The sequence below is a fragment of the Escherichia sp. GZ89 genome (assembly GCF_019366485.1).
In the GTDB taxonomy this organism is placed as follows: Bacteria; Pseudomonadota; Gammaproteobacteria; order Enterobacterales; family Enterobacteriaceae; genus Escherichia; species Escherichia fergusonii.
On sequence record NZ_JAEOHX010000018.1, the window covers coordinates 1 to 54,160 of the forward strand.

Annotated in this window: 69 protein-coding genes, 5 tRNA genes and 6 pseudogenes (1 of these 80 cut by a window edge); 24 read left to right on the plus strand and 56 right to left on the minus strand. The window is 48.5% G+C overall.

Going from position 1 to position 54,160, the window contains the following annotated elements; genetic code table 11:
* The 21 genes and pseudogenes from K0335_RS20170 to K0335_RS20270 all read right to left on the minus strand — a co-directional run.
* Positions 1-875 (minus strand): annotated as a pseudogene (locus K0335_RS20170) (host specificity protein J); the annotation flags it as partial.
* 60 nt (positions 876-935) lie between these two features.
* Positions 936-1,583: a tail assembly protein gene (locus tag K0335_RS20175; protein WP_012311734.1), complete on the minus strand. Its 648-nt coding sequence runs from the start codon at positions 1,581-1,583 to the stop codon at positions 936-938.
* Positions 1,481-2,224, minus strand: a complete 744-nt coding sequence (locus K0335_RS20180; RefSeq protein ID WP_219394062.1) for a C40 family peptidase — start codon at positions 2,222-2,224, stop codon at positions 1,481-1,483. The genes K0335_RS20175 and K0335_RS20180 overlap by 103 nt, the downstream gene beginning before the upstream one ends.
* Before the next feature lie 4 nt (positions 2,225-2,228).
* Positions 2,229-2,927: a phage minor tail protein L gene (locus K0335_RS20185; protein WP_001152456.1), complete on the minus strand. Its 699-nt coding sequence runs from the start codon at positions 2,925-2,927 to the stop codon at positions 2,229-2,231.
* The gene (locus tag K0335_RS20190; protein WP_040079256.1) at positions 2,927-3,283 is read right to left on the minus strand and encodes a phage tail protein; all 357 of its coding nucleotides are present in this window, start codon (positions 3,281-3,283) and stop codon (positions 2,927-2,929) included. Before K0335_RS20190 ends, K0335_RS20185 begins: the two co-directional genes overlap by 1 nt.
* Positions 3,261-6,500: a phage tail tape measure protein gene (locus K0335_RS20195; RefSeq protein ID WP_219394064.1), complete on the minus strand. Its 3,240-nt coding sequence runs from the start codon at positions 6,498-6,500 to the stop codon at positions 3,261-3,263. Before K0335_RS20195 ends, K0335_RS20190 begins: the two co-directional genes overlap by 23 nt.
* 45 nt (positions 6,501-6,545) lie before the next feature.
* On the minus strand, positions 6,546-6,836 hold the full coding sequence (locus K0335_RS20200) for a DUF4035 domain-containing protein (RefSeq protein WP_001211641.1): 291 nt from the start codon (positions 6,834-6,836) through the stop codon (positions 6,546-6,548).
* 11 nt (positions 6,837-6,847) lie between these two features.
* Positions 6,848-7,219 (minus strand): phage tail assembly chaperone, encoded by a 372-nt coding sequence (locus tag K0335_RS20205; protein ID WP_000164661.1) that lies wholly within the window; start codon positions 7,217-7,219, stop codon positions 6,848-6,850.
* 14 nt (positions 7,220-7,233) lie between these two features.
* Entirely contained in the window at positions 7,234-7,938 is a 705-nt protein-coding gene (locus K0335_RS20210; RefSeq protein ID WP_000097533.1) for a hypothetical protein, read from the minus strand.
* A 59-nt stretch (positions 7,939-7,997) separates the two neighbouring features.
* Positions 7,998-8,342, minus strand: a complete 345-nt coding sequence (locus K0335_RS20215; RefSeq protein WP_001209399.1) for a DUF3168 domain-containing protein — start codon at positions 8,340-8,342, stop codon at positions 7,998-8,000.
* Complete coding sequence (locus K0335_RS20220) at positions 8,339-8,785, minus strand: HK97-gp10 family putative phage morphogenesis protein (RefSeq protein WP_000347790.1); 447 nt, start codon at positions 8,783-8,785, stop codon at positions 8,339-8,341. The genes K0335_RS20215 and K0335_RS20220 overlap by 4 nt, the downstream gene beginning before the upstream one ends.
* Positions 8,785-9,123 carry a phage head closure protein gene (locus K0335_RS20225; RefSeq protein ID WP_001147820.1) on the minus strand — a complete coding sequence of 113 codons (339 nt, stop codon included), beginning with the start codon at positions 9,121-9,123 and terminating at the stop codon, positions 8,785-8,787. Before K0335_RS20225 ends, K0335_RS20220 begins: the two co-directional genes overlap by 1 nt.
* An 8-nt stretch (positions 9,124-9,131) precedes the next feature.
* Positions 9,132-9,437 carry a head-tail connector protein gene (locus K0335_RS20230; RefSeq protein ID WP_000983037.1) on the minus strand — a complete coding sequence of 102 codons (306 nt, stop codon included), beginning with the start codon at positions 9,435-9,437 and terminating at the stop codon, positions 9,132-9,134.
* Between the two features lie 11 nt (positions 9,438-9,448).
* The gene (locus K0335_RS20235) at positions 9,449-9,637 is read right to left on the minus strand and encodes a hypothetical protein (protein WP_000601355.1); all 189 of its coding nucleotides are present in this window, start codon (positions 9,635-9,637) and stop codon (positions 9,449-9,451) included.
* 51 nt (positions 9,638-9,688) lie between these two features.
* The gene (locus K0335_RS20240; protein ID WP_000257489.1) at positions 9,689-10,894 is read right to left on the minus strand and encodes a phage major capsid protein; all 1,206 of its coding nucleotides are present in this window, start codon (positions 10,892-10,894) and stop codon (positions 9,689-9,691) included.
* Between the two features lie 14 nt (positions 10,895-10,908).
* Entirely contained in the window at positions 10,909-11,559 is a 651-nt protein-coding gene (locus K0335_RS20245; RefSeq protein ID WP_001193631.1) for an HK97 family phage prohead protease, read from the minus strand.
* Entirely contained in the window at positions 11,537-12,778 is a 1,242-nt protein-coding gene (locus K0335_RS20250; RefSeq protein ID WP_000466247.1) for a phage portal protein, read from the minus strand. The genes K0335_RS20245 and K0335_RS20250 overlap by 23 nt, the downstream gene beginning before the upstream one ends.
* Complete coding sequence (locus tag K0335_RS20255; RefSeq protein ID WP_000478567.1) at positions 12,778-12,960, minus strand: hypothetical protein; 183 nt, start codon at positions 12,958-12,960, stop codon at positions 12,778-12,780. Before K0335_RS20255 ends, K0335_RS20250 begins: the two co-directional genes overlap by 1 nt.
* An 11-nt stretch (positions 12,961-12,971) precedes the next feature.
* Entirely contained in the window at positions 12,972-14,729 is a 1,758-nt protein-coding gene (locus K0335_RS20260) for a terminase large subunit (protein ID WP_001140902.1), read from the minus strand.
* A complete protein-coding gene (locus K0335_RS20265) occupies positions 14,729-15,211 on the minus strand; it encodes a phage terminase small subunit P27 family (RefSeq protein ID WP_001317918.1) in 483 nt (160 codons plus the stop codon). Before K0335_RS20265 ends, K0335_RS20260 begins: the two co-directional genes overlap by 1 nt.
* A 148-nt stretch (positions 15,212-15,359) precedes the next feature.
* Positions 15,360-15,710: an HNH endonuclease gene (locus K0335_RS20270; RefSeq protein WP_023155124.1), complete on the minus strand. Its 351-nt coding sequence runs from the start codon at positions 15,708-15,710 to the stop codon at positions 15,360-15,362.
* Positions 15,711-15,848: 138 nt separating this feature from the next.
* Between K0335_RS20270 and K0335_RS20275 the strand changes: the two genes are divergently transcribed.
* Positions 15,849-16,388, plus strand: coding sequence for a YfbU family protein (locus K0335_RS20275; protein ID WP_023155123.1), 540 nt, complete (start codon positions 15,849-15,851; stop codon positions 16,386-16,388).
* Between the two features lie 30 nt (positions 16,389-16,418).
* On the opposite strand, the pseudogene K0335_RS22540 reads toward K0335_RS20275, so the two are convergent.
* The 13 genes and pseudogenes from K0335_RS22540 to hokD form a co-directional block, all read right to left on the minus strand.
* Positions 16,419-16,658 (minus strand): annotated as a pseudogene (locus K0335_RS22540) (hypothetical protein).
* Positions 16,636-16,842 (minus strand): hypothetical protein, encoded by a 207-nt coding sequence (locus K0335_RS22545; protein ID WP_024257904.1) that lies wholly within the window; start codon positions 16,840-16,842, stop codon positions 16,636-16,638. Before K0335_RS22545 ends, K0335_RS22540 begins: the two are co-directional and overlap by 23 nt.
* A complete protein-coding gene (locus K0335_RS20280; RefSeq protein ID WP_023155120.1) occupies positions 16,799-17,068 on the minus strand; it encodes a hypothetical protein in 270 nt (89 codons plus the stop codon). Before K0335_RS20280 ends, K0335_RS22545 begins: the two co-directional genes overlap by 44 nt.
* 7 nt (positions 17,069-17,075) lie before the next feature.
* A complete protein-coding gene (locus tag K0335_RS20285) occupies positions 17,076-17,690 on the minus strand; it encodes a glycoside hydrolase family 19 protein (protein WP_023155119.1) in 615 nt (204 codons plus the stop codon).
* Positions 17,690-17,971 carry a phage holin family protein gene (locus K0335_RS20290; RefSeq protein ID WP_023155118.1) on the minus strand — a complete coding sequence of 94 codons (282 nt, stop codon included), beginning with the start codon at positions 17,969-17,971 and terminating at the stop codon, positions 17,690-17,692. Before K0335_RS20290 ends, K0335_RS20285 begins: the two co-directional genes overlap by 1 nt.
* A complete protein-coding gene (locus tag K0335_RS20295) occupies positions 17,958-18,344 on the minus strand; it encodes a phage holin family protein (protein ID WP_219394065.1) in 387 nt (128 codons plus the stop codon). Before K0335_RS20295 ends, K0335_RS20290 begins: the two co-directional genes overlap by 14 nt.
* Before the next feature lie 166 nt (positions 18,345-18,510).
* Complete coding sequence (locus tag K0335_RS20300) at positions 18,511-19,371, minus strand: DUF5677 domain-containing protein (RefSeq protein WP_048949149.1); 861 nt, start codon at positions 19,369-19,371, stop codon at positions 18,511-18,513.
* Positions 19,372-19,504: 133 nt separating this feature from the next.
* Complete coding sequence (locus K0335_RS20305; protein WP_023155058.1) at positions 19,505-20,194, minus strand: bacteriophage antitermination protein Q; 690 nt, start codon at positions 20,192-20,194, stop codon at positions 19,505-19,507.
* Positions 20,191-20,550: a RusA family crossover junction endodeoxyribonuclease gene (locus K0335_RS20310; RefSeq protein ID WP_001217424.1), complete on the minus strand. Its 360-nt coding sequence runs from the start codon at positions 20,548-20,550 to the stop codon at positions 20,191-20,193. The genes K0335_RS20305 and K0335_RS20310 overlap by 4 nt, the downstream gene beginning before the upstream one ends.
* 12 nt (positions 20,551-20,562) lie before the next feature.
* The gene (locus K0335_RS20315; RefSeq protein WP_029488704.1) at positions 20,563-21,609 is read right to left on the minus strand and encodes a DUF968 domain-containing protein; all 1,047 of its coding nucleotides are present in this window, start codon (positions 21,607-21,609) and stop codon (positions 20,563-20,565) included.
* 1 nt (position 21,610) lies between these two features.
* The gene (locus K0335_RS20320; RefSeq protein ID WP_024168546.1) at positions 21,611-21,889 is read right to left on the minus strand and encodes a hypothetical protein; all 279 of its coding nucleotides are present in this window, start codon (positions 21,887-21,889) and stop codon (positions 21,611-21,613) included.
* A 227-nt stretch (positions 21,890-22,116) separates the two neighbouring features.
* Positions 22,117-22,509, minus strand: coding sequence for a hypothetical protein (locus K0335_RS20325; protein ID WP_000737636.1), 393 nt, complete (start codon positions 22,507-22,509; stop codon positions 22,117-22,119).
* A 143-nt stretch (positions 22,510-22,652) separates the two neighbouring features.
* Complete coding sequence (hokD, locus tag K0335_RS20330; RefSeq protein WP_032201164.1) at positions 22,653-22,808, minus strand: type I toxin-antitoxin system toxin HokD; 156 nt, start codon at positions 22,806-22,808, stop codon at positions 22,653-22,655.
* Positions 22,809-23,432: 624 nt separating this feature from the next.
* Here hokD and K0335_RS20335 point away from each other — a divergent pair.
* A complete protein-coding gene (locus tag K0335_RS20335; RefSeq protein WP_000161640.1) occupies positions 23,433-24,242 on the plus strand; it encodes a hypothetical protein in 810 nt (269 codons plus the stop codon).
* Between the two features lie 146 nt (positions 24,243-24,388).
* Here K0335_RS20335 and K0335_RS20340 read toward each other — a convergent pair whose 3' ends face one another.
* The 4 genes from K0335_RS20340 to K0335_RS20355 form a co-directional block, all read right to left on the minus strand.
* Positions 24,389-24,811, minus strand: coding sequence for a DUF977 family protein (locus K0335_RS20340; RefSeq protein ID WP_219394067.1), 423 nt, complete (start codon positions 24,809-24,811; stop codon positions 24,389-24,391).
* A gap of 40 nt (positions 24,812-24,851) precedes the next feature.
* Positions 24,852-25,922 (minus strand): phage replisome organizer, encoded by a 1,071-nt coding sequence (locus tag K0335_RS20345; protein WP_219394069.1) that lies wholly within the window; start codon positions 25,920-25,922, stop codon positions 24,852-24,854.
* Between the two features lie 71 nt (positions 25,923-25,993).
* Complete coding sequence (locus tag K0335_RS20350) at positions 25,994-26,419, minus strand: toxin YdaT family protein (RefSeq protein WP_000693883.1); 426 nt, start codon at positions 26,417-26,419, stop codon at positions 25,994-25,996.
* Positions 26,403-26,645, minus strand: coding sequence for a Cro/CI family transcriptional regulator (locus K0335_RS20355; RefSeq protein WP_000747951.1), 243 nt, complete (start codon positions 26,643-26,645; stop codon positions 26,403-26,405). The genes K0335_RS20350 and K0335_RS20355 overlap by 17 nt, the downstream gene beginning before the upstream one ends.
* Positions 26,646-27,036: 391 nt before the next feature.
* Here K0335_RS20355 and K0335_RS20360 point away from each other — a divergent pair, with 391 nt between their 5' ends.
* The 4 genes from K0335_RS20360 to ydfC all read left to right on the plus strand — a co-directional run bounded on the left by K0335_RS20360 (position 27,037) and on the right by ydfC (position 28,201).
* A complete protein-coding gene (locus tag K0335_RS20360) occupies positions 27,037-27,375 on the plus strand; it encodes a LexA family transcriptional regulator (protein ID WP_001397087.1) in 339 nt (112 codons plus the stop codon).
* Between the two features lie 292 nt (positions 27,376-27,667).
* Complete coding sequence (locus K0335_RS20365; RefSeq protein ID WP_000379575.1) at positions 27,668-27,823, plus strand: DUF1391 family protein; 156 nt, start codon at positions 27,668-27,670, stop codon at positions 27,821-27,823.
* Between the two features lies 1 nt (position 27,824).
* Complete coding sequence (gene ydfB, locus K0335_RS22550; RefSeq protein WP_000344974.1) at positions 27,825-27,953, plus strand: protein YdfB; 129 nt, start codon at positions 27,825-27,827, stop codon at positions 27,951-27,953.
* A gap of 29 nt (positions 27,954-27,982) precedes the next feature.
* On the plus strand, positions 27,983-28,201 hold the full coding sequence (gene ydfC, locus K0335_RS20370; protein WP_001171946.1) for a protein YdfC: 219 nt from the start codon (positions 27,983-27,985) through the stop codon (positions 28,199-28,201).
* 3 nt (positions 28,202-28,204) lie between these two features.
* Here ydfC and K0335_RS20375 read toward each other — a convergent pair whose 3' ends face one another.
* The gene (locus K0335_RS20375; RefSeq protein WP_001331716.1) at positions 28,205-28,369 is read right to left on the minus strand and encodes a hypothetical protein; all 165 of its coding nucleotides are present in this window, start codon (positions 28,367-28,369) and stop codon (positions 28,205-28,207) included.
* Between the two features lie 399 nt (positions 28,370-28,768).
* On the opposite strand from K0335_RS20375, the gene dicB reads away from it, so the two are divergent.
* From dicB to K0335_RS20400, 5 genes are all read left to right on the plus strand, one after another.
* Positions 28,769-28,957 (plus strand): cell division inhibition protein DicB, encoded by a 189-nt coding sequence (gene dicB / locus K0335_RS20380; protein WP_000854564.1) that lies wholly within the window; start codon positions 28,769-28,771, stop codon positions 28,955-28,957.
* Positions 28,954-29,142 carry a DUF1482 family protein gene (locus tag K0335_RS20385; protein WP_001070253.1) on the plus strand — a complete coding sequence of 63 codons (189 nt, stop codon included), beginning with the start codon at positions 28,954-28,956 and terminating at the stop codon, positions 29,140-29,142. The genes dicB and K0335_RS20385 overlap by 4 nt, the downstream gene beginning before the upstream one ends.
* 93 nt (positions 29,143-29,235) lie before the next feature.
* Entirely contained in the window at positions 29,236-31,677 is a 2,442-nt protein-coding gene (locus K0335_RS20390) for an exonuclease (protein WP_219394071.1), read from the plus strand.
* Positions 31,678-31,735: 58 nt separating this feature from the next.
* Positions 31,736-31,939, plus strand: a complete 204-nt coding sequence (locus K0335_RS20395; protein ID WP_000096344.1) for a DUF4224 domain-containing protein — start codon at positions 31,736-31,738, stop codon at positions 31,937-31,939.
* Positions 31,939-32,964 carry a tyrosine-type recombinase/integrase gene (locus tag K0335_RS20400; protein ID WP_000533619.1) on the plus strand — a complete coding sequence of 342 codons (1,026 nt, stop codon included), beginning with the start codon at positions 31,939-31,941 and terminating at the stop codon, positions 32,962-32,964. The genes K0335_RS20395 and K0335_RS20400 overlap by 1 nt, the downstream gene beginning before the upstream one ends.
* Positions 32,965-33,016: 52 nt before the next feature.
* Here K0335_RS20400 and K0335_RS20405 read toward each other — a convergent pair.
* Positions 33,017-33,106: transfer RNA gene (locus K0335_RS20405), tRNA-Ser, on the minus strand.
* A gap of 93 nt (positions 33,107-33,199) precedes the next feature.
* Between K0335_RS20405 and mtfA the strand changes: the two genes are divergently transcribed.
* Positions 33,200-33,997, plus strand: a complete 798-nt coding sequence (mtfA, locus tag K0335_RS20410; protein WP_000598930.1) for a DgsA anti-repressor MtfA — start codon at positions 33,200-33,202, stop codon at positions 33,995-33,997.
* A gap of 100 nt (positions 33,998-34,097) precedes the next feature.
* A tRNA-Asn gene (locus tag K0335_RS20415) sits at positions 34,098-34,173 on the plus strand.
* 38 nt (positions 34,174-34,211) lie between these two features.
* Here the strand turns inward: K0335_RS20415 and cbl are convergent.
* Both cbl and nac read right to left on the minus strand, forming a co-directional pair.
* A complete protein-coding gene (gene cbl, locus K0335_RS20420) occupies positions 34,212-35,162 on the minus strand; it encodes an HTH-type transcriptional regulator Cbl (protein WP_001010985.1) in 951 nt (316 codons plus the stop codon).
* Positions 35,163-35,263: 101 nt separating this feature from the next.
* Complete coding sequence (gene nac, locus K0335_RS20425; RefSeq protein ID WP_001011449.1) at positions 35,264-36,181, minus strand: nitrogen assimilation transcriptional regulator NAC; 918 nt, start codon at positions 36,179-36,181, stop codon at positions 35,264-35,266.
* Positions 36,182-36,506: 325 nt separating this feature from the next.
* On the opposite strand from nac, the gene K0335_RS20430 reads away from it, so the two are divergent.
* Positions 36,507-36,582, plus strand: a tRNA-Asn gene (locus K0335_RS20430).
* Between the two features lie 167 nt (positions 36,583-36,749).
* A pseudogene (locus K0335_RS20435) lies at positions 36,750-36,989 on the plus strand (Arm DNA-binding domain-containing protein); the annotation flags it as partial.
* A gap of 617 nt (positions 36,990-37,606) precedes the next feature.
* On the opposite strand, the gene K0335_RS20440 reads toward K0335_RS20435, so the two are convergent.
* From K0335_RS20440 to K0335_RS20485, 9 genes and pseudogenes are all read right to left on the minus strand, one after another.
* Positions 37,607-37,927, minus strand: a complete 321-nt coding sequence (locus tag K0335_RS20440; RefSeq protein ID WP_104920350.1) for a hypothetical protein — start codon at positions 37,925-37,927, stop codon at positions 37,607-37,609.
* An 11-nt stretch (positions 37,928-37,938) separates the two neighbouring features.
* Positions 37,939-38,397: a hypothetical protein gene (locus tag K0335_RS20445; protein WP_125282644.1), complete on the minus strand. Its 459-nt coding sequence runs from the start codon at positions 38,395-38,397 to the stop codon at positions 37,939-37,941.
* A 413-nt stretch (positions 38,398-38,810) separates the two neighbouring features.
* Positions 38,811-39,182, minus strand: a complete 372-nt coding sequence (locus tag K0335_RS20450; RefSeq protein WP_104920349.1) for a hypothetical protein — start codon at positions 39,180-39,182, stop codon at positions 38,811-38,813.
* A 4-nt stretch (positions 39,183-39,186) separates the two neighbouring features.
* A complete protein-coding gene (locus K0335_RS20455) occupies positions 39,187-39,636 on the minus strand; it encodes a lysozyme inhibitor LprI family protein (RefSeq protein ID WP_046077359.1) in 450 nt (149 codons plus the stop codon).
* Positions 39,636-40,307, minus strand: a complete 672-nt coding sequence (locus tag K0335_RS20460; RefSeq protein WP_104920348.1) for a hypothetical protein — start codon at positions 40,305-40,307, stop codon at positions 39,636-39,638. Before K0335_RS20460 ends, K0335_RS20455 begins: the two co-directional genes overlap by 1 nt.
* 197 nt (positions 40,308-40,504) lie before the next feature.
* On the minus strand, positions 40,505-40,984 hold the full coding sequence (locus K0335_RS20465) for an Hcp family type VI secretion system effector (protein ID WP_001284965.1): 480 nt from the start codon (positions 40,982-40,984) through the stop codon (positions 40,505-40,507).
* 17 nt (positions 40,985-41,001) lie between these two features.
* Positions 41,002-42,360, minus strand: a complete 1,359-nt coding sequence (locus K0335_RS20470) for a VasL domain-containing protein (RefSeq protein WP_160194088.1) — start codon at positions 42,358-42,360, stop codon at positions 41,002-41,004.
* A 10-nt stretch (positions 42,361-42,370) separates the two neighbouring features.
* Positions 42,371-43,629, minus strand: a pseudogene (locus K0335_RS22555) (type VI secretion IcmF C-terminal domain-containing protein); the annotation flags it as partial.
* Positions 43,629-44,417: pseudogene (locus K0335_RS20485) on the minus strand (AAA family ATPase); the annotation flags it as partial. The pseudogenes K0335_RS20485 and K0335_RS22555, both read right to left, overlap by 1 nt.
* 158 nt (positions 44,418-44,575) lie before the next feature.
* Here K0335_RS20485 and K0335_RS20490 point away from each other — a divergent pair.
* Together K0335_RS20490 and K0335_RS20495 are read left to right on the plus strand one after the other, a co-directional pair.
* Positions 44,576-45,028 (plus strand): annotated as a pseudogene (locus tag K0335_RS20490) (ISAs1 family transposase); the annotation flags it as partial.
* Between the two features lie 58 nt (positions 45,029-45,086).
* On the plus strand, positions 45,087-45,500 hold the full coding sequence (locus tag K0335_RS20495) for a hypothetical protein (protein ID WP_223685791.1): 414 nt from the start codon (positions 45,087-45,089) through the stop codon (positions 45,498-45,500).
* On the opposite strand, the gene K0335_RS20500 is transcribed toward K0335_RS20495, so the two are convergent.
* The 5 genes from K0335_RS20500 to K0335_RS22740 form a co-directional block, all read right to left on the minus strand.
* A complete protein-coding gene (locus K0335_RS20500) occupies positions 45,497-46,951 on the minus strand; it encodes an AMP nucleosidase (RefSeq protein ID WP_001016370.1) in 1,455 nt (484 codons plus the stop codon). The two genes, K0335_RS20495 and K0335_RS20500, sit on opposite strands and share 4 nt — an antisense overlap.
* Positions 46,952-47,078: 127 nt before the next feature.
* Positions 47,079-48,383, minus strand: coding sequence for a shikimate transporter (gene shiA, locus K0335_RS20505; RefSeq protein ID WP_000378537.1), 1,305 nt, complete (start codon positions 48,381-48,383; stop codon positions 47,079-47,081).
* 357 nt (positions 48,384-48,740) lie between these two features.
* Positions 48,741-48,816: transfer RNA gene (locus tag K0335_RS20510), tRNA-Asn, on the minus strand.
* Between the two features lie 117 nt (positions 48,817-48,933).
* The gene (locus K0335_RS20515; protein ID WP_001027998.1) at positions 48,934-50,370 is read right to left on the minus strand and encodes an EmmdR/YeeO family multidrug/toxin efflux MATE transporter; all 1,437 of its coding nucleotides are present in this window, start codon (positions 50,368-50,370) and stop codon (positions 48,934-48,936) included.
* On the minus strand, positions 50,309-50,608 hold the full coding sequence (locus K0335_RS22740) for a DUF5951 family protein (RefSeq protein ID WP_219340422.1): 300 nt from the start codon (positions 50,606-50,608) through the stop codon (positions 50,309-50,311). Before K0335_RS22740 ends, K0335_RS20515 begins: the two co-directional genes overlap by 62 nt.
* Between K0335_RS22740 and K0335_RS20525 the strand changes: the two genes are divergently transcribed.
* The 7 genes from K0335_RS20525 to K0335_RS20555 form a co-directional block, all read left to right on the plus strand.
* A tRNA-Asn gene (locus K0335_RS20525) sits at positions 50,564-50,639 on the plus strand. The genes K0335_RS22740 and K0335_RS20525 overlap by 45 nt on opposite strands.
* A 312-nt stretch (positions 50,640-50,951) precedes the next feature.
* On the plus strand, positions 50,952-51,530 hold the full coding sequence (locus K0335_RS20530) for a TetR/AcrR family transcriptional regulator (protein WP_000926369.1): 579 nt from the start codon (positions 50,952-50,954) through the stop codon (positions 51,528-51,530).
* A 22-nt stretch (positions 51,531-51,552) separates the two neighbouring features.
* A complete protein-coding gene (locus tag K0335_RS20535) occupies positions 51,553-52,371 on the plus strand; it encodes a winged helix-turn-helix domain-containing protein (RefSeq protein WP_160194095.1) in 819 nt (272 codons plus the stop codon).
* Positions 52,371-52,889 carry a FidL-like protein gene (locus K0335_RS20540; RefSeq protein WP_001217010.1) on the plus strand — a complete coding sequence of 173 codons (519 nt, stop codon included), beginning with the start codon at positions 52,371-52,373 and terminating at the stop codon, positions 52,887-52,889. The genes K0335_RS20535 and K0335_RS20540 overlap by 1 nt, the downstream gene beginning before the upstream one ends.
* Positions 52,890-53,407: 518 nt before the next feature.
* Positions 53,408-53,686, plus strand: coding sequence for a BMC domain-containing protein (locus K0335_RS20545; protein ID WP_000502008.1), 279 nt, complete (start codon positions 53,408-53,410; stop codon positions 53,684-53,686).
* Between the two features lie 17 nt (positions 53,687-53,703).
* Positions 53,704-53,988, plus strand: coding sequence for a BMC domain-containing protein (locus K0335_RS20550; protein ID WP_000502010.1), 285 nt, complete (start codon positions 53,704-53,706; stop codon positions 53,986-53,988).
* Positions 53,989-54,002: 14 nt separating this feature from the next.
* Positions 54,003-54,160: the 5' portion of a BMC domain-containing protein gene (locus K0335_RS20555; RefSeq protein ID WP_001206281.1), read on the plus strand. It continues 121 nt past the right edge of the window; the window shows 158 of its 279 coding nt (coding positions 1-158); it begins with the start codon at positions 54,003-54,005; its stop codon lies beyond the right edge, outside the window.

The following is a 54,160-nucleotide window of genomic DNA, read 5'->3' on the forward strand; positions in this document are numbered from 1 at the left end:
CCAAGACGTTTCCCCATGCCGTAGCGCGGGTGGGTCAGCATATCCCACAGACACCAGGCCATGTTGTTGCTGTATGCTGGCTTAAACGTTCCGTCCCAGATACCGCTGTATTGCCGCGTCTGCGGGTTATAGTTCGACGGCACCTGCAGAATACGCCCGCGCAGATGATAATTACGGCTCACCTGCTGGCTGCCGAACTGCTCCGAATCCACCTGCACGCCGACCAGTGCCGTGTTCGGGTAGCACTGTTTCACATCGATGATTTCGGTGTATGACGACCAGAGCGTTTTGTTCTGCAGCTGGTCTGTGGTGCTGTCCGGCGTCATCCTGCGCATCCGGATATTAAACGGGCGCGGCGGCAGGTTATCCACCACCACCGAGGCCAGATACTGCGAGGTGGTTTTGCCCTTAATGGTGATGTCTTTTTCCGTCACCCAGCCACCGTTACGCTGTATCTGAACCAGCAGGCGGACTTCCGATGGATTCCTGTCCCCCTTTGAGGTGGTTTCCACCAGTGCCTGCACACCGAAGGTAAAGCGCAGACGGTCGATGTTTGCCGACGTGATGGTGCGGGTGATCGGCGTGTCATATTTCACTTCTGTACCCAGCACCGTCTCGGAGCCGGAGGATTCAAATCCCTCCGGCGGTGTCTGCTCCTGCTCACCGGCCCTGAACACCACCGTGACGCCGGATATATTGGTATTCCCCTCGCTGTCCAGCACCAGCGTACTGTTCAGCAGCACGCTTTTTAATCCATCCACCGGACCTTCAACCGGACCTTCGCTGATGGCATCAATCACACTCAGCAACTGCGTGGACTTCAGGTTGTCCTTCGCTTCGCGCGGGGTATGCCCCTTACTGCTGCCTTTACCCATTCCTCACGCTCCATAAACGACAAAACCGCCCGGAGGCGGTTTCACATAAAACATTTTTCATCAGCGACCAATCACCACAACCTGACCACCATCACCTTCATCTGCCGTGCTGATCTCCTGAGATACCACCCGCGACCCCACACGCATTTCACCGTACAGAACGGGCAGAACATTGCCCTGGGCAACCATGTTATCCAGTGACGAGAAATACGTGTTCTGTTTGCCGTTATCTGTACTGGCTGCCGTGGGCGTCCTGGCTTTCGGTGCCAGCATCTGCGCCACACCACCCAGGATCATACTGGCCCCTGCTGCATACATACCCGATACAGCCGCGGCCCCCAGCCAGCCCACAGGGTTCCACCATGCCACCGCAATCAGCGCCGCACCCAGCACCGCCTGAAACACACCGCCACTTTTGGCCCCCTCCAGACGCGGAACGATGTGGATCACGGCACCATTTGCCAGCGGCTCATTAAGACGGGCAGACAATTCGGTTTCACCTGCATCACGCCCGGCAATCCGTACCTGATACCAGCCGTCACTCAGTTTCTGACGAAACGCCGGGATCTGCATGGCCAGCGCCCGGATGGCTTCGGCCCCCGTTTTCACACGAAGGTCGATGCGGCGGCCAAATCGTTGTAAATTCCCGTAAAGGCAGATGCGTGCCATGCCCGGTGACGCCAGAGGGAGTGTGTGCGTCGCTGCCATTTGTCGGTATACCTCTCTCGTTTGCTCAGTTGTTCAGAAATATGGTGCAGCAGCTCGCCGTCGCCGCAGTAAATGGCGGCATGATTCGGCACCGATGAACCAAAACAGCACAGCAGCACATCGCCCGGCTGCGCCTCTGTCAGTGCGACACGGTAAAAACCAGTCGCCTCCATATTGTCAAGATAGAGATTCTGGCCGTTACGCCACCAGTCATCCCCGCGATAAAAATCCGGCATCTCAATTTCCGCCAGATGGTATGCATCCCGGAACAGCGTGTAACAGTCCGTCACCCCGTGCTCAAAGCGCCGCCCGGTAAGATGTGGCACACAGCGGAACTTGTGAATCGCCCCCCGGCAGACCAGCCACCACGGCAAATCACTCTGCACCTGCAGCCGCCGGTCGGCCTCACTCAGCCAGGGCAGACCACCGGGGTGGCTGTGGACCAGTGCCACAACCTCCCCCTGCATTTGTGCACGCAGCCAGTCCTCCGGCGACATCCGGAAATACGCCTCCGGCTCACCGGAGATATTCACGCAGGGAAAATATCTGTCCCCCTCCGGCGTTCTCACCACGAAGCCGCACGACTCCGCTGGCGCACATCGCCGGGCGTGCGCCAGAATCGCTGATTCTGTCTCTGTCATGGGTTTACTGCGAAAGTTTGTTAATGGAAAGGTAGCCGCCAAAATTGCCGACGTTATTGCGGAACTTGCAACCGCTCAGGCATTTGCTGCATTTATCCTTCGTGATATCGGACGTTGGCTGGTCATATTCATCCGCGACCGCCGGGCCATCATAACCGCACTCATCGCCGCGGTAGATCCAGGTGCAGGTGTTGGCCAGCATGATGCGCCCCGGAAAAACAGCACCATCCGTTTCCGTCGGTGTGGACAGCACAAAAGAGGCACTGACCGCGCTCAGTTCGCTGCACTGTTCGATGCGCCAGCGGCTGATCACCTCCTGCTCCGGATCGGCGTCACTGTTTCCGTTGACGAAGTTCACCGCATCCAGAAAACGGGCGTAAACCTTACGCCGGACCACCGTTCCGCCGACCAGACTCTGCAGATCTTCCGCCATCCCGGTGACCATGCCGTACAGATTAGAGACTTTAAGCGTTGGCCTTGCACTGGCTCCTTTGCCGTTCATCTCAAATCCGCTTCCCTGAATGGGATAAGCCTGATACTGCCGCCCCTGCCAGGTGACTGGTTCACCTTTTTCGTTCTGCTCATTACAGAAGAAATAACGATCTCCGCCGACCTCTGTCAGATCAATTTCCCAGAGCACGACCAGCGCGGATTGCTCCGTTTTAGTGCACTCATTGAGTGTTTCCTGCTGTATATCCTGCATCAGTGAGTGACCTCTTCAAAGGTACAGTTAAAATCGGTATACATGGTATTATCCGAAATGCTCCACTCCCTGCAGACAACCCGGACAGTCCTGTTGTGTTTTGGCGGACGCCACAAAAAAGCACGAATCCCGGCATGACGGGATAAAAAACTGTCCAGCGCGGCACGGGAATATTCATCTGTGACACGAAATACCGGTTTAAACGTTTTCAGATCCGCATTCAGACCACCAGCCCGTCGCTGTTCATATCCGTCACCAAACTTTACCGTAATAACTGATGGCTTTCGTGTCGTCTCCATCCCCTCACGGGGGATCCAGTTAAAAACTTCAGGCTCAGGCACTGTACAATCCTCCATCCCGACGCGATGACTGCATAATTGACACAACCCTGCTGTCGATCAGATCCACCAGTCCCCTGGCTGAGCGCGCATCTATCTCGCCATTGCTCCCTTGATTCTGAATGCTGATGTGATACACGGGAGAATAAACAAATCCACCGCCACCATTCACATTTCCAATGGCCCTGACCCCAAGAGAGCCGTCCGCTGCCCGTGTCAGTGGCATGATTGCTTCAGGCCCGGCCTCGCCCATCAACCCGGCACCTTTCGCAAAAGCAAAATACGTCGGTGTATCCACAATAGTGTTACTGTAAGCACTCAGATTTGCCGATGTATAAACACCACCTTTTGCGTTTGCCACTGCACCGGACAGCCAGTCGCCGACTGTACCAAGCCATCCTCCGGCACCGGACATGCTTTTGGAAAGTGACTTCAGCCCGTTAACGATGGCAGCGTTCATCAGAATTTTTGAAACTTCCTGGAGAATTGAACTCCCCCAGTTTCTCCAGTCCACAACATTTCCGGCCAGTGCATCGGAAATATTTGATACCAGCCCGTCCATAGTGGAAACGACAGCATCTGCCGCCTGCGAAGCATAATCAGTGGCACTGTCTGCCCAGTTCGTCAGCCCCTCCTGGAGTCCGGCATTCCAGTTACTGCGTAAAGCATCAGCCTTTGCATAATAATCCTGCTGATCGCTGAGACGCTCTTCCAGATATTTTTTATTCAGTTCTTTCTCCTGTTTCCACAGGGCTTCTTCAATTTCTCCGGCCTGATACTGTCTCAGCAGCTCGTTATTTTTCTGCTCAAACGCCTGCCGGATACTCCACATTTCCTGGAGTCGTTCACGCATCCGTGAGCCTTCACCATATCCCAGCAACTGCGCGTCGTCAGATGCCCGGGCGCTGGCATTACTGTCCGCCAGACTGCTTTCATACGCGGCAAGCTGCTCACGAATCTTTTTCTGGTCGATGAGTGCCGCATTCTGTAAAAGCGTTTTTTTCTGCGCTTCTGACAGGGTTGATAATTCGCCCTGACTGACCTGATATTTCATCTTAGCCAGTTCAGTATTCTGACCTGCCAGTGCTATTTGTTCTTTTTGCTGTTTAATCAGCCGTTTATAAATATCTTCTGTTTTTTCCGCTTCGGTCTTTTTATGCGCTTTGGGTTTATTTGCCTGGTTATTTCGCCAGGCATCCAGTGAGTTATTGATATAATTCTGTCTGGCTGTCTGATACGCCTCTCCCACAAAGCCGAGATCATCCGCAGCATAACCCAGGCGGGCACGCTCACGGGCTTCCCCCTTCAGGCGGGACAGAGCCAGTTCGCGCTCACTGTTATTCAGTGCGGTCTGCTGTTTATCATCCAAGGTTGCCTGTGGTAGCCGTAACGGTACATTCACCAGCCCCTGTCGCTGCTGAAGTAATTCATTACCGAGCCCGAGAAGGCGATTAAACTCGGTATGCTGCCCATTCATGATCAACAGGGACTGATACGCTTTGTTTTGTTCCGCGGCCTGTTGACGGATCAACGCCACCCGTCGCTCCTCCAGCCCGGCAAGCACATCCTGAATGGATTGCGCTTTGCCCTGCATTTGTGTGAGACGGGACTGTTCAACTGCCAGTTGATTTGTTGCTTCTGCAAGCCCTTCTGTGACAGTTTTTACCGACGTCATGTGGTTAATCATAAAACCGTTATCGGTTGTCCAGCCCGGGTTTGCCAGCACATACTGATAGCCAGCAATTTTTTCCTGTAAGGATTTAATCTTACTTTTCTGCTCGTCAATTAACCTATTTTGCTCATCAAGTGCCTGCCGCGTCTTTTCCTCATTATCTGACGCTTCAGGAAGCGACATTGCCGACGTTTTCTGGCGAATTTCGTCGATTGTTGCGGCATACTGGCGTGCAGATTCTCTGGCCTGCTCCTGATTCTGATACATCGTGTACCAGGCCGTCGCCCCCAGCATGACGAGTCCCGGCACACCACCAACCAACCCCAGCGCACCACTTAACAGACGACTCCCCACTGACGTGACAGTATTCAGCGTTGTCTGTGCCGCTGTTCTGGCCGCAATATTACGGGTAAGTGACGCCTGGGCAGCTGTCAGCTTCGCTTCTGCTGCGGCCTGCCTTTCGGTACCGCGAGCAGCAACAACCGCCTGTTGCGCACGATAAACCGCCGCACGCGCCCTGGCGGTTGCTATCTGTGTCCCCCGAAGTTGCGCTTCAGCAAGAGCCACTTCGTTTCTGGCTGCAGTAATTAATCCGGCAGTTGCAGATCCAGCAGACGACGCCATATTGCCAAAATATCGGGCTACCCCGACGGCAACCAGTGCGCCAGCTGCAGCAGCCACGGTATCCATATTGTCTGCAACACCATTCAACACCCCGGTGAGTGTCTTTGTCACTCCGCTTGCCTCGTTCGCACCACCAACCCAGGCCATAAAGGCGTTTTCAACTTTGGTTGCAGAGGATGAAACAGTATCAGGCATTGCTGCATATTCATCACGCAACGCCCCAAGCTGACTAATCAGTGCAGGAACAACCTTATCGGCGGTCAGTTTTCCGTTATCCGCCATGGCCTTCAGATCCTTACGGGCAACACCCATTCCCGCAGCCAGCGCACGAATAACACGATCGCCGTTCTCATTCACAGAGTTAAATTCTTCACCGCGCAGCACTCCCTGCGCCAGTGCCTGACTGAACTGCGTGATCACCGAACTGGCTTCTGCTGTACTGGCACCGGATAATTTCAGGCCCGTGGAGATCGCCTCGGTGACTTTCAGTACCTCCTCAGAACTGTAGCCATACTCCCGCATGGAAGCTGCAGAGCGGGCAAAAAGGCTGGCGTTATCAGAAAACGCCGTTCCCGTTCTCTGGCTGATTGCCATTAATTCACGTTGTGATACCTGAAAATCATCACTGGACTGTGAAGCCTGCTTCAGACGGGCATTTACTGAATTCCACTCATCGGCGAGAGAAATAAGATGACCGGTAGCAAAAGCTCCGACAAATGCCCCCGCCATATTCAGTGCCGAAGATTTAGCTGTATTTATCTGATCCGTCACTTCTGCCAGTGCACGCCGCATTTCACGGGATGCAGCAGCGGACTGCCGGCCTCCGTTCTGCATGGTACGGTAGTAATCCTGCCCCATACGCGAAGCCCGGGAGATCTCTGACTGGAATGACCGGGAATTTGCCGAGATTTTAATAATCAGTTCACGTAATGTCGCCACACTCATTCTCCGGACGAAAAAAACCGCCGAAGCGGTTATGTTGACTCACTGAGACACTATTAAAAGCGCGTTTTCCAGTCCGGCAAATGGATCTGAGACGCCTTCTGTCTGCTCTTGTTCCCACTGAAGAAGCGCATCATTCAGTGGGACTTTGACACCCTGCGCACCGTAAACCGCAGAAACTATCTGGGCAGCCCGGATATCAGCCCGCTCGTCACCCAGCGGGCTGAACCTGTCAAATTCTGCCCACATCATGATTTCTGATGCGGACATTTCCCGGCGTAACTCTGACAATGTGCGCCCCATCCTGAGCGCCAGCATCATCAGAAAACGCATCCCCGGAAGCGCTACTTTTTTTTAACCTCGCCGGCATCACTGATCAGTTCCAGAGACTGCCGAAGAAGCCGCGCATGCACCGGGCCATACACGGCAATCACCTGTTCACGATCATCCTCTGAAAATACAGGTTGCAGTCCGGTATCACACAGAACATCAATGAACAGTTCAACATCTGCCTCCAGATTTCGGCGGGCGCGCTCCGCAACGGATAACGGTGTCTCATCATCTTTTGCTTTAACGATCTCCTGCCAGCGCAACCAGGCTTCTGCAGAAGGTTCCCGTAATACAACCGTTGCCCCTTCCCATTCAGGCACATCAACAGTTTTATGGCGAAACCCCGACATCGTTGCCAGTGCCAGATTGCGGATATTTTTAGTCATCACATCTATCCTCATTAACTGACGGTAACAGTGCAGGAAGTGGAGGTCACCTTGTTAACAGGGCTTGCTGAATCAGAAATCTCGCAGGTATACGCACCGGCATCACCTGATGCTGCTGATGCCTTACTGAATGTTGCCGCCGTCTGTCCGGAAACAGGAGAACTACCTTTCTTCCAGACATAAGAATAAGGCGGCACACCACCGGCAGCCTCAACCACCATTTCGAGTTTCGCTCCGGCAGAAACCTGCAGCGTGCTGTTTAAATCGACCTTCACTTTCAGCGGCTCTGTCGTCAGCACAGGTTTACCTTTCAGGCGCAGGGAAAACGTTGCAGCCACAACACCATTAGTTCCTGCAGACCAGGTATGCTGACGCACCTCTGCCATAAAGGTAAATCCGTTGCCTGACGGAAAAATAACTTTAAAGCCATACGTGGTGTCATTGTCATAGGCACTGCGCAACGCGTTCTGGGCAGCATTGAGGTAAAAGTTGCCTGACATGGAAATCTCTGACGCGGCACCAAGGCCGTTAATATTTTCCTGCTCAACAGAACACAGCGTGGTGACATCAATATCCTGCTTTTGTCCTGCGGTAAACTGCACCTCTTTGATTGTACAGCTCAGGCCAAGATAGCTGGCAGAATCCAGGGTTTCTGCTGTTACCGGTGCAGACGAAATCATAATTTTCGTCAGTTGCGAACGCTCAAAATTAGAGGACATACTCGTCTCCTGAAAATAAAAAACCCGCCAGCGGCGGGTGGGTAAAATCATTAACGACCTCAGGCTATTACCTGAAATTCAAGCGTGGCTCTGCTCAGACGGGAATCAGGATCATAACCCTGAGTTTTAGAAATAACGGAGGGTGCAAGTTGCCTTACCGCATCAAGCGCCTGCTCACGGATATCATCTGCGTCATCAGGTACTGTTGCCCAGACATCGATCTGCACGGTAATTCTGGATTCAGCCTGACCATCAAGCACATCAGACGCAGTGTCAGACACCACAGAAAATACCAGCCATGGCGGAGATACCGCAGGCTTTCCCTCCGTCAGCGGGACCACATAAGGATAAACCTGTCCTCCGGCCAGTTGAGACAGCAGGGAATACAGTGTGGTCTCTCTCATTTACTTAAGACCTCATCAATAGCCTGATTCATTCGCTGTATGGCAATCTGTGCTGCCAGTTCCTCTGTCGTATCGAAAGCCGGGCGAATGAACGGATGCGCGGGCATGTTTATCGTTCCCAGCTCCACAAAGCGCCAGTAAAACGCATTTCGGGGATCACTGGCTTTCATGCTGTTATCACTGTTTCCGGTTCGCAGGTTCCGTCCACGAATGTGGACACCCGAGATAATTTCCCCCCGACGCTTTGAACGCTGAGTGAGAACAACCACATTTTTCTTCAGTTTCCCGGTTCGCTCCGGCGCACGTTCAACAACTGCATCCCGCATAACTTCAGCACCGGCACGGGTGGCATCGCGCAGTACCTTATTGTTTTCTGCCCTGCTGAGCGTCTCCAGATCCCGTGCAATATCCGCCAGACCTGAAAAATCAAGACTGAAATCCATCACACATTCCCCTTCTGAGAACAGAGTATCTCAAGCCGTGTGGCACGAGCATCCGGTATCGGCGGACCGTCTATACTCAGAATCGCGCCTTTGAATGCACCAGTCAGCACTTTCAGACATGAAGTTGCTGTTACATCTCGCCGGAATCTCATCCAGACCCTCACTGTAGCCTGAGCAGTTTCTGCGCCTCCGGATATTCTCTCCCTGCCACTGATCCCCTTAACTTCTGCCCATATGGTTGCCCCCTCCGTCATTGTTTCCACAGGGTGCCCTGACGGAGACCGAACGGTGGTGGCATTCAGAATAACCACACGATCACGTAATCTTCCTGCCTGCATGAATCCTCCTATGTTCCGGGATGAAATCGATACATCCGCAGTCCGGTATAGAAAAAATCAGGCACTGCATCCTGCATTTCCCTGTTCTCGTACCAGTAGCCAACCAGTTGCATAAGACGCAGTTTTATCAGAGGTGTTATTACAAGCCCGGTCGTATCCTGCTCAGAAACAGTTTCATCGTAAAGCGTCCGGTTTAAAAACTTTTCAGCCTCTTCCCTGGCAGCAGCCAGATACATCATAAGAAGAGAATTCTCCTGTTCATTGTCATCATCAATCCGGCACTGAACACGAAGCTCTTCCAGAGTGGGCATCATTTGGGCAACCTCTATGAATGCTGTTTTTTAGACTTATCAGCCCCCCGCGCAACAGGTGTTCTCTTATCAGAGACAATCCCAGCTGCAGTGGCAATTTCGCGTACCCGTTCGGGTAATTCTTTATCTTCATACTCACCGGCCCGAATAATCTCAACACGCATACCGTCCGGTGACCATTTCAGATCTTGTTTCAGGATCATGATTCTTTCACCTGTCAGAACAGGGGGCGCACTTCTGCGCCCCCTGAATGATTACGCCGCTGCAATCTTCAGCAGTTTGATGGCCTGCGAATCGACCAGCATGCCGCCGGTGCGCTTGGTGGTATAAAAACCGACAAACGGTTTATTGGTGTACGGGTCACGCAGAATGCGGGTACCGATACGGTCAACGATGGTGTAACCCCGTTTGAAGTTACCAAATGCAATGGCTTTCGCATCAGCGGCAATATCCGGCATCTGTTCGTTTTCAGCGATAGCGTAACCCGCCAGAGAGGACGGCTGCCCCAGCTCCAGCCCCGGACGCCACAGATAGTTACCCTCACTGTCTTTCAGCAGACGGATGGCAAACAGACTGTTGTTGTTCATCATGAACTTCGCGCCAGTGCGGTGTGCCTTACGCAGCGTGTAAATCAGTTTGATAATGGCATCTGCGGTCACCGCCGTCGCTTCGCCGGATACAATATGCTGAAGTTTGCCGAACGCCCGGACCTTGTCTGTTTCATCCGTGGACTCATACGCCAGGAACCCTTTCGGCTTCTTGGTACCATCGCCGGTGGTAAAGGCAATTTCTTCCTGTTCGGCAAATTCGGTTGCCAGCTCGCTGTTGATCCATGCTTCCACGTTGAAAAAGGCATCATCCAGCATTTTCTGGGTGGCCTGCGGGTTACCGTAGATTTCCCCCATGAAAGGTTCAATCAGGCCCAGTTTTGAGGTGGCAGTCTGGGAGCGCGCGTCAGTCTCGCCAACCCATCCGGAAGCCGTGCCGCCCAGATTCACCAGTTTTTTGTAGTCGGAACCACCAACGCTGATCACCGTGGCTTCCTGGCGCATCACCACTTCATCTTTCAGCAGGGTGAGAATGTTGCGATCCAGTGCTTCCGGCACGGCATAGCCGCCGTCTTCATCGGTGCCCACCTGTAATGCCTTGCGCTCCAGATCGCGCAGACCATCTTCACGGCCTTTACGCAGGAAGCCCACAAACGCTTCTTTATGCTCGGTGGCCAGTTTATTTTGCGCACCACCTGCCGGACGTTTCAGCTCAAGCAGCTCTTTTTCAAGATCGCTTTTGAGGTTTTCCAGCTCGCTGAGTTTCCCGTTCAGGGTTTCCACCTGCCCGGCAAGTTTGCCTTTTTCCTGCTCAATCGCATCCACGCGCTTGTCGTTCTTTGCTTTGAAGTCGTCAAACTTCTGCTGCAGCTCCTGCGCGACCTGTTCGACATCTTTAATATCAACCGCCATCGTATTTCTCCTGATTAGAAGTTTAGATTTTTCAGTGCATTCAGTGCAGAGCCCACATCCTCAGCGTCGCGCAGGGACAGTGCGCCATAGCCCCCGGCCATGAATGCTTTGGCCTGGGTACGGGAGAGTCCGACATCACGCAGGACTCTTTCGATTTTTTTCTGTTCGGGGATTTCCCCGCGGGCCAGTGCGTTCTTGACGTCGCTGATCCGCGCCTCGTCGTTAGACGGGAACGTCACCAGGCTGACTTCCCAGAGGTCGATTTCTTTCAGCAGAAAGGCTTCTTTGCTCCGGTCGTATTCCCAGTCTTTCAGGACGTACCCAATAGAAAGGCCGGTTAACGAACCGGCCTTCATGTGTGCATGTGCGCGTTTTGCGAGGGGATCATCATCAATAAGCAACCGTCCCCTGACGTAAAGCCCGACATCGTCTTCCTTCATTTCGGTGTAAACACCGATGGGTTCATCCATGCGGTGCTGCCAGAGCAGCGCAGGTAACGCTTTTCTGTCACTCCACGCCCGCAGGGAAGCAGCAAATGCCCCGGACATCACCACATCATCGTGGCTGTCCTTTACACCAAAGACGGAGCCATACCCTTCAAACTCACCGGAGTCACTGACAGATTTCAGACTCAGCGGTACATCAAGACGTTGTTTCGTCTGCATTGGCGTTATCCTTCTGCTTACCGGCTTTACTGCCATCGGAGGGTTTCGTGGTCATGTTCATCGGTGTGAGATAGACATCACCACCGGGACGCGGATTCATATCTTCCAGGTCGCGGCAGTCATTGGGAGAGTAAATTCCCCAGTTGATCCCGGTGGCGTAGGCTTCAAAACGGGACTTCATATCCCCGCGCAGTAACGCCCCGGCGTTAAATTTGGCGTAATAAACGCCCTGCTTACTTTTTCGTACCAGTCCGGTGTTGATCCGCTGTTCGATGCGGGTCAGATACGGCACCAGTGAATAGTTGATAAATCCCAGCCCCAGCTCTTCGATATTGTTGAAGGTGGCGCGATCGGTGTTCTGCACCATGTGCAACGGCACCCGGAACAGACGACAGATTTCTTCAAGCTGAAACTTGCGGGTTTCCAGGAACTGGCTGTCCTCGGCGTTCAGCGCCATCGACTTCCAGTCCAGCCCCATCTCAAGGATCATCGGGCGGTGAGCATTGCCAAGCCCGGTGTGACGCTCCTCAAAATCTTTCTTCAGGCGCTCATAAGCCTGATCCGACAGCGTCTGTTCTGTACGCAACACACCGGACGTCACCGCACCATTGCTGAACAGTCTGGCCCCGTGCTCTTCGGTCGCTGCTGCCAGCGATATTGCCTCGCGGGCATAGGCGATGGGATTCAGTCCCACCAGACCGTCCAGCGTCAGCGTGCGCACATGCCAGATATCCTCCTGGCTCAGTACATCCGTGGAACCGTCCGGGAATGTGACCTGATAGACCGGCTCCCAGCGACTGTTAAGCTTCGGTACCACACAGCCGGGATCGACGGGCAGCAGTTCAGCCACTTCGCCAAATGCTTTCACTTTGTAGGCGTAAAAGTTTCCCCTCAGGCACAGACAGGTGACCACCAGCTCCCAGAACTCCTGCGGCGTCATATAGCCATTGGGATGCGTGGAGATCAGCTTATGCAGACGTTCGCCGGTGGCTCTCTGTTTCAGGCTGCCGTTCAGGTGATACAGATTGCAGGGCAACATCCCGACCGACTCTGCCAGCACTCTGACGCAGGAAAAAACCGCCGTCAGTCGCATGGCCCGCTGACTGCTGATCTGCTTTCCGGTATAGGTGTCGTAAGACAACCCGATGGCATCCGCCAGCTCTGCTGGCGTGGTCACCGGCGCGTCACTTTTTCGTTGAAATAATCCCGAAAAGAACACTATTTACCTCCGCCGACAGACGGCTGTGTTCGGTCGAGATATCGCGCCACCAGCCACGACCAGAACAGGCACAGCACCCCGGCAACAACAAAACCCGCCGGGGGATAAATCAGCCAGGCACCATACGCCAGCAAAAGCGCACCCAGCACGCCCACCAGTGGCGCGAGAATTATCAGAAACATAATGACCTCGGTTAAAGCGAACGGATGCCCACGCTGACCAGATGTTCAGACAGATCCAGCTCCGGTTCACCACCATTGACCAGCATCCGGCTCATTGCTGTAAACATCGCAACAGGGCCGTCGATTTTGGCTTCCAGCGTGGATTTATTCGGGAAGATATTGTCGTTTTTGTCCGGTTTTACCGTAACGTTAGACATCATCCAGTTCATGACCGGATGATTGCTGTGATGGAAACGCCCGGCATAGACCAGTGATTCCGTTTCCTTCATGGCCTCTGACAGATTACGAACCGTCTGCGGAACCTCCACCAGCGGTATCCCTTCTTCAGCCAGTGCCAGGCTGAACTGCATCGCGCTCCACGGGTCAAATCCCAGTTCCCTGAGGTTTTCACCACCAATCCATTCCAGTAAGTCACTTTTTATCTGAGCATGATCGATAACATCACCATCCGTCAGAATCAGCTTATCCATCTCCGCCCACTTCCGGTAAAGTTCTGCCTGCTGCCGCGAGCATCGTTCCAGCCGTCCTTCCGGAAGCCAGAATTTAAAATCGGCATGAACATGCCCGTTATCCGTTCGCCAGAGTTTTGCCGCCGCACAGATATCAATCTTATGAGCAAGGTCAACGCCGACCCACATGGGATACGTTTTCAGCTCATGTCGTGGGGCAATGTATTCGCACTTCTCCCACTTAATCATGTCCATCCAGGCAGACTCTGCTGTTACCCACACATTCATGTGTTTGGTAAAAAAATTCACCCGCGCAGAGACCTGTTCTTTCGCTTTTTTCGCCAGGCGACGCAGATCATCCCAGCGTTTACAGATGCCCAGGCCGGGATTCGCTTTCTGCCAGACCGTTTCATCAAACGGATCATCTCCCTCATCGAGGGTGTAAATAATCGCAAAGTAGGAGTCGTCTTTTACAGCGCCCTCCACATCGCTGTTATAGCCACGCAATACCTTGATGGCGTAATCACGCTGCTCGTAACAAATCCCTTCCTTGTTAAACCCTGCCGTGGTGATACCAAATAACAGGGACTGCAGGCGAGCACCGGTTGCCGTTTCCAGAACGTCCCACACGTCGCGGGTTTTATGTGCATGCAGCTCATCAATAATGGCGCAGTGGATGTTCAGACCATCCAGGTTGTTTGCATCCGAGGAAAGCGGTTCAAATTTTGATGCGCTCTGCTCCTGGTAAATCGCCAGCTTGTTGAAATCAAACAACCGCCCGAGTGTCGACCGGGCTTTTCTGACCATATTTTTGGCGTCTTCAAACACAATTCTGGCCTGGTCACGCGTGGTGGCGGCTGAATACACCTCAGCACCGCCTTCACCATCTGCCCCCGTCATATACAGGCCGATACCCGATGACAGAGTTGATTTTGCGTTTTTACGGGCGACTTCGTTGTACGCCGTCCGGAACCGGCGCACCATCACCGGACGTCCGCTGCCATCGCTGCGCATGACAACTTCCCCGGTCTCTTCATTCACCAGCGGAATGACAAAACCAAAAATATTAATGAGGATAAATACATGCCAGTCCATCAGTTCAATGGGCTGGCCTGCCAGCGCCCCTTTTACATGAGGCACAAATTTGTAGAAATTCAGGATGTGCTGCGCACGGGGTTCACTGAAATAAATCCCCCGCTCTTCGCCGTACTTCAGATCATCAAGAAAACGCTGGCAGGCCAGGCGGACAAATTCGCCAGCAACAATTTCTCCTGCAACAACACGTTCGGCGTAGCGGATCCCGTCAGCCACTTTTGCCATCAGTCTCTCGCTTTTAAAAGCTCCGCCAGCGGATCAACATCATCCGGTCCGGCGATATTTACTTTAGCCCGGCTTGCCGGTGACATACCAAACTCTGCAAGCATTGCCCGGATCCGCTTCCAGGCATCCGCTTTCATTGCCGCCGCGGGGTGCGCCTTAATCAGTACATCACCGCTCTGCGTTTCCGTGCGGTAGGTATACCCCTCAACATCGAGTGTTTCGCAGTGATGCCGATATTCGGTGTAGGCTTCCACCAGCAACTCGAGCGCACGCGCATCAAGCTGAGAAATGATCCCTTCCGCATTCAGCTCTTCCGCCATTCGCCTGAACCAGTACTTCCCCTGAGCCCCTAAATGCTGCGGAATTTTAGGAAGACCTTTTTCATCCTTTTTAGCGGTTTTTTTGTGGTCTTTAACGGGGCGCTTTGAGGGGTTGCCTCGAATCAAATGCAGGCGTGGCGGGGTTTTCGGAGGTCCTGACATAATCGGTCTTACCTATCAATCGTTTGTTCACATTTCCAAAAAAAAGTTTTCGAACCTGCGGCGATGTGAGGAAGGGTCAGGCGGCGGTACTGAGCAGCCAGGGCTGCAGAGATTTGACCCTCCCCTCCCCTGCAGATGGGAACTGTTATCAGTTGATACGTTCGCGCGCAGTTTTTGCTTTATGGCAGGGCCAGCACAGACTCTGCAGATTACTGTCTGCATCCGTGCCACCATGAGCTTTCGGAATAATGTGGTCCACAGTTCTGGCTTCAACGGCTCTCCCGTTGCGCAGGCAGTTCTGACACAGATGATTATCACGCTTCAGTATGCGCGCACGTATGGCATCCCATTTCGAGCCATAGCCACGCTGGTGGCGACTTAATCCGCGTTGATGCTGTGCCCATCCTTCGCCACGATGTTTATCGCAGTAACCAGAACTGTCTGTGGTTGTACCTGCACATCCACGTTTACGGCAGGCGCGTGGGATTAGTGCTGGCATGTTTCGCCCTTATATAAATCAAAAGTGACCTGCATTGAGTATCTCCATGAAATGGATTTGCAGCTGATATGAGCCAGATCAATAGACTTCATGAGCTAACGGGTGTAGATATTACTTTTTACTTCAGAGGGTTAACTCATGGATATTAAGGATAAAATCAATACCATTTTGTTATGTGACATTGCCATCCACCTAGGTATCGAAACTGATATTGATCCACAGCTTGTAAAATATGCTGTGTCATCTGGTAATGATTGGGTTATGAAGGCCGAATATTCACATTTGGATGTTGATGAACCAAGTAAAGAAGATCGTGATTTTGTTACTGCTGTATTGAATATGTACCGCGGACTTTCCAATGCTTTCAGGAAACTTAGTGATGACGAGCAAAAAGAATTAGTCCGTGACCATCATCTAAAAATACATGATGGGGAAATTCAGCTCCCAGGTTTCGACGGTAATAATGAATGCGATTACTTCAGTATCATTGAGGCGTATCAGAAAATTGATCGCTTCCCCGAACAGAAACAGCCCATTGCCAATACTCATTCACGTACAGAACATCTCTATAACGCAATGCTTGATGAGTTTAAGAAAATTGACGCTGTAAATCGAAGCTGGGATTTATCAAAGGAAGAACTGGCATCCATTCTTTCCACAGCTCCACGCAGTTTCTAAGTGCTTTAGGCGGGTTTCCAACCCGCTTTATTATGCTCGTATAAAAAAGGAATCTCCCAAATTAACCAGCACGGATTTCTTTTCCTCAATGTGGCGGTCAAGTTCAGCAACTGCATGTGGGCGTATAGCCTCAATAAAGGCATTATCTTAATAGGCAGACTGGATTGTCACACCAAGCCCAGCGCCACTTTCTAGTATACCTTTCTGTCGCTGTAGCTCTTTCATCTCGTTATAGATGTAATGCGCGTTACTTAAGTTCTCTGCGTTCATGCCCCGCTTTCTTCCTGCAGTTAGCCTGCACTGATTTGTTATGCGCCAATATGTCCCGCTTCGTCTGTTTATCCAGCACGGTAATATCGTGCTCTGTTAGGTAGATGATGTTCACCCAGTCACAGGTCGTGTCCGTTACTTCAGGCTTTGCGGGTATAGCTTTCGCGCAACTCGTGGTCAACATCGTCATCAGAAAGATGGTTAACAGTCTGCTGTACATCCCTAGCCCCTTTTATTGTCTCTACCCTGCGTTTGGCGACCGCTTCAATAGCCGCTGCACGTTCTTCCGTACGTTGCTGGTCTGCTTTTGTTTCAGCGATTCTGGTACCGCGTGATTTGCCCAGACCAAAAGCACCAGCAATTGCTGCCAGTGCAGCAAGAACTAAGCCAATAATCATTTCAAGTCCCATAGTGACCTCACACCAGTGCGGCTTTAGCTTTGGCGTAACGTTCACGACGGTCTTTAATGCCGTTCTGCCCGCCATTAATAATCTGCGTGACGCGCTCCAGCTCTCCCGAGTAAAGGAGACAACCACGTAACGTGAAAAACCAAGCAGCAGAACGGGCAGCATGCTTCTCCTGCGTCAGCAACTCTGGTGTACCGATTAGATCAAGCTTCAGCGCCGTACCGCATTTGGCGTAGTTCTCCCGGCCGGTGATTTGAAGCAGGCCACGACCACGATATTTCCAGCCATCCCCTTGGCAGTTATTCCCCAAGCGGTTACCGTAAACCAAATTGGCTATTTGCTGCTGGTGCGCTATCTGCCTACCATCGATACGTCCCAACATTTCACACTGATACGGAGTCAGGCGTTTACCAAAGGTTTTCTTCAGCCCCTCTACCGAATAGTTAAAGCTCTCCACCAGCGAGGTAAAACCGGCCGATTCGTGCCCAACTTGTGCAATGAACATGGCCTGATCGTTAACTGCTGTGATTCCAAACTCTTTCAATGCCGCATCAATGTGCGGAAACCAGCGCGCAGAAAGCCCGGCGCTGATACCAGCCGCCTGCTGAAATTGTGATTGGTTCATTAGCGCCTCAGATGATCAACCAGACGTGCCACGTTGCCTCTGACGGCTACCAGCACAGAGAGGAAAATAATGTTGGCCCCGATAGTGCCCCATGATGAGTACGGGTAAATACCGCACAGATACGCCAGCGGAATGGCACTGTACATGACCGTAAGCAGCCACGCTAAACGAGATATCCACGGCCGATGTCGCGAGTCGCCGCGACGGTAAAACATCAGGGTTAACACTACCCCAGCACAAAGCAATGCATTAAAAGTTGCCGACAGGTCATTTTGTACCACCTGAACCTCCCCGGCGCGTTATGAGCGCCACCAGCGAACCGATATCCTGGTTATTCAGAAACGTCAGGATTTTAACGGCTAAAGCAGAGACGATTACGGCACCAATAGCATCCAGAGGTTTATCACTGTATCCGGTCAAATTCGCCAGTTTGGAACCAACTAACCCAGAACACAAAACCCCAGCGATATATGACACTATGAAATATGCCAGTCGGCGCGTTGCCGTCAGCTCTGCAGTTGTCGCTATGTAGAAAACAGCTCCTGCAAATGCGCCAAATACAACACCATAATCCGTACCTGTAAACAGGCCATAAATACTGACTCCCGTTAGAACTCCTCCGGCTAACCCAGTACCGGAAATAGGATCGGACATTAAGCCACCTCTTATGACTGCGGGTTCTCTGAGAAAAAAATGTAAGGAGAGGAATGGAGCTCAGACTCACCCCCTTATACCAAAGGGGAAGTGAAAGTGATTCCCAGCTCCTGAAATGCAAAAGCCCCCATTGGGAGCCTTCGAAGTGGAGAAACTCTAGCTAATTTTATTTTGTTGGTTTAGGGCCCAATGTAAATTTTGATTTAGTTCCTTTTCTTAACCGTTTAACATCAGGGAAAATATCCACCAACCGTTCAGTACACTTAATCAAAGATTCAGTACATAGCAACATACCCATTATTATATATCCAAAATCGAACTTGTTAAAACAACCAGTCCCTCTCCCATTCGGTTCCATTTTGTAATATGACATAGGGAGTATGTGTGTGTAATGCGATAGAAAATCAAACATCACTTTAAACGATTTTGGGTCTTTCCCTAGTTTAATCAATAAATCGTCTCTATTAGGAATTGTTAAAGCCTTGCCTGACAAGCAACGTTTCCTAGTACCACTATCAAGTGATAAAAAAGCAGGGTTTTTATTGAGTCTTTCCGCAATTATACTCTGTTGCTCATTATAAAACTCTAATGCTTCTGTATTATCACTTTGCGTGAATAATTCTATCCTTTTTACACAATCATTCATGTGCATAACATTTAGCTTTGCTGACCAAGCCTCTTCTGAATCTGGTGCTTCAGACAAATACATAAACAGAAGTTCAGCTTCAAGGATCGCCCTGACATGAGATGCTATAGAAGCAAAATCCCAGAAATCGTAATCTCGCTTAGCCCATCTGGACTTAGGAACATTAGAAATCATAATCGAAGCATGAATGCAAATTCGTGCAAATATATATGTTGACCAACCTTGATAAGCCTCAGCCATTCGCACACCTACTCCCTGACTTACCGCATTGGCTTCACAAACAGCTTTATCAAACTCCCTAAGAACATGGTGGAAGTCATCAATTGTAAAATCATTACGTTCGAGTGGATTCTCTAAGTTTTCTGCCTTATCTGATTTCATGTTGCAATGGTCCAAAAAGTAATTAAACGCATGCATTGTAATACAAAAAAACCCGCTTATCGGCGGGTTTTGCTTACTTTGTCATCGCATACAAAATCGGCAAAATATCAGATTTACACAAAATGTACGCGATTTAATTGACTTTTGCAATATCTCGTCGTGAAAAGATCGCTTTTTGTTGCGATCTCTTTTTCACGGTGGAAATCAAGGATTCTGTATCGAGATTCTTAAAAATGTCGCACATCTCACGCCAGTAGTTCGCATAATTATGGCTCCAGTTGTCTGGCTTAACTCCACACAGTCTGGCAAGCTCCTGCCGCTGATAGACCTCACTCCCGGTAACCCATCCTCTGACATCCTGTGCCGCCAGCCATATCAACTTCTTCACACGCTCCAGCGTTTTTCCTGCAATTTTTCTGGTACCAGACTGGGTTTTAAATTCATTCCACACCCACTGCGTTATCGCGATCTGATGCTCCCAGCAAATGTTTCCGCCGTAACACCACAACAACCAGGCTTTATGATGCTCTTCAAGAGACAGAACAGCCCGCCGCCACGATGATGTCGAAAACTCAACCGGACTGACCAGAGGAATTGACGTCCCCTTCGCCAGCGATTGCTTTCCCGGGATTGGTGGATTATCCCGCGTTATCATTTTTCCAGTCACTTCATCGCGGTACCGGATTTTTTTTCGCCTGTAACGCCCTGTATCGAACATGGCATTCTCCTGCCAGGCTTCAAGCTGACCTTTTGTTGCCCCACTCAAATCAGCGGTGGCGATAATGAGCTGCTCACGCACAAACTGTAAATACTGGTTATTCATGCGCACTCCAGTTCTGTGATTTTTATCCCCAGCCGACCACCAGGAACAGGCAGTCCGCGCACAATATTGATTTCATCAAACTGCTCGTCGTCTATGAGAAGTCCGGCATGCGTCAGCGCATCCAGTGGTGCCTTCAGGATATTGTCCAGGTCGCGGCGGCGCTTATCCGGTGGCTCTGCAATAATTTTTATTGCCAGCCTTCCGGACAGGTTTAATTTCAACCGCTGCTGGCGAACAATTAGTGCCACATCACGGCGATAACGCTCACCGACTTTTGATACAAAATATGTGTTGCCACGACGTCGCCAGTAAGTATTCACCGTCGGCGGATAAGGCAAAACAAACTCTATACGCATCAGTAACCTCTTTTACCCGAGCACGCCGGTTGCAAAGGCGTGATCAAGAAAACGAAAAATTAAATCAACCTGGGAACCATGCTTTTCTTCGAACGCCAGCGGATCCGCATGAAGTTCGTTGTGATGTTCCCGGCACAACGGTAGCGTGAAAATATCGTGGGCCTTTGTTCCCATCCCTCCCTGACCGTGACCAATCAGGTGATGGGGATCGTCGGCTGGCTGACCACAACACGCACACGGCTGTGTCTTCACCCAGCGCGTATATTTCTCATTTACCCAACGGCGACGTTTAGGTCGCCTCATGAAAGATTCCGGAGACTCCGGATCAACAGCAATGCTGACCACCGTCTTTTCCTGTGGCGGGTTTTGCTGGTGGGCGTGAGGCAGCGGCGCAAGATTTTTTGTGCGCTGCTTCAGTATGCTGGTGGCGGTCTGCTCTCCCGGTACGATGTCGCTTTCACGGTACATTGAACGGATTTTTTCCGCACGCAACCCCAGCGAACGACGTAATACCGCTTCCGGTAGCGCGTCCGCCACCTGATTGCGGACCGCCCACCAGGATAATTCAGCCAGAGATAATTCACGCTCCTGCGTACCGCTTATTGCGTGACCGATGACGTCAATCATCCATGCTGACAGGTTTTGATGAGCAAGTTGCCCGAGTGATTCGGATGTCTGGTCACGCAGCTGGTTGTCGCAGTGCCAGCACAACACCATTGCGCCGGTACCATAACGGTGAATGACGGTTTCGCTGTGATGATAATCGCCGTGTGGCCACTGGCAGGATTTAATATGGCGCAACAGCCAGTCAGACAATGCACCAGCACCACCAGCAGCACGAATCACCCGCTCATCGCTGAAAAATGGCAGTAATGATTTATCCTCCGCCAGCGGCTGGCGAACGGCAGGGACGACTCCGGACGGCAGACCGCGCATGCTTTTCGGTTCAGGCTCCACCAGCACTCGAGGGTTATGAAATACTTGCATGGATTCACGGCCCGGCCTAAGGACCACCAGCCCAAGTTCCGGTACCAGAACAGGTCGAAGTAATATCCGCACGTTACCTCCAGATCCGTTGCTGGTATGTGCGGGATGGGCGCGGTGGGCGTTCGGAATAAGGGAGCCTGACATAGATTATCCAGTGACGATAATCGAGGCTGAGGGCTTTCTTAACCTCGTATCCGCGCCTGCGGTAACACTGAATTATCCATTCCGCCTGCTCTTCAGTGCATGGAGGATGCTGGAACCAGTCTGATTTGAATACGTGAAAACGCCGTCCGCGCCTGCTGGCAAAGACGGCAGAATCATTAGAATTGTGTAATTTGGTATCGTGCGCCATCGGTTGTCTCTGCTGGCGCAGCAGGTGCCAGTTGTTCAGGCTGGCGTGCGTATTGTAAACCAGAATGCCAGAAAAAAACAAAACCCGCCGAAGCAGGTATGCTAAAACAAACTGAAGGTAATATGCCGGACTTGTAAAGGAACGATAGAATAATTATCGGATTAAATCCTGACTCAATCCATAGGGTTTACAGCGTTTTCACTAATAATTTACCGTCCCGCTATACATTACTGCCCAGTTTTAACGAAGTTTTTAAAGGAAACAACTGCCTGATAGGGGTTTGGTTGACAGCCAAACATATTATCGCAAAAAGGCTTGATGAAAATTCTTGAGGATCCATCTTCATTTGGCATTTTACTCACTTGATAAGCGAGGAATGGACTATTTGGAGAGGGATTATAAGTGGAAATTAGCGTGTCTGTCGCCGTTTGAATTTTCCATGAGGAATTATTAGCCAACCAGAATTGCGCTCGTTTCCAATAAAAGTCACATTGCTTTTCATCATTACATGTTAGTGGCTTCATTGCTTCTGCTTTCAACGCTGGATCGACCTTTGCTGCACACCCTCCCAACATTACTGTTGCAATCATTACACCTGCGACTAAAACAAGTTTCTTCATCTCCCTGCCCCATCAATAAAAGTTCGGTTCTCTAATAACTAGAGTTAATCAACGGAAAAAACGCCGAAGCGGGTTAAGTGCGGGTGCGTTGAGGATGCCTGACACATCAGAGGTGGCGAGGGATTTCTCCCCCGCCTGGTCTCTTACTCCTCAGGTTCGTAAGCTGTGAAGACAGCGACCTCCGTCTGGCCGGTTCGGATTCGTACCTCGTAGAGGTCTTTCCTCGTTACCAGTGCCGTCACTATGACGGTTAAACAGATGACGATCAGGGCGATTAACATCGCCTTTTGCTGCTTCATAGCCTGCTTCTCCTTGCCTTTCGGCACGTAAGAGGCTAACCTAGATTTGCCGTTCATAGATTGAGCCTCAGATTAATGTTAAGCGTCTTGCAGGACGCGTAATGTTAACTGGGGCTTTTCTCTATCTGCCTTTGGTGTTCATGCCTGAGACAGATAGCCTCAAGCACCCGCAGCAATTCTACTTAACTCACGTCACCTCGCCAATATAAAATCAATCAGAAAGGCGATCCATAAGAACAACAGCAAGGCAATAAATTGCCATTACAGCAGCAATAGCCAGCGCACATTTGAGAACCAGCACCACAACCTCCTGTATTGGACGTACACCAGTCCTGATAAATATGAGGCTGTCTCGTCAGTGATTCAATACAACTATTGGGTATAGTTTCTGTGATTTTGTTCTGTAGAAATGGAACACAACAACCAGTCACCACCAGCACTTCTTTAAATACGCCAAGTCCGACGCAAGCTAACTTTCTAGTCCGCTTTGAGCGAAAAGCAGACTGTCACGCGTTGAAGTTAATTGTATTACTTAGATAAACACTATCATTTTCCTGACGTTAAGTTGTATCTTTGATAGGATTAAAAAACGTATAGATAGCTTATGCTACTGAGGGAATAAAAATGACGAAAATTAGTGAACGATGGAAGCACAATGGCATTACTGAAGGTTATTGCAATATTTGTGGGAAATATGGCTTGCTCACAAAAGATCATGTTCCTCCAAAGTGCGCCATAACCTTAGGCCCTGTTTTGCAGAAAACAGTTAGCGAATTTTTTGGTATTCAGGAACCAGTTAAACCATTAAATGCTAAAAATGGCTCTTATTTCAGAACCATTTGCAGCCACTGTAACAATAAGGTATTAGGTGGGCTCGATGTTGCAATTGAAAATGTAACAAAGTCCTTTAAAGAACAGTTAAGTCGATATATGAATGGTATGAATGTATATCCATTCATTAGAATACCTTTTGATAGCATATCTTTCACTAAGGCTATGATTGGGCACGTGCTATCAGCAACTTCAGTTGAAGATTGTAAAAAAGAACCCGTAGATAGCCCCTTCTATACACCTTTAAAGGATTATGTTTTGGGTAAAAATTCAAGTTTTGAGGAAACTCATGATATTTACTACTGGTTTTACCCACACAGAATGCACATATCCGCTCAAAGTGTAGCATTTATGAACGAAGGACATGTGGCATTTATTTGTGCTTTACATTTTTTCCCTATCGGTTTTATTATCACAATGAAAAATGAAGGAACATACCCTGCCCACTCTACAAAATTAGAACTTGAAGATAAATTCCTTACATTTAATATGACCTCTATAAATTATGAGTATACGACATTTCCATTTGTAAATCTTAAGGGAAACCAAATGTATGCGATAAGCAACGGTCATACTTGTGTGAGTTATCCAATAATTAAGTGACGGCTAAATCATACAATCTACGCATGTTCACTTTCTACATATACCATCTATAATGTCCGCTGTTGGCACAAAGCGGACAACCACGCTAGCTCTACCCTGTGCCACAAAATGTCAATTTGCATCTGAACTAATGCACTTTAATCTCGTCACTTCAATAAATACCGAACATCCCCCTGATAAAACGACAATATGCGCTGCATAACTTCACTCTTCCGGTACTCGCGACAGATTATATTCAGGCGCCTGTCGTAGCGGCGTATTTCTCCGTCTGGTAATGACCAGATAAGGTCCGGATCAACCGCAGATGGTTTCTTCAGCTTTGCCCTTGAGAGCTTTTTACGGGCGTTTTGCCAGTCTTTACGTGCCTGCTCCGACGGGAATAACCCGCAGCCAGAGTTGTATACATCGCCACTGGCAACCAGCTCTCTGGCGAGAACACTCATCAGATATCTTGTTGCCCCGGTTTTAGCTTCCAGTTGTCGTAACGTCTCGCGCCCACTCTGGCGTACAAGTTCAACAACCTGCCCTTTAATTTTTTCCCGCTCTTCTTGTGTAAAAACTTTTGCCACAAGTCCTCCTGAAAATTACCTCATGACCAGAAATAAACACTTACCCCCTGAAGCCCGGCGGAATTTCGGTATCCGGTTCAGAAATATGATTCACACAACGCTGGTTGTTCGTGCCGCTTACCGGGAGCAACCAGGGGTTCTCAAAATTCCGGTCCGGTCCAAGAAACGTCGTCGCCCGCTGAACAAATTCCGTTCCCGTTTTCCCGGTAACCGCTAGGTATCTTGCGTAACGCCTCACGCCATCCAGCATTGCCTCTGGTGGCACCCCCTCGCGTAATCTGGCCTTCCAGGCACTGAAAGCGGATTTCTTCGGGTTTGCCCCGGCACGCAACGGGTACTCCCGCCAGACCTGTTCGAACACATCCGGATAATCCACTCGTCCCACAGACTGCCCGGTGTTTTCCGGGACTACCCGATCGGCTTCCCGCTGAATGGCGGAATCGGCTTCAGGCTGCTGCAGTTGGTGTGATTGCTCCGGCCTTGCGGTCATCACCTGCTGCACAGCGCCCGAATCGGCTTTCAGCGCATACGCTGAATCGGCTTCCGGTGTCGTGCCTGCTGGCTGACCAGGATTGACGGCCTGAACATCCCCTGCCTGGTTCGTGGCGTTTTTTACGCCATGGACCATAGTGTTTTGATCTTCTTGATCTGTATCTTGATCTGTATCTTTATCTGTCGTGACTCGTCGTGACATGTGCGTGACATTTCGTGACGCGCCGTGACAATCGCCATTTTGTTCCCGCTTTCTTTCCCTCTCTCGCTGCGCCCTCTTGCGCTCTGCAGGAGATTTTGCGGTTTGCGAAATATTGCCGTTGTCCTCTTTAAGCACCTGGCGTTTTTCCCATCCAGTGATTAAATCACCATCAAGTACCCGCCCCTGCATCGTCTGCAAAATTGAATCAATTACCTCTTCTGTCACGTCGAGCGCACTTGCCAAATCTTCTGTCGTGACATCAATGTGACCTCGCGTGACATTTCGTGACGCGCTCACCAGGAGGTGGATATACACTGCCATCACTGTTGCAATTGGCTGCCCTGACACCCTGGCAATTGTTCGCCACTTAGGGTCATTTGGCATGTCATGCCATAATCTGAGCCAGGCGTTAGCCATACTCACCTCTTCTGATACCGAATCTTTTTACTCACGAGTTGCCGGAAGCGATTCGATATGGCTATTGTCAGTCAATGTACTGCCACAGCATTTCCTGCCGGGCCACCACGGTTCATCTGATTGAAACCGGCGATTGCCACTGCGACAAAATCATCAGCGTCTCTCACCAATCGCTCCCGCGTCTCCACCAGCTCCCGAAAATAAGCTGAACTGTGGCTGCGCATTCTGGCCACCAGCAAAGGCGGCATTGCCTTTTCGATCGCTGGTAACAACGCCTGAATTTTTTCAACTGCATCAGGGGTGTCTTTCTCTACCCAGCGGAAAATTTTCTGGGTATTGCGAGCCAGGGCTTCCGGATGGCTGTCGTCGTACAGTTCAGGAAACGTCATACCCAACTCAAAATAAGCCTGGGTTATTCCAGCTGCCGGAACTTTTTCGCCATCAGGACGCGCCCAGGCATTCATCGCCATGCGGATGTGTTCATGCTTGATTTTCATGAATCCCCCCTTGGTTAGAAGGCGGATTATGATCAGAACCGGGAATGACAACCGTCGGTATGTGTAACTCATATTTGAGCGCCCCGGCAGTGACTGCCTGAATTAGCAACGCCCATTTCCACGGAACCTCTTCCCCCCACATGCTGACTGTGGTTTTTGACGTTCCTAGAGCTGCGGCTGTTTTAACAACTCCGCCAAAATAGCCTAATACTTCTGATTTTTTCATGAGTCGCTCCATAAAACTGAACGCCAAAAGTTTAATAATCAAAACCAAAGAAAGTCAAGAAACAAAACCATCTGTGTTTTAAAATCAAAACATGAGCAAGCAAACAATATCTGAACGCATAACCCAACGTATGCATGCGCTAAACCTGAAAGGCAAAGACCTTGTCAATGCCACTGGCGCATCAAAAGGCTCCGTAAGTCAATGGATGAACGGTGGAGGAGCGCCGTCCTCGCGTTACATAAGTTCACTGGCAAAGATATTGAAAGTAAACGAAAATTGGCTTCTTAATGGAGGAGAGTTAAATACGGGTGATTCGCTTGATCTATCTTTACCGCCGATAAAAACGGTTCCGCTACTATCACTTCAGCAGGCAGCAAGCTGGAGTGATTATATGAAAAATTCCTCAATAACCTCTTGTGTGCAGCTTGTCGGAGAAATCCCGGCCAATACCTTTGCAGTTGTTCTAGAGAGTGACAGTATGTCAACATCTGGTGGGGGAGTTTCCATCCCAAATGGTTCAACAGTTTTTGTTGATCCCGATCGAACCGTACAACCAGGAAATATTGTCCTTGCCTTACCCAAAGGGACCACAACACCTGTCATTCGTAAACTGGAGATAGAAGGGCCGGATATTCTTTTAGTCCCCACGAATCCTCGCTACCCTTCAATTATGCTGGATGATCTATCTTGCATATTGGGCGTATGCTTTAAAATTCAACAAGATATTTAACCAACCTCATCTATTTGATTAACTGTATGCCATCGTGGTGATGGCTTAACAGCTGCCTGCTTAAAAAGTTTTGATAAAAAAACATTGACCCGAAAAGTTCATTTTTCTAAACTTCATTCATTCCCTCACCCCACCCCACAGAATGCAGGGCAATACTTCGAGTTACCAGGCAGTGGTCAGGGGTTAAGTAGCCAGCCCGAGGCGTAAGAACATGACGGCAGGGTTCAACTTTAATAACTATGCAGCAGGTTTTTGTTCCGCTACCCCGGCGTTAAGGGGAAATGAGGTCAACATGGATACTATCGATCTTGGCAACAACGAATCTCTGGTGTACGGCGTGTTTCCCAACCAGGACGGCACATTCACCGCGATGACGTATACCAAAAGCAAAACGTTTAAAACCGAAAATGGTGCCCGTCGCTGGCTGGAAAGAAACTCAGGTGAGTGATATGGATTTCGACACAATCATGAAAAAGGCTTACGAAGAATACTTCGAAGGCCTTGCCGAAGGCGAAGAAGCTCTCAGCTTCAGTGAGTTTAAACAGGCGCTTTCCAGCTCGGCAAAATCTAACGGCTGATAAGCGAAGCAGCACCGCGAGGAATCAGTATGCAGAAACGAGAACCCGTCATCATCGCGCCAGACTATACCGATGATGAACTTTATGAGTGGATGCGCCAGAAAATTAATGCAGCGCAGGATCTGAAATGGGCCAATGAAGCCAGGGCTAAGCAGGCTGAAAATCTGTCCGCTCTGGAGCAGGATATCACCAGGCTGGAAAAAGCAGCGGCATTAAGCATTGCCAGAATGATTACATACCCGCGTTAATAGCTAACCAACGAAGCTAAGGTTGGTAATTAAGGAGTTCTCCACGGGTGAGGTGGAGTGCGTGCGCCGGACACGGGTGAGCATCCGGCACTGACAGTTTACTGAAAGGATATTTCCCTGAAAAGTCAGACCATAACGCGAAAGCGCACGGCGAGGTAGCTGGTTCATAGATAGCCTGTCGTTAAATTATCGTCGACCGTGCGCTTCCGGTTGTGGCACTCCGCGAAATGGCGCGGCGGTAAGTATGGCGGGGTTATTCCTTCCCCGTTGAGGACACCGGGTTGTCAGGTTGACCATACGCTTAAGTGACAACCCCGCTGCAACGCCCTCTGTTATCAATTTTCTGGTGACGTTTGGCGGTATCAGTTTTACTCCGTGACTGCTCTGCCGCCATTTTTAAAGTGAATTTTGTGATGCGGTGAATGCGGCTAAGCGCACGCGGAACAGTTAAAACCAAAAACAGTGTTATGGGTGGATTCTCTGTATCCGGCGTTAATTGTTAACTGGTTAACGTCACCTGGAAGCACCAGGCACCGCATCACAAAACTCATTGTTGAGGGCGCGATAATGAAAACGTTATTACCAAACGTTAATACGTCTGAAGGTTGTTTTGAAATTGGTGTCACTATCAGTAATCCTGTATTCACTGAAGAGGCCATTAACAAAAGAAAACACGAACGGGAGTTATTAAATAAAGTATGCATTGTTTCAATGCTGGCCCGTTTACGTCTGATGCCAAAAGGATGTGCACAATGAATCCAGTATTTGCACTTATTCTGACGGTTTTTCTTGTTTCCGGAGAGCCAGTTGATATTGCAGTCAGTGTTCACAGAACAATGCAGGAATGTATGGCCGCAGCAACCGAACAGAAAATTCCAGGCAACTGTTATCCGGTCGATAAAGTTATTCACCAGGATAACGAAATCCCGGCAGGATTTTAAAACAGCACCGTAATAAATATCCAGTTTCATTCTTATATGTCAGCAATGGCAGAGATTTGTTCACCCTTAAATCTGTGATGAGGTTTATCAATAATGAGCACTGATAAAGAAGAATTTGCACTATATTGCGAAGCAAAAAATGACAAAGTAAGAAAACGCCTGGGAATTAAAGGTGGTTTTTACTGGACTACAGCAAAAAAATTATCTGTTGCAATCTCCCGCTGCATTACCGCAATGGATGACAACGATTATGATGAAGACGACTTTAAAAAACCCGTCCGCGTCAATTTGCCCGTTGTTGACGACCTTCCGCCAGAAGGCGTGTTTGATACTGAATTCTGCAACCGCTATGAAAAAGGCGGGAAAGATGGCATCACAATGACATTTATCGGCCCTTCCCCCTCTGTTCAGGACAAACCAGCCAGCACTGACAATACCAACATCAACGGCGAAGACATGACTGAGATTGAGGAGAGCATGCTTCTGCCTGTCTCCGGTCAGGAACTGCCCATTCGTTGGCTTGCTCAACACGGCAGCGAAAAACCAGTAACGCACGTTTCACGCGACGAACTCCAGGCATTACACATTGCACGGGCTGAAGAACTACCGGCTGTTACTGCCCTGGCTATTTCGCATAAAACCAGTCTGCTCGACTCGCTGGAGATTCGCGACCTCCACAAACTGGTTCGTGACACTGACAAAGTTTTCCCTAATCCTGGTAATTCAGACCTGGGACTAATAACTGCTTTTTTCGAAGCATACCTGGACGCTGACTACACTGATCGGGGTCTGCTGACAAAAGAGTGGATGAAAGGAAATCGTGTTTCACGCATCACCCGCACGGCTTCCGGTGCTAATGCTGGCGGTGGGAACAAAACCGATCGCAATCCGAATTTAGTACACACCCTCGACACACTGGATGTGGAGATTGCAGCAGCCACACTTCCGATGGATTTTAATATTTATGAAATTCCGGGCAGCGTTTATCGTCGCGCAAAAGAAGTAGTCCTGAAAAAAGAAAGTCCGTTCAAAGAATGGTCCGCAGCACTTCGTGCAACCCCGGGTATTCTGGACTATTCCCGCGCCGCTATTTTTGCACTTATCCGAAGCGCACACCCTGAATTTTATCACTACCCGGGACGCCTTCAGGGGTATATCAACGCCTATTTGACGGAAACTGATCACGAGAACCCCAGCAAGGAAACTCTCACAGCTGCCCGGCATACGCCGGAAAAAGATATCCTGGAAGAAATTAACCGCGAGGTGGTTACTGAGCGTGAAACAGAAGAAGAAAAACCACAACCATCTGACGCAATGGCAGGTGAACAGGCAACAACTGAAACAATGGAACCGGATACAACTGAACATTGCCAGAACGCGCAGTCGCTGGATGCTCAGTCGCAGGTGAGTTCCGCTAACCAAGTAAAAGTCACCGCTGACGAAGTAAACAAAATTATGCAGGCAGCCAATATCAGCCAGCCTGACGCCGATAAGTTACTTGCTGTATCGCGTGGTGAATTTGTTGAGGGGATTAGCGACCCTAATGATCCGAAATGGGTCAAGGGGATCCAGACTCGCGATTCTGTGAACCAGAACCAGCATGAATCGGAACGGAACGACCAAAAAGCGGAACAAAACAGCCCAAATGCGTTACAAAACGAGCCAGAAACGAAACAATCCGAACCAGTAGCGCAACAGGAACCGGAAAAAGTCTGCACCGCCTGCGGTCAGAGCGGTGGCGGCAACTGCCCTGATTGTGGCGCGGTGATGGGCGACGCAACATACCAGGAAACATTCGATGAAGAGAATCAGGTTGAAGTTCAGGAAAATGATCCGGAGGAAATGGAAGGCGCTGAACATCCACACAAGGAGAACCCTGGCGGCAATCAGCATCACGCCAGCGATAATAAAACTGGCGAGGCGACAGATCCCTTAATTAAGGTGAATGGTCATCATAAGCTCACATCCACCAGCAGAGCGGGGATTCATCTGATGATCGACCTTGAAACCATGGGAAAAAATCCCGATGCCCCGATTATCGCAATAGGCGCAATATTTTTCGATCCACAAACCGGAGATATGGGACCGGAATTTAGCAAGACCATCGATCTGGATACTGCTGGCGGAGTCATTGATCGTGACGTCATTAAATGGTGGCTAAAGCAATCACGTGAAGCGCAGTCTGCCATTATGACCGATGAAATCCCGTTAGATGATGCACTACTGCAATTGCGGGAATTTATCGACGAAAACTCCGGTGAATTTTTTGTTCAGGTCTGGGGTAATGGGGCCAACTTCGACAACGTGATTTTACGCCGTTCATACGAACGACAGGGTATCCCCTGCCCGTGGCGCTACTGCAACGATCGCGATGTACGCACAATCGTTGAGCTGGGGAAAGCCATAGACTTCGATGCCAGAACTGCTATCCCATTCGAAGGTGAGCGCCATAATGCACTTGATGACGCTCGTTACCAGGCAAAATACGTTTCAGCTATCTGGCAAAAACTGATCCCGAGTCAGGCTGATTTTTAATGTTCAACCCTAATTGCCGCTAACCGTATATAGTTAGCGGCGGTTATGAGATATAGCTATGAGCAGCTTATTTTTAACCGAAGATGAATTGCTAATATTAACGGGCTGCAAATATGCAAGCCACCAGCGAAAATGGTTAATGGAAAACGGGCTTCCGTTCTATACCAATCGTAGTGGCAAACCGATTGTCAGCCGGGATCTATTTACCTGCAATAAAACTTTACCACCACGCGAGGTAGAGCCGAATTTTGGTGCGATCTGATGGGAAGACGAAGGAAAAATCCTGAACACGAAAAATTACCTCCAAATGTATACCCAAATAAATATAGTTATGTATGGAAACCAACATCCAGAGAATCTGTCACACTAACCGCCATCAAGGATGGTTTAGCTGCTTTATGGAAAAAGTATGAGGAAACTGTAAATAATCGCGATCGTGCAATGACATTCGGTCGCTTGTGGGAAAAATTCCTCGCCAGCGCCTATTACAGTGACCTCAGTCCAAGAACACAAAAAGATTATCTGCAACATCAAAAAAAGTTGCTTGCCGTATTCGGTAAGGTGCCGGCAGATTCCATAAAACCAGAACACATCCGTCGATACATGGACAAGAGAGGGGAACAGAGTAAAACGCAAGCCAACCATGAAAAAAGCAGTATGTCCCGCGTTTACAGTTGGGGGTATGAGCGAGGGTACGTGAAGGCTAACCCATGTGCAGGTGTAAGTAAATTCAAGGCCAAAAACCGCGAACGATATGTAACCGACAAAGAATACCAGGCAGTATTAAGCGTTGCACCTCTTCCTGTTTTTATCGCAATGGAAATTGCCTATCTGTGTGCAGCGAGGGTTTCCGATGTGTTATCGCTGAAATGGGAGCAGATTGGAAACGACGGGATCTTTATCCAGCAAGGGAAAACAGGAAAAAAACAGATAAAAGCATGGAGTCCACGATTACAGGCGGCGATCGAAAAAGCAAAACAGTTACCAACATCCGCCTATGTAATCAGCAATCAATACGGCAACCGATATATGTACAAAGGCTTTAACGAAATGTGGGTAGAAGCAAGAAATCGCGCAGGCAAAATTTCAGGTATTTTAACTGACTTCACCTTTCATGATCTGAAGGCGAAAGGAATTTCAGACTATGAAGGAAGCAGTCGGGATAAGCAACTTTTCTCTGGTCACAAAACCGAGGGGCAAGTGCTAATCTATGACAGGAAGGTTAAAGTTTCACCGACACTTGATGTCCCGTTACCTGAAAATATTCCAAGAAAATATTCCAAGTAATTCCAAGTGTGATTTTTGTCACTGACTTAATGATGTATAAGTGATTGAATTTTGGCGGAGAGAGGGGGATTTGAACCCCCGGTGGAGTTGCCCCCACTCCGGTTTTCGAGACCGGTCCGTTCAGCCGCTCCGGCATCTCTCCGTTAAGATGGTTGCCATGATGCCAGGAATTTTGGCATTTTAACAGACCCTGTACCTGCAATTTTGTTCAAGTGACGAGTTTACGAGCAAAACGATGATTAAGTGGCCCTGGAAAGCACAAGAAACACCCCAACAAGATAATCCTCCCTGGGAAGATGCGCTGGCAATCCCCATTTTGCACAGCCTGACGACAGAGGAACAAACCCGATTAGTTGCTTTGGCTGAGCGTTTTCTTCAACAAAAACGTATCGTTCCGCTGCAAGGTTTTGAACTTGATTCGCTTAAGAGCGCGCGTATTGCCCTTCTGTTTTGTCTTCCAGTCCTTGAGCTTGGTATCGAATGGCTTGATGGCTTCCACGAAGTTTTAATTTACCCAGCTCCTTTCGTGGTTGATGACGAATGGGAAGATGATATCGGTCTTGTGCATAATCAACGTATTGTTCAGTCCGGGCAAAGCTGGCAGCAAGGCCCTATTGTGTTGAACTGGGTTGATATTCGTGATTCCTTCGATGCTTCCGGCTTTAATCTGATTATTCACGAAGTAGCGCACAAATTAGATATGCGAAACGGCGATCGGGCCAGTGGGATCCCATTGATTCCTTTACGTGAAGTCGCCGGTTGGGAACACGATTTACACGCTGCCATGGAAAACATTCAGGAGGAGATCGATTTGGTCGGTGAGACCGCTTCCAGTATCGACGCGTACGCCGCAACAGATCCCGCAGAGTGTTTCGCCGTATTGTCTGAATATTTTTTCAGTGCCCCGGAGCTGTTTGCCCCGCGTTTTCCCTCTCTGTGGCAACGTTTCTGCCAATTTTATGGGCAAAATCCATTACTGCGATTACGTAACAGCCCAAATAATGACGCTTCCCCCACAACAAATGTTCATTAATTCACTATTTTGCAGATTAAATAATCAATTGAATTAGCATACGAAAGATAGTGTTGACATGGAATAAGGCGCTCAGTATTATGCGCCTCGTTCCAACGATTCCTCTGTAGTTCAGTCGGTAGAACGGCGGACTGTTAATCCGTATGTCACTGGTTCGAGTCCAGTCAGAGGAGCCAAATTCTGAGAAGCCCGCTTTTAAAGCGGGCTTTTTGCTTTATATCTGATAGTCAATTTCTGTTTCTTCTGTTGCCATTACCTGGCGTTTAATATCCTCTACAGACAGTCCTGCATTACAGAGCTCAAGAAATCGCCAGACATAATTGCGTTGCAGTTGTCCGCGCTTAAGGCCAAGCCAAACAGTGTTGGCATCAAACAGGTGACGCGTATCCAACTGTGTTAGCCCCTTCTCTTCCTGTTCACCACCTGATTGCTCCGCCACCAGACCAATCCCCAACCCCAACTCAACATAGGTTTTTATGACGTCTGAATCCTGAGCACTCAATACCACATCGGCGATTAACCCTTTTCGGGCAAAAGCCTCATCGATTCGTGAACGCCCGGTAATCCCCTGACGATAGGTAATCAGTGGCCATTTAGCGATAGCCTCCAGGGTGAGCGGCGTTTCTGCTATCAGCGGATGATTATTTGGTACCAGCAGACTGTGATGCCAACGAAACCATGGAAATGCCACCAGCAATGGATCATTACTCAACCGTTCACTGGCTATCCCAATATCTGCACCACCATTTTGCAATAATGCATCAATCTCTTGTGGTGTCCCCTGAATCAACTCAAGGCGTACTTCCGGAAATAATTCCCGAAACGCTTTAATCACACCTGGCAAGCTGTAACGCGCCTGAGTATGCGTTGTCGCTATTGTTAGTACACCTGATGCATCGTTAGTAAAAAGATCCGCCAGCCGCCGGACATTACTGGCCTCATTGAGAATACGCTCTGCAATCACTAACAGCGCTTTGCCTGGTTCCGTCATACCTAACAGACGTTTTCCTTTGCGGATGAAAATCTCAATGCCAAGTTCATCTTCTAGCTCACGAATATGCCGACTTACGCCAGACTGGGATGTATAAAGCATGTTTGCGACTTCAGTCAGATTAAAATCCTGACGTGCCGCCTCACGGATTATTTTGAGTTGTTGGAAATTCACTGTTCGCTCCGGATACATCAGACATTACGCTATTGTTAAAGTCTGATGTCCGGCTGAACAAATAATAAAAACCTGCATCTTATTCCAAAGCGGAATAACAGTTAGCTCACCATTTGCAATTCATGTTTATCCAGAGCCGGGCAAGTAATAAGCGATAGCAGAATATCTTTCACGGCCTGAGCCTGCGGTGTCAGGGATCCTTTAGCTGCCATATTGAGCGATAACGAAAGATTCATAGAAGGTGTAGTGATCCGCGCCATCCAGCCATTTGCCGCACTACATAAAGCTCGCGCAGCTGATTCAGGCAATACCGTGCTCCCCATTCCACTGGCGATGGCTGCCGTCAATGTGGCGATGGATTCAATCTCACCGATTACTTTTGCTGTCAGGCGACGTAATGAAAACGCCTCATTAACCCGCAAGCGAACAGCACTAAAATCGCCGGGCAAAAACAGGTTCATCTGAGCAACAGTGATTAAATCAACGTTTTGCCCAGGGCAATCTTGCGTACCGACTAAATAAAGATCTTCTTTAAGTAACGGCTGGCAATGAATGCCGTCAATGGGAGAGCGTTCGTACATTACAGCCATATCCAGCTCGCCATTGAGCAACTTATCATTAAGTGCCGCACCACTATTTTCATGTAAATAAACCAACACATCGGGCAGTTCAGTACGTACAGCCTGTAACAATGGCATTGTCATTGAAGATGCCGCTGTACCAGGCGCAAGGCCAATTGACACCTGACCGCTTAAACTCTGACAGGCATTATGTACTGCCAGTTGCGCTTGTTCGCACTGGCGTAATATCGTTCTGGCGTGAGCATAGAGAATTTTCCCGGCTTCCGTTGGCGTTACTCCGCGTTTAGTACGGATGAGCAGTTGCTGATCCAACTCACCTTCAAGCGTCGCAACCTGCTGGCTGAGCGCAGGCTGGGCAATATGCAGGACTTCTGCAGCCTGAGTCAGGCTACCGATATCGACGATTTTGACGAAGTATTTCAGGCGTCTGAAATTCATTTATGGCCTCCGGTTCAGAATGCCAGTTATTAGCTGGCTTTTTATCTGAATGGATTTTGCAAGATGCTTGCCAATTTGTTCATTACGAAGGATCCCATGCTAATTGTCGGTTAAATAAGCATATATTATGATGAGAAACCACTAAATGGCTGGCAAAGAAAATCGGTGATGCCCCGAATAAGGTAGCTACGCACCATTATGGAGCAAAGATAACAGTATAAAATCACAGCACATTGCCGATTTTGCCAACAAACGAATAAAAAAGTGAATTTACCCCTTTGACAAGCCGGATCACCATCGCTATTATGCGCCCCGTTCACACGATTCCTCTGTAGTTCAGTCGGTAGAACGGCGGACTGTTAATCCGTATGTCACTGGTTCGAGTCCAGTCAGAGGAGCCAATTTAAAGAAAGCAGACGTTCACTGACGTCTGCTTTCTGCATTTATATCAACTGGTTATCCCCTTCTTCAGGTTCACCCTCGTTCGTTAAAAACCGCTCGAATCCACACTACTTTGCTGGTAAAGCTGGTTCGATTTGCGTTTTACCAGCACGTGGAGGGAACCGTCATGTCACTTACTGATACTAAAGTAAAAAATGCCAGACCTGCGGAAAAAGCCGTCAAGCTCACAGATGGATTTGGTCTCTACCTTCTTGTGTATCCCAATGGTTCAAAATACTGGCAGTTAGGCTATCGCTTCGATGGTAAACAGAAAGTGTTTTCCATTGGTGTTTACCCTGCGGTTTCTCTTGCTAATGCCAGACAAAACGCAAAACACGATGCGTTATATCAACTCGCAAGTACAGGATACATCCTCGCAATCAACGAGCAGCGTTAGTCATTTATTTTATTAAAATCTTGATAAAGTAAAATAATATCATCTGTCATTAATAAAATTGAATACACTTCTGTATTTATGGCATATTTTTTCTTTAACTCATCATTACGCTCTGACAGAGTTGTGCAATATTTTGTTATATTACTTTTATATCATCTGTTATTTCATTTTGTGTCACTGCAAATGACAGATAAACATGGCAATAATCAGTACCATAGCTTCTCTGACGGACAGAATTTGCTATCCGCGTGGATAATCATCTTTATTGAGCACTGCGGGTGCACCCGCATCTCCAGCGACTCCAATGCAGAGCGACCTGTGTTCCCATTCATATTCAAAATCCACAGGATGACCTTCTGTCCATAACATCGATTTTATCCATATCCAGTCCGGAAGAATATCTCATCTAAAAGCAGAGAAAATTCGTAGAAAATTAAAACCAATATAATGTATTAATATTCACTATATGTACTGACAACACAGGTTAAAATGCAATATTTTAACCAAATGAACACCTGCAATTTTTAAAAAATTAAACATATCATATTCATAAGAGATATAGAAAAAATACTTCGATAACCATATCATCATTTGACAGTACAATTTTTTCTGTTTTTATAATCCAGATATATTATTACTGTATCATCATATATTGATAAAATTGATAAGATATATTTATCACTATATTTTCCTTTAAGGAAATTAAGTTTCCCCTCAATGTCAGAGCAATTTTCTTTGATAAAATACTCATCATTAATACTAATACCATATTCACAACTATCAGCAACATCAACAAAACCTCTGATCTCTTCGGGCAACTTATAATAGGTATTTCCCGCAGCATTTACATCAACAGAACGGTGCACCAGAAATGTGATAAAAACAATCAATGAGAGTTTGCCATTCATTTATCAACCACCTATATTGAGTCTTTAATCCATTTAATTTGAGTTAAGTTCATATCTATCATGCAATATAGTCTGGCTATGGCCAGATGATTACCTGGAACTTCACCCAGCCTTAAGACTGCATAACTGCATTGATTTTGCCGATGTAGTATATATTTTATATGTAATTCAGGAAACTGCTCCAGCGCACGATGTGTGTAGGAATCATAGATAAGTTTAGGTTCCTCATGTTCAATCAGAGTATAGGAATGTTCCTTATCCATTCGGGCGAGTTTAGCCTCTGCCTCTTTCTCTGTTTTTTGTAAAATAAGCGCACTTTCATGATATTTATTCATCAAGCACCAATAACGTTCTCCTTGATTCAGCAATATCGGGTCACAATCATCTACGTTAATATCATACTCGCTGCTTGCTCCATGAGAAACACTTATAAAGAAAAACGACAAGACCATTAAAAATATTTTTTTCACTCTCAACCTCTACTATTTATTAACTTTACCGCTTTCACTTTCCAAAATTATATGTTACAGAACAATAAATTACGCAGTTTAAGCAAAAAAAATATATGCCGGAATGGTAAAAGATCTGGTAAACCGCTATCAGTAATCAGTTCTGCCTGCCGCCAGTGATTCATGGCGGCAGGTTAATTAAACGTTTATTCCATGACGGCCTCATAGCAGAAATAATCCGTAAGAAATTAAACATCATATCATGCAGAAATACTTTCAAAGATTTTGCCTGTACATACGAATTTGACTTTCAAGCTTATGATCACCTGAAAAACACCAGTTCCTTTACATAAAGTCCACACACCATAACACAAAACACGGCGGTTATATCAACTCACAAGTACAGCCTACAGACTCGCAATAAATAGACAGTGTTATTTATTTACTTTATCATAATCGTGATAAAGTAAAACAACATCATCTGTCATTGTTAAAATTGAACACACCTCACTATTGCTGGCATATTTTTTCTTTAATTCACCATTGCGCGCTGAAAGAGTTGCGCAATATTTTTTTATATTATCTTTTATATCATTTGTTATTTCATTTTTTGTTAATGCAAATGACAAATAAACATTGCAATAATCAGTATCGTAGCTTATCTGACGGACAGAATCTGGTATCCGTGTGGATAAATAATAATATATATTCGAATCATATTTTTTGGGATGCCAGGACTCATCATGCGAATATGATGGCATACAAATAAAAATAACAAAAAACAACAATAACCGAACCATGGCCATTTAGCTAATCCTTTGCATAATCAGGTATATCTGCATTCATTAATTGCTTTGCTCGTTGTCTGTTGAGTTCAGCCATGCAAGAAAATATACGAGTAAAACTTCCCACTCCGTTCCCCCATGATTCAGCAAACGCGCACTGAGTGAAGCGATAACGAACGAATGCTTTATGGGACTCATCCAGTTTATAAAGTGCAACAGGGATAGCCTCATCCAGCGATGCACTTTTTTCAGCAGACCATTTTTGTATGCGTTGTTTAATATTATTCTCTGCTTCTTTAAGCATTATTGTACTTTCTATTAACTCATTTCTCAGGCAATCAGCAATTTCAGGTTGTTCGCCATATTCACAGTTATTTTTGCTACTATAGTAACTGGTGTTAGCATATACTCTGCCGATCATAAAAAAAATGACAATGAATAATAACACCCGTAAATATTTAAAAAGACTGGCCATTATTTTTCACGCCCCATAGAGCCTGACAATAAAGAATGCACATAGTCTACCTTTGCCTCATAAGCTGCATCTCCACCACCATTGTATTGTTGTGCAATAATTTTAACATTTACAGGAAGTCGCCATCCAAAAATAACCCGCTGCTTACTCCCCTTACAGTATCTCAACTCCTGGCCATTATGTAGTCTGGTTGGATTAACACCAGGATTCTCCCTCTCCAGAATCTCCTTTGTTGTACCTATTCGACGCCTGTCAAGAGCAATTGCATCCATAGTACCGTGACCATCAGCTGTAGATACTTTTACTGTATAAATGGTTTTATCATTCGGATCATCAACAGATATTTGATCCGAGAGACTCAATTTATTCATTAAATATATAATTGCTGCTCTAATATTTGAATATGGGTCATTAGTAATTTTACTTAATGTTAAATTTTGCCATTCCGCACCAGTAGGAATGACCAGACTGATGGCTTCATCTTTATTGAGCAATGCGGGTGCACCCGCATCTCCAGCGACTCCAATGCGGAGCGGCCTGTGTTCCCATTCATATTCAAAATCTACAGGATGACCTTCTGTCCATAACATCGATTTTATCCATATCCAGTCCGGGCACAGATCTGAGTTAAAGTTATCATATTTTTGCAAATACTTTTTCATTTCAGACATAGCTTGCTGAATGAATGAATCATATTTATTCCATATTTCTTTTTTTTCATCATAAGCATCTTTCCTTGCTTTTTTCCAAATAGCAAATTTTTCCTCTGCGGTTAAAGATTTTTTTTAGGTTTAGGTTTAGGTTTAGGTATATTTATCGATGGTTTTTCATTTTTAGATACCATACTGCCCTCCATATTTTTATTTAATCAAAAGATTCTCTCATTCCATAAACTATATCCGCTTGTCCCGGCTGTGCAATGCTCCCAGTTTATGGTTTCATATACAAATGATATCGTTTCCTGAGTTTGCCCTGAATTATCATTAATAGAGTGAGGTGCATATAAATGAATATCGCTAATTCTGGCATTAGTGAGTTTTATCTTGTAGTATTTTTCGTTAACCCCAAAGCGATTTGTCCGGTAGAAATCAAAATCGCAGGTTAGTATTTCATTGTCGTTAATCGCTTTACCGAGTAAAGGCGATGATTTATCAATTGGCTTTTTTATGGTGACGGAATGATGATTGACATTCTGGTTACGACTTAAACCGTGCGTTAACTCAAACACCATAATCTGGTCAAGATGTACCAATTGGGCTTTATTACCAATAGAGTCCAGTGAGGAACATCCTGCTGATATCAGTCCCTGGTTTTGTCCATTCAGTGTCAGATAAATTAAATTAGCCATAAAAATACTCCTTCAGTTCAGTTATTACTGCCGGATTTTGCTCCGGTCGCTGTCTCCGGCATCGTTTGATTTTTCAGCAATAGCCAACGACTTAACACGCCGTCCAGCCGCTCATTAATCTGTTTTTCCAGCACGTCGGTATTCTGCCCCTGCGCACGGGCGTCCTGGTACTGCGTCAGCAGGGACTCAACGGGTGTTTCCTGCCCCAGCCCCCGCTCCGCCTGCCAGATAACATTTTTGATGTAGGAAAGGGTTACCCCCTCTTTCTCACGTTTCATCACGAGGTCTGCAAAGGCATGTAAGTCCTGGCGGGCCTGTAACCAGCCGCGTAACTGTGGACTACTCTGTGCGCGGGTTTTCAGCGTCTCATTCCACTGTGCGGTAGCCTGCTGCTGTTGCAGGCTCTCCGGCCAGCGACTGTCGGCGGTACGCGCCATCTGTAAGCCCGTATTCAGCGGCTGAACAGGTGAAGCATCGAGAAGTTGTTGTAGCCTGCGCTCATAGTTTTCCAGCTCAGGTAACGCCAGCCAGATTGTGGCCGCACCCTGCGCGGTATCGCTGACCCGGGAGAGTTGTTGCTGCATGGGACTAACCAGCCACCACCAGAGCGCGGCGACGACAGCCGCAGAGCAGACAACACCCGCAATAAAACCTTTCGCCGCACTGCCCTGCTTTGCCACACTGGCCGGTGGCGTGCTGTCAGCCAGGCTGCGCACCTCCACCTTCATCTCCGGCAGTTCGGGCAGCGGCGGCATCACCGTTTTGGTTGCTGGCTCAGTGCCGTTTTCCGGGGCATAAATCAGCGTTCTTACCGTGGTCTGTGCGGTGTGTTCAACGCTGCTTTTCGGCTGCGGCTCAAGCCGTTTACGCGTGTTCTGGACAAAATAAAGCAGGTTTTCCACACGCGGCTGGCGCTTCAGTTCCACCTGCTGGAGTTTGTCGCAGATAAGCTGTAATGCCCGTTCTGTACGGTATAACAGGGGCAGGTCAGCCTCCACAAAGGATATCTGCTGACGCAGAATGTTCCCGGTGCGGGTGTTGAACCAGTCCAGCATCTCGGTCCGCGCCGGGCCGCCCTGCGGCCAGAATTTATCCCACTCGTGAGTCACCATCGCCGCCAGCAGCTCCGCCCCTTCGCAGAATCCCGCCAGCCCCTGTGTACGGGTCCGGGCCAGCGTGTAGTAGGTGGCGGTATGCAAATCCACCCCGTTGACCTTAAATATCGCCAGCGCCAGCGACTCCACCAGTTTCCAGTTCAGCTCCGGCTGCGACGGATGGCTGGCCTTGTTGATTTCCTCGCGGATGGCGCTGAACTCTGGCAGGCCACGCGGGTCACTGCCGGTAACGATAGTTTGTGTCAGTACGTTATTGCTCATCCTTGTCTCCTCAGTACAGCGTGTCCGACAGCCTGAACTGGCTGAAAAGCCCGCCACTGAATGGATTGTCCTCGGTGTCAGCGTGTATCCGGTAGACCATCGCGCCACCGTCCACGTTAAACCGCACGCTGAATGTCCCTGCCTCAACGCTGGTTAACTGCCCTGCCCCGAACAGGCGGAACTGCGCCCACGGCCCGGTGAAACTGATACTGCGCGGCGCTCCGCCACTGACGCCTATCAGCGTCAGTTTGCTTTCATTGCCTTCACGCATGTTGTTCGGCCAGACCAGGTGGGCGGTATAGTTACGCCCCTGGCTGTAATCGACTAACTGGCCGTCGAGGTTCAGTACGCTGCGGCGTTTGTTGCCGGAGAGCGATACCGTTTCCACCGCAAACTGCGTTCCCAGGCCGTTTTGTTTACTGAAGAAGAGCGAATCTTCTGTGCAGTATCCAGTTGCCGGATGATGTCCTCGCGGATAATCACCCCGTTATCGCCATCACGGCTCAGGTCATTTTCAATAAACAGTTTCAGATTCTGCTGCCAGAATGTGTCCAGCACGCCATCCGGTTTAAAGAAACGTTCAAACGCATCCAGTGAAGCATCCTGCGCCGAGCGCGGATTAAACGGATAGTTACCGGCAAGCTGTTCATTGAACGGTTTCACCACGTTGTCACGCCAGTCAATTTCCATATAGTGAACGGCCTCCACCATCACCACATGCCAGGCCTGGTCGGCCAGCTTGCCCACCCAGCGGTTAAGTGGCGCGGGCAGGGTTTTCGCCATCTGGCGGGTGGCGAATATCGGGTCGCTGCTGTTCTGGTCCAGACGTAGCTGGACAGCTTTCAGCGCCGATTTCCCCGGCACCGGCGCGTTCTGGATCGCCAGCAGATAGCGGTGCAGTTCCGTTAACTGCTGGTACACCGCCTGCATGGTACTTTCTTTATCCTTCTGTACCGCGAGCGTACTGTTTTCCGGGGCGAATTCATGCCCGAGGCGGGTCAGCAGGCGGAAGTCCGGCTCCGCCAGTGCATTCTCCCGTTCTTTATCAGAAATTTTTTCAGAGAGTACCGCAGGCTGCGTGTTATCACGCAGGGCAGTCAGCGCCCGCTGAAGTGGCTGGTCACCGCTGATTATCTGCTCCAGCGCACTGGTCAGTTGCGCAATGGACACATAATTCCTGACGTTAAGATTATCCATCCCGGCCCGCCAGGTAGCGGTGTAGTCACTGAGATACTGTTCAGTCAACTGACGCTGAATCTCTGCCCGGTCACATCCGGGTGCGCTTTTTCCACTTCGTCGAGCAACACCACAGAATAAGGTTTCTGGCGAATCGCTTCGGTCAGCACGCCGCCTTCACCATACCCGACATAGCCCGGAGGGGAACCAATCAACCGCGAGACGGTGTGCTTCTCCTGGAACTCGGACATATTGATGGTGGTCAGATACTGGCGACCGCCGTAGAGCAGTTCTGCCAGTTGCAGGACGGTTTCGGTTTTACCCACGCCGCTGGGGCCGGCCAGCAGGAACGCGCCCAGCGGGCGTCCCGGACGGCGCAGGTCGGCGCGTGCAGTCAGCAGGTGTTTATGCAGGCTGGCAATCGCCAGGTCCTGTCCTTTGATGGTGTCACCAAGCCACTTCGGCAGGTCGGTGATGACCGACATTTCATTCTGCGACAGGCGGTTAAGCGGAACGCCAGTCCATTCGGCAATCACCGCCGCAATCTGTTTTTTATCGACATGCGGGGAAACCAGCAACCGGTCGTTATGCAGGGTGTCCAGTTCGGCGGTGAGCTGGGTCAGCCTCTGCACCGGGGAAACTGTTTCAGCGGTCTCTTCAGGCTGTGTGCTACCAGCATCATCAGTCGATTCAGCATCGGTATTATCCTGTTCTGACTCTGACGGCGTATCCTCCATGGCATCCACGCCCAGTAACTGCTGGCGCAGCGCGATAATTTCCCGTACCAGCGTCTGCTGCTGGTGCCAGGCCGCTTCCAGTTCATCCAGCGCCGCCAGTGTTTCATCATACTGCACCAGTACCTCGGTCACCCCTCCGAAATCTTCACCGTGACACCCAGGGAAAGATCACGTAACGCTGCTTTTTTGTACTAAACAATTCGCATTTTATGTTTAAAAATTGAGATATTCCTCATTACCTGAAGCTGTTTTTTATTGCTTATACATGATCAAATACTCCTTACATAATTAAGGAGAACAAAATGGTACTTAAAAAATTGATGGAACATATTTCTATTATCCCCGATTACAGACAAGCCTGGAAAGTGGAACATAAATTATCGGATATTCTACTGTTGACTATTTGTGCCGTTATTTCGGGTGCAGAAAGCTGGGAAGATATAGAGGATTTTGGGGAAACACATCTCGATTTTTTGAAGCAATATGGTGATTTTGAAAATGGTATTCCTGTTCACGATACCATTGCCAGAGTTGTATCCTGTATCAGTCCTGCAAAATTTCACGAGTGCTTTATTAACTGGATGCGTGACTGCCATTCTTCAGATGATAAAGGCGTCATTGCAATTGATGGAAAAACGCTCCGGCACTCTTATGACAAGAGTCGCCGCAGGGGAGCGATTCATGTCATTAGTGCGTTCTCAACAATGCACAGTCTGGTCATCGGACAGATCAGGACGGATGAGAAATCCAATGAGAATAGATTTACAACTCAAGATGGCGGCAGGACATTAACGACAAGAGGTTGCAGCTAATATGATTGTAAAAGCGCTAGAAACAAAATATGGTAAAATATATGGTCGAGATGCGATGATTTTAACTGGAACAGAGTTAAATCTATATCCATTTAATTTCACCATCAAAGTTTCATTATCGTTATCTGCCTGCAAACCTGCTATTAAAGATGCTTGTGATGTTACTCTCGTATTTTTTATTAGCAATATCGACAAGCTCTCTATATATAAACTTGATGATTATCCATTTGAAAAATATACGAAATCAAGTTTCGACTTAGTAGAGGATATCCAAAGGGATGGAGTTCATCATATAATTATCAGCACTTATGACCATGCTTTTAATATTATTGGAAACACAAAATTAGATATTCTTAATAATAAAGGGGGGCGGATCAACTTCCCCCTCTTTTTTCACATCAAGATTAATTCTTAACGGAATGGCGGTTCATTAAACGTACGTAGTTTACGAGAGTGCAGCCGTTCTCCCTCTGCACGTAAGAGATCAATAGCGCGAATGCCTATTTGCAAATGCTCAGAAATAGCGCCTTCATAAAAGCGATTTGCCTGCCCCGGCAGTTTGATCTCGCCGTGCAATGGTTTGTCCGATACACAAAGCAAAGTACCATACGGTACACGGAATCGGTACCCCTGAGCGGCAATGGTGGCACTTTCCATATCGATAGCCACCGCACGGCTAAGATTAAAGCGCAATGCCGAGGCGGAATAACGCAACTCCCAGTTACGGTCATCCGTTGTAACCACAGTTCCTGTACGCAGCCGTTGCTTAACTTCTTCTCCCGGCATCCCACTGACCAGCTTAGTGGCGTCATAAAGCGCACGTTGCACTTCTGCAATGCTTGGAATTGGGATATCTGGTGGAAGTACTGCATCAAGTACATGATCGTCGCGTAAATAAGCATGGGCAAGAACGTAATCACCAATCATCTGGCTTTCACGCAAACCACCACAGTGACCGATCATCAGCCAGACATCCGGCCTGAGCACCGCAAGGTGATCACAAATTGTCTTCGCATTCGACGGACCAACACCGATATTGACCAGCGTAATCCCCTGTCCATCGGCGGTAATTAAATGCCAGGCAGGCATCTGGTGTTTTTTCCATGCCAAATCAGAAATTGCTTCTTCTGGTGCTTCAGTTTCGGCTGTGATCCAAATTCCCCCTGCACATGAAAGCGCAATATATGGACTGTCAGGATCAAGTATTTGACTACATCCCCAACGAACAAATTCATCTACATAGCGGGTGTAGTTAGTGAACAAAACGAAAGGCTGGAAATGTTCAACCGGCGTCCCGGTATAGTGCCGCAATCGTGCCAGTGAAAAATCAACACGGCGGGCATCAAAATGCGAAAGTGGCGAAAACTCCGCAGGATGATAAATACCGTCTGCGGTTTCATCTCCAATTTGTGCTAACTCGGTAGTGGGAAAATGACGAGTCAGCCCGGCACTCATCGAACGATCCAACGATAATTCAGAACCGTCGATCACGTAGGGATAAGGGATCTCATGCTGTGAAGGTTCGACTGTAATTTGCGCACCGTAATCCTGATAAAGCAACGTCAATTGCTCTTCCAGATAACGACGAAAAAGTGCCGGGCGGGTAATAGTGGTGCTATAGCTCCCTGGATGAGTAAAACGTCCAAAAGCGCGCGCTTTAGGTGGATTCGTGGTGTTTCCATCCCATTTAACCGTAAGCGATGGATAAACAAAAAGACCGTGCTGTCGGGCGTTAACGTCGGGAAGCTCTCCACTTTCAATGTATTTGCTAATAGCACTACGTAAAGCGTTTACCGATTGCTCATACATTGCGTTCAGTTTATCCAGTGCCTGAGTTGGGGTCAGGCCAATGCCCTGATGATTCATGACTGTCTCCTTGTTTCACAGATGTACTGCTCTTTCGATAGTATGTCACAGTAATGTGAAACTAAAGTGAGACTTAAAGAAGAGATATGCGAAGGCCGGAACACCTTCGCAATTAATGTGATAACAGTTACTTATCTTTCATTAATGATGCTGTCGCCGCTGAGATAAGGCAACCAACAAGCAGGTAAATAGCTACGCTCCGCCAGTCACCCGCAGAAAATGTGACAAGAGCTGCGGCAATGAATGGTGTAAAACCTCCCCCCACCACACTTGCGACCTGATACCCCACACCAGCACCACTGTAGCGGTAACTCGCGCCAAACATGCTGGTAAACATCGGCTGCTGCACACAAACCACCATATCATGGGCAATATTCGCCAGCATTATTGAGAAGAACACGATCCAAAAAATAGATTGGGATTCCAACGCTATAAAAAACGGGAAAGCACTGAGTGTGCCAATTAACGCTCCCGTAATATAAACGCGACGACGACCAAAACGATCTGCAAGCCATGCAAAGCACGGAATGGTCAGGCAACTTAGTCCACCCACCAGCAGGCCGATATTCAGAAAGAGTTCGCGTGGAAGCCCGAGATTTTGTGTCGAGTAGTTCAGTGCAAACGCAGTGACGATATACATGGTCAAAAGTTCACACAAACGCAAGCCGATGATTTTCAAAAAAGCGCCGGGATGACGGCTAAGTGCTTCCAACACCGGTAAACGTGTTTTTGGTGATGTTTTTTGTTGCTGCTTTTCAAACTCGGCAGATTCTTCCATTCCGTTACGAATCCATAATGCGCCAAGCACCAGCACGATGCTGAATAAAAACGGAATACGCCAGCCCCAGCTTAAAAATTGTTCATCTGTGGTCATCATGCTGATCAGCGAAACCAGCCCGGTAGAGAGCAAAAGACCGACACCATAACCGACCTGTACCCCACTGCTATAAAAGGCTTTTTTGTTTTCAGGTGCGCTTTCGACCGACAGCAACGCCGCACCGCCCCACTCCCCACCAACGGCAAATCCCTGGATTGCCCGTAAGGTAACAAGCAGAACCGGAGCCCACCAGCCAATTGCAGCAAACGATGGCAGAATGCCAATCAGTGCCGTCGCAATCCCCATCATCCAGACGGTAAGCATCAGCATCCGTTTGCGTCCAAGGCGGTCGCCAAAATGACCAAAAATCACGCCACCCAGTGGACGAAACAAAAAGCCGACGCCAAATGTTGCAAAAGCAGCCAGTGTGCCCATGGCCGGACTAATTTGTGGGAAGAATTCACTGTTAAACACTAACGCGGCAGTGATGCCATAAAGCAGAAAATCGTACCAGTCAACTACTGCTCCGGCAAAACTACCGAAAGCAGCACGACGAGCACGGGTAAGCGATGGAGTGTCCTCTTTTGGAGGCGTTGAAATAAGTGTGGAGTCCATGATTGTCCTGTCAGTACTGGTTTTTTAGTTATAAGTATAAAAATGGGTTACTCACATTGCAGCCGTTGTATAACCGACTCAGATTGCTGACAAATCGCGCTTTATCCTGCCTGTGAAATCTCGCAAATTCAATGTATTGCAGGAACTGTCCAGGTCAGATGAGAACCAGCTCTTCAGGTAAATTGGCGTTTGCCATTAGGCTAAGTCGGTGCTTAAACGACTCTTTTGAGACTACCTCGCGAAAAGCGAAGTGAAAATGATTTTCTTTCCCAAAATGGGCAAGATGAAAAAAATGAAAGATAACCGGGAGATGTGAGATAACAAAAAACCCGCTTTAAAAGCGGGCTTTTCAGAATTTGGCTCCTCTGACTGGACTCGAACCAGTGACATACGGATTAACAGTCCGCCGTTCTACCGACTGAACTACAGAGGAATCGTGTGAACGGGGCGCATATTAACGATGACGATATGCAATGTCAAAGGCTGAATTCATATTCCTGATCGTTTGCTGAAATATTCCTCATTTCGCATTAAATTGCGCCACAAACGCTTATTTTTCCACCTTTTCAAGGTGTGTCCTGGGATATTTCCACAACCATTTACCGGTTTTCATCCGACGATAAAAGAGAATTGCCCGGACTGCCCAGTCTGAGAACATTCCCATCCAGACACCCACAACGCCCCAGCCAAGAACAATACCCAGCGTATAGCCCACCACGACCCGGCATCCCCACATCCCTAACATTGATACCCACATTGCATAGCGTGCATCCCGTGCGCCTTTAAACCCGGCAGGCACAACCCAGGCCGCTGTCCAGATTGGCATAAACGCCGCATTGAGCCAAACGAGGACCACCACCACATGAATAACTTCAGGATCGTGGGTATAAAAGGAAGCCATCAGACTGGCAAATGGTGCGCTCAGCCAGGCTATTGCGGTCAGACCAATGGTTGATAACCAGAACACATGACGCAGTTGAATTGCAGCCTGAGCAATTTGACCGTTACCTAATCGCCGTCCGGTAATAATTGTTGAGGCCGAGGCCAACGCATTACCAGGAAGGTTGATAAGTGCAGCAATTGAAAAGGCGATAAAATTACCGGCAATAACACTGGTTCCCATCCCGGCAACAAACATTTGTGTTAACAGACGTCCACTGGTAAAGAGAACTGATTCGACACTCGCCGGGATACCTATTCCCATCACTTCCCAAATAACAGAAAAATTCAGTGGCCTGAAATAGCTTTTCAAGGTGATACGCAGCGCCGGATTAAAACCGATCATCAACACCCATATAATGGCAACAGCTCCAATATAGCGGGAGATTGTCAGCCCCAGGCCCGCCCCTTCAAAACCAAGGCCTTGCCATGAAAAAATGCCATAAATAAGTATGCTGCTAATGATGATATTGAGAATATTCATGCCACCGTTAATGAGCAGCGGAATTTTCGTGTTACCGGCCCCTCGCAACGCACCACTACCAATTAGCGCTATGGCTGCCGCCGGATAACTCAGTACCGTCAACTCCAGATAGATCAACGCCAGCGCTTTGACGTGTTCTGTAGCCTCTCCGGCAACAATATTGATGATCTGCTCACCAAAGTAATGAATCACCGCCGCCAACAATATGGCAAATAACGTCATAATGACCAGCGACTGCCTTGTTGCCGTTCTGGCGCGTCGTCGGTTACGTTTCCCGAGGCTAAATGCCACTACCACCGTCGTACCCAGGTCAATAGCAGCAAAAAAAGCCATAATCACCATGTTAAAGCTGTCTGCAAGGCCCACTCCCGCCATTGCATCCTTACCCAGCCAGCTCACCAGGAACGTGCTCAATACCCCCATTAACAGCACACAACCGTTTTCCAGAAAGATGGGCACAGCAAGCGGTGTAATTTCACGCCAGAAGAGAACTTTATAACTCTTACGTTTGGCGTACCAGGTCGTGCGGGTTACGGCATGGCGTACAGCAGAAGTGATATTCAAAGCAGACCTTAAAGAAAAATGTGAAACCGCATTTCAAATGATGAGGGAGAATCGACAATCCTGCAAAATTATTTCCCGTTAAAATTGTCTGGAAATGCAACAAATTGTTGAGAGATAAAGCAATTAAACACAAGAGTTGAAAATGGGGTTTGACAAAAGATTTTTCGCCGCTAAGATGTGCCTCAACAACGATTCCTCTGTAGTTCAGTCGGTAGAACGGCGGACTGTTAATCCGTATGTCACTGGTTCGAGTCCAGTCAGAGGAGCCAAATTCTGAAAAGCCTGCTTCCGAGCAGGCTTTTTGCTATGTGCAGTCTTACGTCACACTCAATATCTCTCCCCCCTCCTTCTGCATTTCAAAAATCATCATTCAGCCATTGCGACTTGCCTGTCCGCTTTTTGTGAGTTTTCTGTTCATCGAAAGAGTAACACCTTACTGCCATCGCGCAGACCAGGAGTATTAACAGCAGCAGTGGGATTTATACGACAAATTGTGACCTCACACGCAATACCCACACTCACTTAATGGGTAGCCGCTTCTCCTTGATAGCGATCAAAAAAAAACATACCGTCTGGTCGGTATGCTTCTGCCTATGAATACAGAAACCCAACATCGTAAAAAAGATCCCATCCGTCTGTATCAGCAGTTGCTGGAGTCTGCAGCTATGATTGCTGGTCGTGACGGTATTGCTGCCCTCTCGCTGAATGCGGTTGCCCGCGAAGCTGGCGTGAGTAAAGGTGGATTACTGCATCACTTTCCGAACAAGCAGGCGCTGATCTACGCCTTATTTGCCCGGTTGTTGGCAATAATGGAAGAGGCCATCGCTGCCCTGATGCAAAAAGACAATATCAGCTATGGCCGTTTTACTCGCGCATATGTGAACTATCTTTCTGCACTGACTGACACACAAGAAAGCCGTCAATTGATGGTGCTTTCGCTGGCAATGCCCGATGAACCGGTGCTGCGAAAATGCTGGCGAGACTGGATGCTTGGTCATTTAGCGAATGGCGATGAACTGGATAATAGCCCAACCGGAACGCTGGTGCGCTATACCGCGGATGGCATCTGGTTGTCTGAGTTAACGGAAGGGATCACCATGAGCCCCGAACATCGTCAGGCACTGGTTGATTCACTGAATAAGATGACGCTTCCCGCGTGAAGTCCCATGGATTGAGGTCGCGATGCGCTATAACATCAATGCCCGTTTCATTTATGACGCTACGGATGGCACGCTTACGCTACCGCAAAGCACTGAGCCAGACTGCCAACTCTCGTTAACGTCCAGCGCCCTGCTCAACTTTTTTTTGCATCATACCGATATCGTTAGTCGCGAAGAGGTACTGAAAAAAGTTTGGGATGACAACGGATTAACTTCTTCTAACAGCAATCTGAATCAGTATCTCAGTATGCTGCGCAAGACATTCCGTCACTATGGTATTGATAATATTATCATTACCGTTGCACGCGGCTATCTGCAGCTAAACCCGGATGTCTCCATCGAACCACTGGATGAAGCCCCTGCGCCACCTGCAATTATAGAGCCATCCATAATCCCTGATGTTGACGCACCAACATCCAGTGAGGATACCGGGTCTGCGCCATCAACATTAACGCCTGTCACCCATAGTCACGACGCTTACTGGTATTTTGCAGGTGCCTGTTTGTTAACCATTTCGATTTTGTTGGTAGCCTTCAATTTGTTCGGTATCAGCGAGGCGCGCCCCATCGCTTTGACGCAACTTTCTCATAGCCAGTGCGAATTACTGGCAAGCGACGAAATGCGCCGTTCAGTAAGCGTGAAGGCGTATGAGAAAAATTATGACGAAGTCCGTAAGCGTCTGAATATCGCCTGCAAACCAGGTGAGCGTTTTCTTTTTTTCTACGGTGACAGGCTGGAAACCAACGGCCTTGGGCGAGTGTTCCTCGCGCACTGCGCTATGCATGAAGATAACCCGTTTAGTTATTGCGATAACTACTTTTATTACTCCTGGAAACCGTAATGAGAATTGCACCGCGCACCTTCTTTGCTATTTCCGCCCTGACGTTTATCGTCGCCTCCGGGTTTAGTTTCTGGCGGTTGTCCCCTGCTGAAAATACAGGGATTATGAGTTGTTCAACAAAAGGCATCATGCGTTTTGAGAATATGGAAAAGGAGAACGTTAACGGTAATATTCACTTTAACTTTGGCAGCCAGGGTAAAGGTTCTATGGTGGTCGAAGGCTACACGGACTCTGCCGCTGGCTGGCTGTACCTGCAACGCTATGTCAAATTTACCTATACCAGTAAACGTGTTTCCGCCACGGAACGCCATTACCGCATCAGCCAGTGGGAATCCAGCGCCTCATCGATAGATGAATCACCAGATGTGATTTTTGACTACTTTATGCGTGAAATGTCTGACAGCCATGACGGGCTGTTCCTCAACGCCCAGAAGCTGAACGATAAAGCGATTTTGCTCAGTTCTATTAATTCACCGCTTTGGATCTGTACCCTTAAATCTGGCAGCAAATTAGACTAGTTTTTTCTGGCTGCCTTACGCAACGAATTGCTCACCACTTTCATCGTCCCCCCTTCGCCTGACGAGAAACACGACTCTTTAACTTCGTGATAGCACAGGCGATTTGTGATGTACCACGCATTTCATTTTCCCCTTCTCAACGGCCCTGAGCAAAAGCGCATTTTTTGCGTTTAGGGTTTGCGCCAAAGTATGAGCCCCAACACACTTCACCGCTGTAGCTGTTACCCCCTTTTCGTAATTATTTAGCAACTTAGCAACAAACATACCCGGCGAAAAAAATACGCCAAAAAGCGCATTATTAAAAACAAAATCCCCCCACCACTCCAGCACAAATACATAAATCAGAGTGTATTGAAAGCTAAATCTCAGAATTTAATTCTAAATCATTGCTTTCAGCAGATTTAAATTCCACAAAATCCCATGAGCTCTATAGTGACATTCGAACGCCGCTTCCGTGAGTTAACGCTGTGTCACGGACGGTTTTCCTGAATCACAAAACCTGTTCTGAGGAGATCACCATGGGTGATGCATTAGGGCTTATCGAAACCAAAGGCCTGGTGGCCTGTATTGCCGCAGCGGATGCGATGTGTAAATCCGCCAACGTTGAACTGATTGGCTATGAAAACATCGGCTCTGGCCTGGTGACCGTGATGGTGAAAGGCGACGTTGGCGCAGTGAAAGCATCTGTCGATTCTGGACTTGAGTCCGCACAGCACATCGGGGAAGTGGTGACGTCGCTGGTCATCGCGCGTCCTCACAACGACATCAACAAAATCGTTATTAAACATAAGGCTTAAGGCCGGAGGGAAGAAACATGGGTGATGCATTAGGTCTGATTGAAACCAAAGGTTTGGTGGCTTGTATTGAAGCAGCTGACGCGATGTGTAAGGCCGCCAACGTTGAGTTGATTGGCTATGAAAACGTCGGTTCTGGTCTGGTCACCGCAATGGTGAAAGGTGATGTCGGCGCAGTAAAAGCGGCGGTGGATTCCGGTGTTGAGTCCGCACAGCGCATTGGCGAGGTGGTGACGTCGTTGGTTATCGCGCGTCCACACAATGACATCAACAAGATTGTCTCGCACTACAAAATTACCGATTAACCGGAGAAAACATAATGAGAGAAGCGCTTGGTCTGATCGAAACCAAAGGTCTGGTGGCCTGTATTGAGGCGGCAGACGCGATGTGTAAGGCCGCCAACGTTGAGTTGATTGGCTATGAAAACGTCGGCTCTGGCCTGGTCACCGCGATGGTGAAAGGCGACGTTGGCGCAGT

Excerpts from the sequence above, each read along its gene's own strand:
- nac (WP_001011449.1), bottom strand. The coding sequence starts at position 36,181 with ATGAATTTCAGACGCCTGAAATACTTCGTCAAAATCGTCGATATCGGT.
- K0335_RS20190 (WP_040079256.1), bottom strand. The coding sequence starts at position 3,283 with ATGGAGGATTGTACAGTGCCTGAGCCTGAAGTTTTTAACTGGATCCCC.
- K0335_RS20545 (WP_000502008.1), top strand. The coding sequence starts at position 53,408 with ATGGGTGATGCATTAGGGCTTATCGAAACCAAAGGCCTGGTGGCCTGT.
- K0335_RS20495 (WP_223685791.1), top strand. The coding sequence starts at position 45,087 with ATGATTGTAAAAGCGCTAGAAACAAAATATGGTAAAATATATGGTCGA.
- K0335_RS20450 (WP_104920349.1), bottom strand. The coding sequence starts at position 39,182 with ATGGCCATGGTTCGGTTATTGTTGTTTTTTGTTATTTTTATTTGTATG.
- K0335_RS20390 (WP_219394071.1), top strand. The coding sequence starts at position 29,236 with ATGAGCACTGATAAAGAAGAATTTGCACTATATTGCGAAGCAAAAAAT.
- K0335_RS20460 (WP_104920348.1), bottom strand. The coding sequence starts at position 40,307 with ATGTCTGAAATGAAAAAGTATTTGCAAAAATATGATAACTTTAACTCA.
- K0335_RS20285 (WP_023155119.1), bottom strand. The coding sequence starts at position 17,690 with ATGAACCAATCACAATTTCAGCAGGCGGCTGGTATCAGCGCCGGGCTT.
- K0335_RS20175 (WP_012311734.1), bottom strand. The coding sequence starts at position 1,583 with ATGGCAGCGACGCACACACTCCCTCTGGCGTCACCGGGCATGGCACGC.
- K0335_RS20360 (WP_001397087.1), top strand. The coding sequence starts at position 27,037 with ATGAAAAATTCCTCAATAACCTCTTGTGTGCAGCTTGTCGGAGAAATC.
- K0335_RS20455 (WP_046077359.1), bottom strand. The coding sequence starts at position 39,636 with ATGGCCAGTCTTTTTAAATATTTACGGGTGTTATTATTCATTGTCATT.
- K0335_RS20215 (WP_001209399.1), bottom strand. The coding sequence starts at position 8,342 with ATGAGAGAGACCACACTGTATTCCCTGCTGTCTCAACTGGCCGGAGGA.
- K0335_RS20275 (WP_023155123.1), top strand. The coding sequence starts at position 15,849 with ATGGATATTAAGGATAAAATCAATACCATTTTGTTATGTGACATTGCC.
- K0335_RS20295 (WP_219394065.1), bottom strand. The coding sequence starts at position 18,344 with ATGTCCGATCCTATTTCCGGTACTGGGTTAGCCGGAGGAGTTCTAACG.
- K0335_RS20180 (WP_219394062.1), bottom strand. The coding sequence starts at position 2,224 with ATGACAGAGACAGAATCAGCGATTCTGGCGCACGCCCGGCGATGTGCG.
- K0335_RS20550 (WP_000502010.1), top strand. The coding sequence starts at position 53,704 with ATGGGTGATGCATTAGGTCTGATTGAAACCAAAGGTTTGGTGGCTTGT.
- mtfA (WP_000598930.1), top strand. The coding sequence starts at position 33,200 with ATGATTAAGTGGCCCTGGAAAGCACAAGAAACACCCCAACAAGATAAT.
- K0335_RS20540 (WP_001217010.1), top strand. The coding sequence starts at position 52,371 with ATGAGAATTGCACCGCGCACCTTCTTTGCTATTTCCGCCCTGACGTTT.
- K0335_RS20265 (WP_001317918.1), bottom strand. The coding sequence starts at position 15,211 with ATGTCAGGACCTCCGAAAACCCCGCCACGCCTGCATTTGATTCGAGGC.
- K0335_RS20470 (WP_160194088.1), bottom strand. The coding sequence starts at position 42,360 with ATGAGCAATAACGTACTGACACAAACTATCGTTACCGGCAGTGACCCG.
- ydfC (WP_001171946.1), top strand. The coding sequence starts at position 27,983 with ATGCAGAAACGAGAACCCGTCATCATCGCGCCAGACTATACCGATGAT.
- K0335_RS20280 (WP_023155120.1), bottom strand. The coding sequence starts at position 17,068 with ATGGGACTTGAAATGATTATTGGCTTAGTTCTTGCTGCACTGGCAGCA.
- K0335_RS20230 (WP_000983037.1), bottom strand. The coding sequence starts at position 9,437 with ATGATGCCCACTCTGGAAGAGCTTCGTGTTCAGTGCCGGATTGATGAT.
- K0335_RS20305 (WP_023155058.1), bottom strand. The coding sequence starts at position 20,194 with ATGAATAACCAGTATTTACAGTTTGTGCGTGAGCAGCTCATTATCGCC.
- K0335_RS20310 (WP_001217424.1), bottom strand. The coding sequence starts at position 20,550 with ATGCGTATAGAGTTTGTTTTGCCTTATCCGCCGACGGTGAATACTTAC.
- K0335_RS20395 (WP_000096344.1), top strand. The coding sequence starts at position 31,736 with ATGAGCAGCTTATTTTTAACCGAAGATGAATTGCTAATATTAACGGGC.
- K0335_RS20325 (WP_000737636.1), bottom strand. The coding sequence starts at position 22,509 with ATGAAGAAACTTGTTTTAGTCGCAGGTGTAATGATTGCAACAGTAATG.
- K0335_RS20240 (WP_000257489.1), bottom strand. The coding sequence starts at position 10,894 with ATGGCGGTTGATATTAAAGATGTCGAACAGGTCGCGCAGGAGCTGCAG.
- K0335_RS20260 (WP_001140902.1), bottom strand. The coding sequence starts at position 14,729 with ATGGCAAAAGTGGCTGACGGGATCCGCTACGCCGAACGTGTTGTTGCA.
- K0335_RS20355 (WP_000747951.1), bottom strand. The coding sequence starts at position 26,645 with ATGAAAAAATCAGAAGTATTAGGCTATTTTGGCGGAGTTGTTAAAACA.
- K0335_RS20300 (WP_048949149.1), bottom strand. The coding sequence starts at position 19,371 with ATGAAATCAGATAAGGCAGAAAACTTAGAGAATCCACTCGAACGTAAT.
- K0335_RS20270 (WP_023155124.1), bottom strand. The coding sequence starts at position 15,710 with ATGCCAGCACTAATCCCACGCGCCTGCCGTAAACGTGGATGTGCAGGT.
- K0335_RS20220 (WP_000347790.1), bottom strand. The coding sequence starts at position 8,785 with ATGGATTTCAGTCTTGATTTTTCAGGTCTGGCGGATATTGCACGGGAT.
- K0335_RS20530 (WP_000926369.1), top strand. The coding sequence starts at position 50,952 with ATGCTTCTGCCTATGAATACAGAAACCCAACATCGTAAAAAAGATCCC.
- K0335_RS20235 (WP_000601355.1), bottom strand. The coding sequence starts at position 9,637 with ATGATCCTGAAACAAGATCTGAAATGGTCACCGGACGGTATGCGTGTT.
- K0335_RS20400 (WP_000533619.1), top strand. The coding sequence starts at position 31,939 with ATGGGAAGACGAAGGAAAAATCCTGAACACGAAAAATTACCTCCAAAT.
- K0335_RS20320 (WP_024168546.1), bottom strand. The coding sequence starts at position 21,889 with ATGGCGCACGATACCAAATTACACAATTCTAATGATTCTGCCGTCTTT.
- K0335_RS20335 (WP_000161640.1), top strand. The coding sequence starts at position 23,433 with ATGACGAAAATTAGTGAACGATGGAAGCACAATGGCATTACTGAAGGT.
- K0335_RS20205 (WP_000164661.1), bottom strand. The coding sequence starts at position 7,219 with ATGACTAAAAATATCCGCAATCTGGCACTGGCAACGATGTCGGGGTTT.
- K0335_RS20345 (WP_219394069.1), bottom strand. The coding sequence starts at position 25,922 with ATGGCTAACGCCTGGCTCAGATTATGGCATGACATGCCAAATGACCCT.
- K0335_RS20365 (WP_000379575.1), top strand. The coding sequence starts at position 27,668 with ATGGATACTATCGATCTTGGCAACAACGAATCTCTGGTGTACGGCGTG.
- K0335_RS20385 (WP_001070253.1), top strand. The coding sequence starts at position 28,954 with ATGAATCCAGTATTTGCACTTATTCTGACGGTTTTTCTTGTTTCCGGA.
- K0335_RS20375 (WP_001331716.1), bottom strand. The coding sequence starts at position 28,369 with ATGAACCAGCTACCTCGCCGTGCGCTTTCGCGTTATGGTCTGACTTTT.
- K0335_RS20465 (WP_001284965.1), bottom strand. The coding sequence starts at position 40,984 with ATGGCTAATTTAATTTATCTGACACTGAATGGACAAAACCAGGGACTG.
- dicB (WP_000854564.1), top strand. The coding sequence starts at position 28,769 with ATGAAAACGTTATTACCAAACGTTAATACGTCTGAAGGTTGTTTTGAA.
- K0335_RS20440 (WP_104920350.1), bottom strand. The coding sequence starts at position 37,927 with ATGAATGGCAAACTCTCATTGATTGTTTTTATCACATTTCTGGTGCAC.
- K0335_RS20200 (WP_001211641.1), bottom strand. The coding sequence starts at position 6,836 with ATGCGTTTTCTGATGATGCTGGCGCTCAGGATGGGGCGCACATTGTCA.
- K0335_RS22545 (WP_024257904.1), bottom strand. The coding sequence starts at position 16,842 with ATGTTGACCACGAGTTGCGCGAAAGCTATACCCGCAAAGCCTGAAGTA.
- K0335_RS20500 (WP_001016370.1), bottom strand. The coding sequence starts at position 46,951 with ATGAATCATCAGGGCATTGGCCTGACCCCAACTCAGGCACTGGATAAA.
- K0335_RS20350 (WP_000693883.1), bottom strand. The coding sequence starts at position 26,419 with ATGAAAATCAAGCATGAACACATCCGCATGGCGATGAATGCCTGGGCG.
- K0335_RS20210 (WP_000097533.1), bottom strand. The coding sequence starts at position 7,938 with ATGTCCTCTAATTTTGAGCGTTCGCAACTGACGAAAATTATGATTTCG.
- K0335_RS20245 (WP_001193631.1), bottom strand. The coding sequence starts at position 11,559 with ATGCAGACGAAACAACGTCTTGATGTACCGCTGAGTCTGAAATCTGTC.
- K0335_RS20535 (WP_160194095.1), top strand. The coding sequence starts at position 51,553 with ATGCGCTATAACATCAATGCCCGTTTCATTTATGACGCTACGGATGGC.
- K0335_RS20255 (WP_000478567.1), bottom strand. The coding sequence starts at position 12,960 with ATGTTTCTGATAATTCTCGCGCCACTGGTGGGCGTGCTGGGTGCGCTT.
- ydfB (WP_000344974.1), top strand. The coding sequence starts at position 27,825 with ATGGATTTCGACACAATCATGAAAAAGGCTTACGAAGAATACTTCGAA.
- hokD (WP_032201164.1), bottom strand. The coding sequence starts at position 22,808 with ATGAAGCAGCAAAAGGCGATGTTAATCGCCCTGATCGTCATCTGTTTA.
- shiA (WP_000378537.1), bottom strand. The coding sequence starts at position 48,383 with ATGGACTCCACACTTATTTCAACGCCTCCAAAAGAGGACACTCCATCG.
- K0335_RS20185 (WP_001152456.1), bottom strand. The coding sequence starts at position 2,927 with ATGCAGGATATACAGCAGGAAACACTCAATGAGTGCACTAAAACGGAG.
- K0335_RS20225 (WP_001147820.1), bottom strand. The coding sequence starts at position 9,123 with ATGCAGGCAGGAAGATTACGTGATCGTGTGGTTATTCTGAATGCCACC.